The organism is Nocardia sp. MH4, from assembly GCF_019266065.1.
GTDB classification, from domain to species: domain Bacteria; phylum Actinomycetota; class Actinomycetes; order Mycobacteriales; family Mycobacteriaceae; genus Nocardia; species Nocardia canadensis.
The window spans coordinates 115,344-171,337 of record NZ_LPNR01000128.1; the positions used below are offsets into that span (position 1 = coordinate 115,344).

Here is a 55,994-nt window from a genome sequence, read left to right on the forward strand (position 1 = left end):
CCACACCGGCACCGTGCCCACACCTTCTGTGATGGCGATCAGGGTGCGGACCTGACCGTCGAGGACATGCAAGCTGCCGTCGGTCTCGCGTTCGACGAGTACCGGTGCCTGCACCCCGAACGCCTGGATCGAGGCGGCCTGCTTCGGATGGTCGGCGGGGTCGAACTCCTGGCGGATGTTCTCCCCGATCACCAGCTCACGAGGATCACGGAAACCGGCCTCGGCATTGAGCGGCGGCACCACCTCCAGCGCGGCGTTCGGCGAAGTAGTGGCGTCGGCGTCGGGGTTGTCCTCAGCGTCGCGTGGGTTGGGTTCGATCTGCTCGGTCTCGGTGAGCTCGTGGGTGCCGGGTTCGGCCAGGGTGGCGGGCATAGGAATTCCTTTCCGGAATACGAAACCAGCGCACCCACGGAGCCGGTGGGCGCGCTGGTCAGGTGGGTGTGGGACAGAGTCAGGCGCTGCGGCGACGGGCGGCACGAGCGACGTTGACCGGCCGTAGACGCAGAACACCGTCGTTGTCGGCGGTGTAGGTCCAGTGCCGTCCCCTCCACCGGGGATAGTCCGCGCGCCATCCAGCGATCGCCGTCTCGTCGGTCAGCGCGCTGATCGGGCCAGCGATGCCCAAATGCTCGCGTCTGACGAACTCCGCGCGCTCGATCGAGTCGACAACGCCCGGCACACCGGTGGTGGTTGCTGGGTCGGTCGGGGAAGCGATTTCGGTGGTGGATGTGGACATGACAGACCTCCTGAGCGTTGAGGAAATCTCGGCTTCGAACCGGTGGGGTTGTCCTGCGGCGTCGCGACAGCCGAGTGCGATAACCAGGGCATATGCTGAATGTTTGCTGACTGTGTCCGTGGGACTGATCAGGTGATGGCGAGGGCCGGATGACCCGATTGCCGCACTACGCCGCGATGCTGGCCACGGCGGGCCAACTGCCCGCCGACGATGACCGCTGGCGTGTTAACTGAACTAGCGTCGTAGTTATTGCAGGTCAACGCCGTTCGCTGATAGCTTCTGCCGCCATGCGCGATGACGAGCGGCCCAGAGACCTCGACGTGTTGGTGCTGCCTATGGTCGGCCGGTTGGAGCGGACGGATTCGGCGTGGGAGCCGTATCGCCTATTGGGTGCGGATGGTGAAGTGGTGTCTTCTGCCACACGATTCTTCGCGGAGTTGCAGGCATCGGATCGCTCGGTGTCGACAATCCGCTCCTATGGGCTGGATCTGTTGCGATGGTGGCGTTTCCTGACTGTGCTGGGGGTGGAATGGGACCGCGCGATGCCAGCGGATGGCCGCGATTTTGCGCGGTGGATGAAGATCGCCGACAAGCCCGTACGTCCACATTGGCGGCATCGCGGTGACGAAGCGGGGGCGGCCGGTCGGGGTGAGAAGGGCACGGAGACAACAGAGTTAGCGGTCCTGAATCCGGTCACCGGTAAACCTGGCCAGGGTGTGAAATTCTCGGCGGCCACGCGTGCTCACGCGGAGACGGTGTTGCGTTCGTTCTACGAGTTTCAGTTGGGCATCGGGTGCGGGCCGCTGGTCAATCCATTCCCGCTGGATCGGGTGCGCCGTGCTGGGCGCGTGCACGCGCACCACGATCCGTCCGATAGGTTCGGGAACGAACGCGTGGGCCGTTACCGTCCCACGGTGCCCAAGCGGATTCCGCGGAGGATTCCGGACGAGCAATTCAACGGCGTGTTCGCGGGGTTGCGGTCGACCCGGGATCGTGCGTTGTTGGCGTTCTGGGTGTCTACGGGTGTGCGTGCAGAGGAACTGTTGTCGTCCGGGCAAGACAGCCCGGATGTTGGTCAGCAGGTGATCGCGGTGACGCGCAAAGGTTCTGGTGCGGTCCAGCGAGTTCCGGCCTCGCCGGATGCGTTCGTGTGGTTGCGGATCTATCAGGAAGAGCTGTGGCGTCGCGGCGCGCCGCGGGGGCGGGGGTTTCCGCTGTGGTTCACATTGCGGCAACCGTGGCGGCGGCTGTCGTACCCGGCGGCGCGAGCAATGTTCACGCGGGCACAGGCGTTGCTCGGGTCGAATTGGACCCTGCACGATCTGCGTCACACAGCGGCGTACCGGATGGCCAGCGACCCGGAGCTGCCGTTGTTCGACGTGCAGGCGATCCTCGGCCACGTCTCCTTGACCACGACCCAGCTGTACCTCACGCCGAGCGAGGATGAGGTGATCGAGCACGCCCTGGCCCACTACGCCCGCCGCGCCAACACGCGTGCGGCAGCAGTGCCCGCGACTCCGGCGCCCGGCTACAACCCTGCCGCGCTCGATGTGCTGTTCGGGCGGCCGTGATGACTACCGTCAGGGGTCGCGGGGTCTCGAAGCTGCCCGCCAGCGCCGACCCGCACAGAGCCGTGGCGCCTCGCCATACCGGGCCGGTCGCTGAGCGCCTACTCACACGCTTCCCAGCCCGTCGAACCGCACCGCCGCGAAATACACACAGTGCAGGACAGGTGCTGGCGACGCTGAGCGGTCCGAGCTTTCTGCTGGCCGGCCAGGAATCGACGCAAGCGCTCGGTGTGCAGGGCGCGAGATGGCTGTTGGACTGGCTGGTCACGTTTTCGGGGACCACGTGGCAGCAGCGCTGGGATGCTAGCGGCGCGGCGCGCTGGGGATCGGAGTGGAGCACCCCGGTCCGGCGTTGGCTGCTCGCGCGGGGCATTGAGTGCGAACCAGTGATGATGTTGGATTGCGGGTTGGCGGGATTGTTCAGTGCCGACGTGGTGCGCCCGGGTTTGGAGTTCTTGTTGTCCCAGCGCCGTACGGCGTTTTGGCGGGAGTGGGCGGGCCCGTGTCGTGACCGTCGCGGGTTCGCGCGGTTGCAGGCAGGTACCGATGCGGCGATGTGGGATTCGATGCAGGGCCGCACTGCACGTTGGTATATCACCGCGCTGATACTGGTCAAAGGCGGTGGTATCTCGAAGATCACGGTCGGCGATTGCGTCCAGCTACGTATCGCCGAAAGGATCGTGTGCACACCAGGCAACAGCCGCCATGGCTTCTACATGGTGCTACGTGACATCGGTTGCTTTCCTGCCGATTCGCCACCGAGCCTGCATTGGGTAACTCGCCGCAAGGGCCAAGCCAGTGTGGAGGACATGGTCGACCGTTACCGCGTCGCCAACCCGGCTGTACGGGCGGTGTTCATCGACTATCTCTCCGAACGCCAACCCGCACTAGACTATTCGACGATCGAAGATCTCGCGCGCACGCTGGTGGGGCACTTCTGGGCGGACCTCGAAAAACATCATCCCGGCATCGACTCGTTCCGCCTCGACCGCGAGATGGCGACGGCATGGAAACGGCGTCTCCAGACCAGGCCCGTGCGCCGTCGACAACCCGATGGCTCGTTCGCCGAAATCCAGGTCCCTCGGGTCCAGTACATCAACCTGCTCACCGCGGTGCGCGCGTTCTATCTCGACCTGGCGTCGTGGTCGGCCGCGGATCCCGCGCGGTGGGCGTACTGGGTGGCTCCGTGTCCGATCACCCCGGCTGAAACCAGTAGCAAAAAGCTGGAACGCCGCCGAAAAGCGCGTATGGATCAACGCACACGCGAACGGCTTCCGATGCTGCCGACCCTGGTCCGTATCGCCGAGCAGCGTGCCTCCGACGCGAAGACTTTCGTCGCGGCGGCCTTGGCGGCGGCGCCGGGCGGCCGGTTCAGTGCAGGCGGACAGGTGTATGTCCGGTCCAAGCCGTGGACGCGTGCAGGGGCCAACGACATCCCAATCGTCTACGACGAAGCCGGTCGCAGAATCAAGCTCCGCGAGTTGGAGAACCGAGCGTTCTGGGCGTGGGCCAGTGTGGAAGTTTTGCGTCACACCGGTGTCCGGATAGAAGAACTGCTCGAGATCAGCCACCACAGCATCACGCAGTACACGCTGCCTAGTACCGGTGAGATCATCCCGTTGTTGCAGATCGCGCCATCGAAATCCGACGAGGAACGGGTTTTGGTCGTCGGCCCGGAACTGGCCGATGTGCTTTCGGCGATCGTGTGCAGAGTGCGAGGAACGGATGGACGGGTGCCGCTGGTGCCGTTCTACGACATCGCCGAGCGCGTCTGGAGCGAGCCCGCGCCACTGTTGTTCCAGTGGAACAACGGAGCGCAAGTCCGTCCCGTATCGGCCGGGATGATCCGCACGGCGCTGACCGAGCTACTGGAAGCGACCGGTGTCAAAGACGCTGCGGGGGCGCCGTTGTACTTCCAACCGCACGACCTGCGCCGGATCTTCACGACCGAAGCGATCATGAACGGAATGCCCCCGCACATCGCGCAACTGCTGTTGGGGCACAAGGACATCAACACCACCATGGGCTACAAGGCGATCTATCCGCAGGAAGCGATCGAAGGACATCGTGGCTTCATCGCCCGTCGCCGCGCGCTGCGCCCCGGTGAGGAGTACCGCACTCCGACCGATGCCGAGTGGGACGAATTTCTCGGCCACTTCGAGCGCCGCAAACTCGCCTTGGGCGATTGCGGGCGCGCTTACGGCACAAGTTGCCAGCACGAGCACAGCTGTGTCCGGTGCCCGGTACTGCGGGTCGACCCCGCCCAGCGCCACCGGCTCGCCGAAATCCGCGACAACCTCACCGTTCGTATCGCCGAAGCGCAGCAGGCGGGTTGGGTCGGCGAAGCCGATGGGTTGGCTGTGAGTTTGGCCGCCGCCGAGGACAAGCTCTCCCAGATCGACGCGCGCATCGCGCGCGCCGGTACCGTGTGTCTGAGCCTGCCGAGCTTCCCCGACATCGCCGCTCGGTCAGCCGTGATACCCGTCCGCCCGGATTGAACGGCCGGCCAGCCACCGCCCGGTTTGTGGTAGCGACCTCTGCGGTCGACGCCCGCGCTTTCCGAAGCTCAGTTATTCGGGGTTCCGGTAGAGCCTGTCCATCTGCGGGCGTTGTTTGGTCTTCGTGTGCGTGCATGGCCGCAGCCTGGGGTGCTATCTGCGTGTGGGGTTGGTGTGTCGTGGGGTCAGGAAGTGGTCGATGTCGACGATGAGGAACAGGGCGGTGGCGGTGGTGACCACCTGGGCGTGGTCGTTTTCGATGGTGGCGCGCAGGTGGAGTTTGCGGCCGTCGCGGGCGTGGATGTGGGCGCGCAGGGTGTAGGCGGTGTCGAGCAGGACCGGGGCGAGGTAGTCGATGGCGAGGTGGCGGGTGACGGCGAGTTCTTCCACGCTGTAGAGCAGAAAGCCGAACAAATCGTCGAGGACGGTGGCGACCGCGCCGCCGTGCGCGATTGCCGGGGCACCCACATGGCGAGAGTCGAAGCGGTGGTGGGCGTGGACACCGTGGGCGTCACCTCGCACGCGCAGCTGGTGACCGTGCGGGTTGGCCGGACCGCAACCGAGGCAGTGGTCGTGGTGAGGCGGCAGGTCGGCGGCTTCGGACGGGGCCACGGGGAATGCGGGGAACCAGTTCTCCGACCCGGGGGGAAGGGGTCCGGTGGTATCGGGTGTGCGGCTCATAGGTGCTTTCTGTGGGGTGTGTCACCGGGTGGTGGCGAACAGGATGTCGCAGTGGGCTTTACGAGCGAGTGCGATCGGTGGGGTGGTCAGCAGCCGGGCCAGCAGCGGTGATCGGTGCGCATCGGCGGTGACGATGAGGTCAGCGCCGGTGGCAGCGGCCAGGTGCAGCAGGGCGTGCGGGGTGGGCGCGGGCAGGATGTGGGTTTCGATGTCGGTGGCGCCGTGGTTGATCGCGTGCTGGTGGGCGGTACGCAGGATGGTGTCGGTGGGGGTGGTGCCGCGTAGCTGGTAGGCGTCGGGTCCGAGCCGGTCGAGGTCGGCCCCGAGATCATGTTCGTCGATGTCGTGACGGACGCAGATGATCAGGAGCCGGGCGTGGGTGGCGTGGGCGAGTTCGGCGGCGTGGTCGACCACGCGGTAGGAGCGGTCGGATCCGTCGGTGTCGACGATGATCGTGCGATAGGCCGTCATGACGGGCGTCTTTCATGGGATGGACGGGTGTGGGCGTGGTGTTCGGAATCGGCGGGTGGTGGGGCCGGGGGCGAGGAATGCCAGCACGATCGCCCCGATCGTGGTGAGAGCGGCCAGGGTGAGCGCGGCTTGGCCGCTGCCGTGCACGAACGCGGCCTTGGCGAACTCGGCCAGTGGCGCGGCTGCGGGTCCGGCCTGGTCGGCGACCTGCAGGGCGGCGGCCAGGGAATCGGCGACCGGGCCACGGGCGGGCTCGGGTAGGCGGGGCAGGGCGGGCGCGATGTGGTGGGAGTAGCCGGCGGCGAGCACACTGCCGGCCACGGCGATCCCGATCGCGGCGCCGATCTCGCGGGCGGCGTCGTTGACCGCGGCGGCGACCCCGTGTTTGGCCTCGGGGGTGTCGGCGACGATGGCGTAGGTCGCTGGGGCGGTGCACAATCCCAGGCCCGCGCTCATGATCAGCAGCGGCCACAGTAGATCGAGGTAGTGCGCGGCGAGGGTCAACCGGCTCACCAGCACCAGCGCGGCGGCGATGGTGAGCAGGCCGGTGACGGTCATCGCCCGCAACCCGACCTGGCCCGACAGCCACGGCGCGATCACCGAGATCACGACCAGCGGCACCACCATCGGCGCCAGCGCCAGTGCCGAGGCCAGCGGCCCGTAGCCGAGGATCAGCTGCAAATACTGCACCAGTAGCAGGAACACTCCGAAGGTGACCAGGAACTGGATGGTCACCGACAGCGATCCGGCACCGAAACCACGGCGGGCGAACAACCGCACGTCCAGCAGCGGTGCCGCCGAGCGCAGCTCGACGACCACGAACGCCACCGCCGCCGCGACACCGAGCCCGGCGGTGGCGGCGACGAGCGGGTCGGTCCAGCCGCGCGCGGGGACCTCGACCGCGGCGAACACGATCGCCGCGATCGCGACGGCCACCGCGCCCGCGCCGACCCAGTCCACCGGCGGATGCTCGCGTTGGCGGGACTCGGCGATGGTGCAGGCCAACCCCGCCAGCACTGCCCCGGCCACGGTCAACCCGACGAACACCGACAGCCACGACCACTGCTCGAGCAGTAGCCCGGCGCCGAGGATGCCCAGTACCGCCCCGGACCCGGCGACTCCGGCCCACACCCCTACCGCCCGGCCACGATGGGTAGGAGGGAAGCCCGCGGTCAGGATCGACAGTGTCGAGGGCATCACCAGCGCCGCGCCCGCCCCGGCCAGCGCGCGTGCCGCGATCAACCACGCCGGGTCGGACAGCAGCAGCGGCAACGCCGAGGCGGCGGCGAATACCGCCAGTCCCGCGACCAGTACCCCGCGACGCCCGTAACGGTCACCGATGGCTCCGGCGGGTAGCACCAGACATGCCAGCACCAGGGTGTAGCCGTCGACGATCCAGGTCAGCTGGGCTTGGGTGGCCCCGGTCGCGACCGCGATCTGCGGCAACGCCGAATACAACGCCGCCATCGCCGCGACCACCAGCGCCACCGCCAGGCACGACACCGTCAGCATCCACCACTGGGCCCTGGTCCAGCGGGCGATCTCGACCGTGTCCGTTCCGGGTGCGGTCACCGGCACCTCCCGACGTTGTAGACCAGCAGTCTCTGTGCGAGACCGTCAGTATCATAATGGTCGGGGTGTGGGATGATGTCTACACATTCGCAGGGTTGAACGACACGAATCGCAAGGAGCGCGCGGCCATGACCGACCCGGACCCCGCAGCGGCCGACCCGCTCACCACGGCCCCGGAGCAGGCCGATCCGCGGCTGGCACGCTCACGCAACCGGTTGCTCGACGCGGCCAGCCATCTGTTGTCCACCGGTGGTGTCGAAGCGGTCACAGTCGAGGCGGTCACCCGCGTGTCGAAGGTCGCGCGCGCCACCCTCTACCGGCACTTCGGTAGTACCACCCAACTGCTCGCGGCGACTTTCGAACGGCTGCTTCCGCAGGTCGACACACCGACCAGCACCGGGCCCGTGCGCGAGCGGCTCGTCGCGCTGCTCACCACCCAAGCCGACCTGATCCAACAGGCCCCGGTGCAGATGACCACCCTGTCCTGGCTGGCGATGGGTTCCATCGGCGAGGACCACCCAGACCCGGCCGCGGTCACCTCGCTGCGCGCGCGCGTCATCGAGCAGTACCGCCACCCGTTCGACCAGATCCTCACCAGCCCACAGGCCCGCGCGATGCTCGGCGAGCTCGACACCACCTTCGCCATCATCGAACTCATCGGCCCGATCGTGTTCGCCCGTCTCACCGGACTACGCACCATCGACCACGACGACTGCACCCGGCTCGTCGACAACTTCCTCACCGCCCACCGAACAAACACCCCGACACACACCCCTATCGACATCGCCACCCCGTAACCACAGATCCCGGGTCGCGCGGGTCAGAACAACGTGTCGCGCACCCGCAGCGGCCGGTACCCGGTCTGGCCCAGCTGGGCCAACTCGGCGTCGATGTCGACCTCGATCGCGCCGAAGAAGGTGATATTGGCGCTGTGGGCAGGGCTGATGTGGGTCAGGACTTCGTCATCGATACGCTGCCCGGCCCGGCGCATCTGCTCGATAGCGAGCCCGTAATGCTCCGTGGTCCAGGCGATGTTGTAGTTCAGAGAAGGGCCTATGAAATGAAACATGACGGCCTGAGGGCTATCGCCTATATCGATGACCAGCTGCGGCTCGAGTCGCGCAACGGCAACGACATCACCGTCGCCTGGCCCGAGCTCGCCGGGCTGGCTCCGGTTGAGCCTGGTTTCGTGGTCGATGGGGAGATCGTGATCGAACACGCGGGCCGGTCCTCGTTCCAGGCGTTGGCTCCGCGGATGCATCAACGCAACCCGGCCACGATCCGGGCGCTGGCGGAAACGTCTCCGGCGACCTATCTGATCTTCGACCTGCTCCACATCGGTGACCGTTCACTGATCGAGTTGCCCTACGCCCAACGCCGCGAGCTCCTCGAACGCATCGGGCTGGCTGGACCGCATTGGCGGATCCCGCACCTGCTCCCGGGTCCTGCCGCTGCCGCTTTGGAGGTATCGAAAGAACTAGGGGCCGAAGGCATCGTCTGCAAACGTCGCGACAGCTGGTATCTGCCCGGCCAGCGAAGTCCGGCCTGGATCAAGATCAAGAACGTCAGCCATCAAGAGGTCGTGGTGATCGGGTGGAAGAGCGGGTCGGGTCGACGCGCGGGACAGATCGGGTCGTTGCTGGTGGCGGTGCCCGATGACCGGGGAAGTCTCGAATATGCAGGTAGCGTCGGGACCGGGTTCACCGCCGCGATGCTGACCGATCTACGCGAACGCCTGGCACCGCTGCAACAGTCGGACCCGCCGATCCCCAGCCTTGGACGTACCTCGGACGGAGTGGCCTGGGTTCGGCCGGCGCTGATCGGGGAGGTGGCGTTCACCGAATGGACCAGCGACGGCCGGTTACGGCATCCGAGCTGGCGAGGGCTGCGGCTGGACAAGGATCTCGACGAGATCGAAACCCCGACCGGGCGGCCGTGAAGCCGGTGCCGAGACCCTAGTCGGCTGGCGTGAGTGCATTTCCGCTCCACGTGGTCACCTGCCAGGGTTTCGTCGATGGCAGACCCTGGCTCGGTACCGCGAACAATGCCGGTGTGTGGTGAGCGTTCGGGCGGCGCATCGGTACAGCAGCCAGTGACGACGTCGATGGTCAGTAGGGCTGGTCATTCCAGTAGTCGAGCTGTGGGGGCGGGCTTTCCGCTGCCGCGAGCATGTCCCGCATGCGGGACAGCACAGCCGCCGACGATTCGCCGGGAGTGAAGCCGACGTGGGGCATCGCGAGGATATCGAGCACGGCACGCACGTCCCGGAGGCTCGGCGGGTTGGACGATTCGGCAACCAAGCCGCGATGCACGTCTTCGGCGGTGATGTCGGTATCGGGCTCAATCTGATCGATCACCAACGCCACGATCGCTGCCTGCTCGGCCGGGATCGGATCGCCATCATCGGGGACCACGGTCATCAGCGTAGTCCGATCTCGGCATCGGTCCTGTACGGCTGCCGTGATGCCGGGTTCAGTCGTCGGCGGTCACCATCAACGCTGTCGAGGCTGGCCACGGGTATGTGCCCGGGGTGTCGTCGACGGCTTCGACGAGTACCCGTTCCGGATCGCCCAGATAGTCGACTTCGAGCACCCTGAACACCGTTGCCCCATTGGGGTGTAATCGCACCCGCGCACCAACCTCGAACCTCATGGGTACAAGCTAACCGGATCGGCGGGGGAGCAAATCCGCGACATACTCCTCGGTCCGTTTCGGTGACTCGACATGACGGCTACTTGTTGAATGGTGAGGCGGCCGAGCTGAAACTGAGGTAGTAGGTACCGCCGGGAAACACGTTCAGCAGCAGGAATCCCCCGTGAGCGGCGTGGTGGCGGATCAGCTCGATCAAGGTGACGCCGTCTTGCTCGTCGGTGAGGGAGATGTATTCGACGAAGTCGTCGCCGCCGACCGCGGTGTCGGTGAAGTTGAAGTAGCTGTCGTAGCCGAGCGCGTACACCACCTGGGAGGAACCGTCGGGTTTGGCGGGGTCTGCCAGTAGCCGTGGTACTCCGTTCGAGAGTAGGTAGGTGCCTTGGTCTTTGGCCCATGCCAAAGCGGGTGGGATCGGGTTGGGTTTGTTGTCGTCCCAGGTGGGCCAGGAATGTTCGGTCGCGGCCATCGCGTGTTCGGCGATCGTGCTGACCTGGCTGAGTGGGAATCGCAGCTCGAATTCGCCTGTGTGCATGTCCATGGTCGTCCTTCTGTCGGTGGATGATTGAAGTGCGCAGTGGCGGGCCGGGGTACGCCCGCTTTAGCCGCCATTGCGACGGCGAACTCTGTCGGTGCCCCACGGCATGCTGGTGTTCGACGGATCGGCAGCAAGGGGGAAGTGCGATGGGCAGCAATGCTGGTAGCGGGGAAAGCGCGGACTATCTCGACAAGCACTACGTCCATCGGGACTGCGTGAGGCCAGGTCAGTCGCAAACCTCACCGATCTGGAACGCCTACCTCAAACTCCTCGTCGACCCGTTCGTCGACGAGGACATCGATTTTCGGTATTGCGATGAGGACGAACTCCACGAACTGATCTGGCAGCGGTGGGCCGACGCCGGCGTTGACAACGACGTCAGCATCGACCACGAGCTGGATCTCTCGGAGGGAACCTCGGCCGCGAAAGGCTGTCGGATCGACTTCGTCGCCACCTACGACGAGGGGCATCGGGTCGGTATCGAGATCAAAGGCGCGGGATGGTGGGCTTTGGATGTGGTGCAGGATCAGCTCGTCCGATACGCCGAGACCGGGCAGATCGACTCGCTGTTGCTGCTGACCGCCGATCCTGAGATGACCGAGATCGACTGGCCCAGTGATCTCACGGTGCCGTTGTTCATCGTCCTGATCACAGGGCGGCGGTCCCGGTTGTAGAAGGGGCGAGTATTGCCTGCTGGGCCGGGACCTTGGTGTTCGGAAATCGGGCCGCGGTGCCATCGAGATCACGACAGAGGGCTACCTCGGATCAGCAAACTCGCTGAGACGCTTCTTGTTTGACGCCGCGGCTGGTCATCGAGTGCCCGGCGCCCTGCGTGCGGGGTCCGATCAGCGTCGCGAAGAAGTCGACGGGTTCTGCGGAGACAGCGCGTGCTCGGGGCACCACTGTTCGACTGGGAGACGCCCCTGACCGTTCCCGGTGGGCACGGTGAAAGCCACGAGCCCCAGCCATGTCCCGTCCGCGACCCTGGCCCAAGCTCGGAGGAGGCCAGGTGTGGTATCTGTCAGGCGTAGGCCGCCTTTGCGGATGCCGAGGCGGACCTTGTTGACACCGAAGTGCGCCGGTCGGGTCACGATCGCGGTCCCGAGTTCGACGGTGACCGGCAGCGGGGGCTCGACGATCCGCCACATCGGCGCTGTCGGGTCGTGCGGCCAGGTCTCGAACAACGACGACGAACTGTTCACCGTGGGGTCTGTCGGTAGCTCTGGCAACCCATCGGCGATGGCGGTTTCAAGGGCCGGTTCGCCGCATTGAGCCCGTCGACGCGGAACTGTCGTTGCTTGTGCGCGTCGATGCGGGCGAGGACGTCATTGATCTGGTCGGCGGACGCGACCGCACCGAAGGCTGTCGCGTCACGGAGTTGCCGACCGACCGGGGCCAGGGTGGCTGCGGTTGATTCCGGTGTCGGCGGCGGGGTCATGTTCGGCACGTTACTCGTATTCGAACAAACTTTCGATAATGAGGTTCAGGGTCGAAGGTGTTGTGGTTGTCCACAGAGTTATCCACAACATGTGGATGCAGGTGAGAGTGGCTCACCATCTGTCGGTCGGATCGCCGACGGATCCAGTTGGTGATCGGGTCAGTGGCGTGGGCCGGTGTGGATGTGGAGGTATGCGCAGTCGATCACCTCCCACAGCGACGCGTCGCGAAGTCCGTGCTGGTCGGCGAGCTCCATCGCTGTGACGGCGATCGCGATGACATCCCAGGGCCGTATCGCCGGTGATCGCCCGTCTGATGGGTCTGGGTGCAGGCGCAACCGTTCGAGGGTGTCGAGTTGTCCGGTGCTCAGGATGTCGTCGGGGTCGCCGTAGGTGTCGTAGAGGTCGGTAGCGATCGAGATCAATCGTGCTGTGGTGACCGGGCCGATCGCGGCCGCGACCTCTGCGTTGTCCGCCATCGCGGTGGCGATGTCGGCCAGGGCTTGGGCCTGGTTCCATCCGTCGAGGAAGGTTCGCATGATTTCGGCAGCGCCGCCACCGACCGCCATCCCCGCGATCGCCTCGCGCACAGAGGAGTTCAGTGCGGGGGCTGCTGGCTCACCGCGGGCGTGGGCGTCCTGACCGACCTGGGCCCAGTCGATCGGCGCGGCCCGCGGAATCAGGTCCGGGGCGGGGTGGTCTGTGCAGGTGCACTTGAAGACGCCACACCGGCCGGGTCGCCCGGTGGATTGCTCGGCGGTGTGACCGCACGAGCACAGGGGCGAGGGGGAGTGTTCGTGGTCGACCGGGTCGAACTGGTGGACGTTGTTGGTCTTGTCGACCCACTGTCGGGGCGGCGTAACCCCGACTGCTTTGTCGGCTTGCAATGGCGCGATCGGTGCCTGGCATGTTGCGCACCGTTGATAGTAGGAACGTTGTGCTGGCGAGGCACGCTGGTCCTGAGCGCAGTGTTCGTCGGTCACTAGTGCACCCTCTTCTGTCACAGGTTCTCCATCCATTGGTGCCCGAAGTCGCGACCGCACCGGTCACGGCCAAGCCGGACGGTGACGGGCGCAACGCCGGAACGGGCGGGAATCAGGAATTGATGTCAGGGTGTTCGTCGACGACCAGGGTGTTCCACAGCCTTCGAGCCGCGACGATCTTGGCGAGCATGTCCATCCACTCGGTGTTGGCGCCGTCGGGTGCGGGATCGCGGACCTTACGCAGCCGCAGCAACGGCACCCGGCGAAGCGCGATTCCGGTGGCGGCGGGACCGGATTCGTCGGCGGGCACGGTGAAGATGCGGTAGTCCTCGAGCTTGATCCAGGCCTCGTACCAGGCTTCGGCGGGTTTGCCCTCGCGGCTCGGCGTGGCATCGTTGTCTTCGACAGAGGCCCAGAATCGGCAGCGACACAGCGGGTCACCGCACCGGTTGAGCGGGCTGCCGCCGGAGGGGTTGTAGCGGTCGACGTGCCCGGCCAGCATCACGCACGCACGCCGACTGTATAGAGCACATTCAGGATGCAAGCCGGGCTCTACGGCCACGCCGCGCACGTAGTCCGAAGGGCGGATCATCAGCACCAGGGTCGCGTCGAGCGGTTCGCCGCAGACCTGGCACCGCTTGTTGTCCAGCACCTCACCGAGGCGCTGCGCGTCGATCCGACCCCATATCGGACGGGTCCGATCCCGGTGCGCCAGAGTGATATACGGGACTACCAGTCCCGCCGAGACCGGAGAATGCGCCAAGCGCGCGGGGATCGGAACACGCTCGGCCGCAGCCGAGCGTGAGGCGGGGCAGCGGGGATTGTTGGGCAAGTGGTCCTCGAATCTGTCGATCCGGCATGCGGTTCGGTGTCGTCGGCGGGAGCGGGGTGGGCGACCAGGACCACCGTGGTGGCCCGATCGGGGGTGAACGGGGCTTCGACGCGGACGTGGATCAGCGTGACCAGCGACGCGGCGGTTGGTGTGCCGCTGTTCCAGGGCAGGTGCCGGTCTTCGTCGAGGGCGGGCATCTGGGCGCGCATCCACGCGGTGAGTTCACCGATGTGGGTAATCACGATGTCCAGCGTTTGCCGGTGTGGGGGTCGTGGTCATAGACCGGCACGACAGTGGGTGCGCCGAGCGCGCGTTCGGTGACCGAGTTCGACAGAACTGCTTCCTCGCCGTTGGCGGCCCACCACCCTGGTGCGATCACCCACCGGCCATCCCCGTCACGGTGGGCGGGGACCAGCCGCCAGCTGATGCCGGTCTTGGCGATCCCGAACGGGTCTGGACCCCATTGGGTTTCGTGGGTGCCGTCGTCGGTGATGGTGTCGAGCGCGGTGGCGTGTTCGATGCGCACCAACGCCATCACCGTCAGATGATCGGGGCCGGGTTCGACGTCGGGAAACACCGCAACCCGTGTACCTGCGGCGGGCGTGGTGGCGAATGCTGCGTGCCAGCCGATGACCAACACTTCCCGTGCGAGCTGGGGGATGGGGTGCAGGCGTGCGGTCCAGCGGGAGGGGTCGGCCGCGCCGAGGGCAGTGGTGCTCACAACAGCCCCCGCTCGCCGTCGGTGGTGGGGCGTAGTTGCTGCACGGATTCGATGAACCGCAACGGCACGATCACTGCTTCGCGGGAGTCGGTACTCAGGCTGGCGTGGCGGTTGTGGACGTTGTCCACGCTCAGCCGCGGCATCAGGTGTCCACCGCGGGTGCGGAGCGTGACCGGGCGGTTGTGGTGGCGTGCCTCGTGCAGTGCGGCTACCACCAGCGTCGACTCGCGCGAACCGGTGGCGGGATCGGCGGCCGACCCTGCTCCGCGCAATTGGGTGAGGGCGGCGCGCAGCCGATACCGCAGGGGAGGAGTGGTCAGGGGATGTGTCATCGAGGGTTTCCTTCCCGCAGAGCTCCACACGGAGCGATAGATGTTGGGGGTCAGGCGGTTTCGAGTTCGATGTCGATGAAGTCGGCGTAGCGCTCGGACTCGTCGGGGCAGGCGCACGTGCAGCGCGGGTAGGTCCGCTGGCACTGCACGCAGTAACCGCAATAGAGGCAGTGCGGGCCGTCCGGGTCGTCGATCTCGGCGCCGCAGTTGTCGCAGAAGCCGTCGTCGAACCCGTAGTCAAAGACCACGCCCTGGGGGAAGCGGCCCAGGTCGTAGGAGTGGTTGGAATACCAGGACCCGTCCCGCCAGTGCCCGGCCTGTTCGTTGAAGATGTAGGCGGGGTGTTTGTAGGCGGGATCGACAGTGAGGATCACGGCCTTGTCGGTCCCGAGCCAGCGTTCGAACCGTGTGCGTCCGGTCCAGGAATCCAGCGACCCGAACGGCAACCGGGGCAGGAAGTCCTCGGCCGCGATCCGGGTATCGGAGCGATCGTCACCCGGGAGCGGGTGGACATGCTCGGGCAGGATCCCGTTGTGGGCCAGCACGCTGCGTTTGTCACCACCGATAGCGAAGGGGTGACAGTTCGCGGTGGTGTGTTTGCCGTGGGTGGCGAAGCGGGAGTGGAACAACGCCGGCCCGTCCGGGAACAGCGAGCGGGCTTGGGCGAATTCGGTGATCGTGGTCTTCGGATCCAGGCCGTGCCCGACAATGAGCCGGTCTCCGGCATGGACGGCCCAACCATGCCCGTGCGGGTTGGCGGCGGCGCCGGCGGCGAGGGCGTCGTAGTCAGCGACGATGCCGGGCTTGATGAAGGTCAGGATGCACATGCGAGGTCCTCCTGGTGTTCGGTGGACACACTCGATCCGGTGGCGGTCAGCTCCGCGGTGAGCGCGGCGTACTCCGGTCGTGTGGCGACCCACGCGGTGAACGTGGCCCAGTCCCAGCCCTGGTTTCGGGCGACGTCGTAGGAGCGCAGGGTGCGCGTGTACTCCACGGAGGCGTGGGCGAAACCGAGGGCCGCCTGGACCTGCTGGCGCTGCAGTGAGCTGGCGAAGATCCGCAGCTCGAAGGTGTGCGGAGGGCGGGTGTTGATGGCGTGATAGCGGCCCCATCCACGGCCGCCGTGCGCGAGTTCCTTGGCTTTGGCGCGGATGTCGGGATGAAAGCCCGCCCATTGCGAATCGTGTCGGCGCGCGAGCGTGGTGACCTCGTCCTCGTTCCGGTAAACGAGTTTGAGCCAGCGGTAGATGTGGGCAGGGGAGTCGAACCCGGCCCGGGACAGATGGACGTGGATGCCGACCTCGTCGTCGGTGTAGCAGCCCAGCAACCGCAACCGCGACAGCACCGACCACGGAAACTCCGCGATCGCGTAGTCGAAACTCATTGGATGGGTGACGAGCTCGAATCCGCAGCTGATCGAGCCGTCGTGCTTGAGGTAGGCCAAACGCCCGAGCTGGTCGTTCGCGGTCTCGACCGAGTCGTCGAAACCGACTGGTGTGGTGCGCAGTTCGAGCTCGAGGCCCAGGAACAGCGGGCCGCTGCCGTGGAAGATCGGGCGCGGGGTGTACTCGGAGTCGTGGACCATTGCATGGTCGGGTCGGTAGCAGTCCTCGCAATAGTCCTCGCGGCCGCGGATGAGGGTCTCGCACCGGTCGCACTCGCGATAGTCCTGGCGGCAGTCATCACACACCGACCAATCACCGTTGATCGAGATCGGCTCGGCGACAGCGAAGTTGCAGTCCTCGCAGGTGGAGTACTCCAGCGCGCAGGACTCACACACATCACCACCGGAGATAACCGCGACGACGTAGCGGGCGTAGCGCACGCAGTCATCGCAAACACTGAACGCCGATCGGCAACTGGCACACCGGTAGTCGTCATCAGTGGTCAGCGCGGTCTCACGGGCGGGAAGATCACAGCCCGCGCACAGCTGCAGATCGGCGACGCAACCAGAGCAGAGCCGGTCGTCCTCAGCGGTCTCGACCAACTCCGTGAGCGGGTGTGGGGTGGAACAGGCCTCGCATTCGGCGAGGTCGACCATGACAGCGGTGGGCATCGAATTCCTTCCCTGAAAACGACGAAAGCCCGCACCGACGGGTGCAGGCTGAGGTGAAAAGTGGTGGTGGGCAGGTCAGGTCTGCTAGGTGCTCGGTGTAGTCGGCGGGCGCGCCGCGGGCAGGGCGATCGGGCGGCTGAGGGCGCGATGGCGGGTGCTGCGGGCGCGGGGTTGGCGGCATTCGCAGTGCGGGAACCGGTTCTCGCAGGCGAAGCACCACCCGCACTTGACGCAGTAGCGACTCACCCGGTACAGGTCGATGTCGTCACAGTTCTCGCAGACATACCGCTTCGGGTAGCGCTGGCTCAACGGCAGATAGCTGGTGTTCGAGTACCAGATTCCGTTGTCCCACTGGCCTTTCGACTCCCCGAACAGATACACCTGCTGATCGAAGGCCAGGTCGACCGTGAAGATCAGCAGCTTCGACGACCCCAACCACGACTCCAGCCCACGAAACCCGCGGTAGGTATCGATCGACCCGAACGGCTCAGACGGCAGGTAGTCCTCGGCCGCGATGCGCGTATCCGATCGCCAGTCATACGGGCCGGGGTGGACGCGTTTGGGCAGGACTCCGTTGTGCGCGAGAACCGTTCGCTTGTCTCCAGCGAGGCGGAAAGGGTGGCAGTTGTCTACGGTCCGGATGCCATGGGTGGCATAGCGGGAATGAAACAGCGCCGGACCTCTCGGGTGCTGGGCTCGGACACGGGCGAACAAGTCGATCACCTCATCGGCGTTCATGCCGTGGCCGGTCACGATCGTCGGCCCGGCGATGACCGCGAACCCGTGCCCGTGCGGGTTCGACTCGGCACCATGGCGCAACGCGGTCGGGTCGGGGGCCACGGAGGCCGGGATGAAAGTTAAGAGGCACACAGCACGACCTCCTGTTCGTCAGCAAGGTTGGTCAAGTCGGCGAGTTCGGCGACCAAGGGCGCGTATTCGAGCCGGCGGGTCAGCCAGTCGGTGAACCGCTCCCAGTCCCACCCGCCGGCGTGGATCTGGGGGATGGTGAGGTCGGCGGTGTAGCGGATCGAGGCCTCGGTGAACGCCAATGCCGCCTGCACCGCGCGGGTTTCGAGAGAGCTGGCGAAAACCCGCAGTTCGAGGGTGTCGCGGGGGTGGGGGTTGATCGCCTGATACCGCGGCAACCCGACCGCGTTGCGGCAGCCTTTCGCGAGGTATTTCGCCCGAGCGCGGGTGTTGGGTTCAAAGGGGGCGTAGCGGCTGACGCGTCGGGCCAACATCGAGACCTGGTCCTGGTTGCGATAGACCAATTTCATCCACCGGTAGATGTGGGCGGGCCCGGTGAACCCGGTCCGGGAAGCGTGGACATGGAGACCGACACTGTCGTCGGTTTCGCACCCCATCCGGGCGAGCTTGTCGAGGAGCTGCCAGGGGAACTCGGTCAGGGCGTATTGGTAGGTCATCGGGTGGCACACGATCTCGAAACCCGATGGCCGGATCGAGGAATCACGCTTCAAATACCCGAGCGAACCGAGCGCATCGGTCGCGGTAGCGATCGCGTCGTCGAAGCGATCCTCGGGCACGATGACTTCCAGTTCCAGCCCGAGGAACAGCGGCCCGGTGCCGTGGAAGATCGGATCGGGCCGGTAGGAGTAGTTCCACAACGCGTGCGGATCAGCGCAACGATCGCAGCCGCGGCGCCCGGCGATCAGCGTGCCGCAGTCCCGGCACGAGCGCTGCAACTGTGCGCACGCTGGGCAGGCGCGTTGGTTGCCGACGACGTAGCGGCTGTGCAGGGTGTAGCGCTCGCATTGGAAGCACTGGTCATAGAGCTGGTGTGCGCAGATCCCGCACACGAACCCACCGGTATCGACCGGCAACCGGGTGAACGTGACCGCCGAACACGACCCGCACGGGTGCAACCTGGACACGCAGATCGAACACAGCTGTCCTGCTTCGGCGGTCTCGGTCAGGGCGATCGAGCGGGCACCGCAGCGGTAGCACTGTCCGCAGGTCAGCACGCAGCGTTGGCAGACGCGTCCGCCGTCGATGTCGACGTGGATGTCGGGCTCACGGGATCGACAGATCCCACACGGGTCGAGCAAACCAAGTTCGGGCACAGCAAATAACCCCTTCCGGAAAACGACGAACGCCGCACCCGAAACCCGGGATGCGGCGCGAAAATTCAGGACGAAAAGGCGGAGGCGCAGGTCAGGCGGCTCGCGCGGACGTAAAGCGGCAGTCGGCCGGTTCGCCGAGGTGGCGGCCCTCGCAGGCGACGAGCGTCAGCACCCGTGAGGGCTTCGCGAGCTTGCGACGGGCGATGGCTTCGAAGTCATCGATCCCGCTGGTATTGATGGCTTCGTAGTGCCCGTCAAGGTCCTCGATCGGCCCGCCTAGGTCGGGCAGTCCTGCTTGGCGCCACATTCGTAAGTACAGGCCGAACGCGGTGGTGTTCAACGGCGTTACGAGGCTGGCACGCATCAGCAACAGCACGACCTCGACCGAGGTCCCGGGCTTGGTCGAGACTCCGGTCGCGACCCGCTCGATGAGCTCCCGGGCATGGGCTCGGTAGACGAACTCGGTGGCCATTCGTTCGTGAGTCGCGGTCAACAACGAAAAGCTGTGGTGCATCACGTCAGCCACGTCGGGATGTCGCTGTTGTGCTCGACTGATCTCGTCTTCGGCCCAGTCTTGCTGCGTGAGAGTCGTTGTGAGGGTCCTGATGAACTCTGGTCCGGCAATCTCGCGGAGTGCCAGCTCGATCCTGTTGAGTGCATCGGTCATTGGTGTCCGTTCTGTGCAATCGGTGCCACGGGTGAACGCTCATGTGGGGGTGCGGCGCGAAGACCGCTGGGTCCGACCCGCCGCAACGTGCGACATTCAGCGGATCACCGTTTCGACTGAGAGATGTTGTGGCAGATGTGGTTCCCTTCACAGCACTGGCAAGCCCCGCTGGCGGAGGCGTAGTCTGAAAGTGGAAGAGCCGCTGGTCGGGCCATTCTCAGGAGATTGAGATGCCTACTGGCAAACAACGACGGTCCAAGCGCGATCCCGAATTGAGTCGGCGTTTGGACGAGGTCCATAACGTGATGAAGGTTCGGCGTGACGAAGCCGAACGTCGCGAGGCCGCCATGATGGACGCGGTCCAGGTCTACCTGCGCGCTGCCGGATCGATCCGCCGGTGCACCGGGGTACATGATCAGCGCGTTAGTGAGCTACGCAAACGGATCGAACAGCTGGAAAGCGAGCACGAGGCAGAAGTTGCTCGATGGCTCGGTCAGCAAGCGGGCGCTGTGGCGGAGATACGCGACTTGGGGGAGTCCGATGACAGCATCGGTGAACTGCTCGAATTGACCAACAAACAAGTGCGACAACTGATGGCCTCGGCCCGAGCCTCCGACAGGGCAGCGAACAATCCTAAGCTGCGTGATCGCGGTCGACTCCCCGGATTGGCCCAGGAACCTGGACGGCCAGAGGCTCAGAGGGAACCGCAGGTCATGCCAAACGCTGATGAATCGGACGGTCAGAGTTTGGCGTAGCCGCCGGTGTTCCAGACATGCCAACGGAATTGGCTTGGTGCGAGGGCGACCCGGTAGGGGATGCCGGGTTCTGTTGGGTATGGCCAGTAGGCGACACCGCATCGGTGGCAGTAGTAGGCGTGGCTCCAGACACCGCGCGCGCGGTTGTGCCCGGCATCGACCTTGCCGTTGCGGCGGGCACGCTTGAACGCGACGGTCAAGATCGCTACAACCGGGATAGACAGCACGATTGGAAACAGATAGAGGCCCAGCAGCGAGGCCATCATCCGGATCGGATTGGATGGCAACGGATCCATGGTCAACCCGATACTGCAGAAGCCGAACATGATCAGGACGAAGAACATCAGGACCGTGCCTAGGGCGGACAGCGGGCCCGCCGATGGCAGAACTGGTCGCCACGCCAAGCTTCTGGCTAGGGCGGAGCTGTGGCTGAACTCGTGGGTAGAGGTACCGATGATGGGGACAGTTCCTCCCAGGGCGACGCCGAACCCGGCATGCATGCCGGTGCTGTAGCCGCTGTGCGTTCCCTCCGACATGGCGGCGGGCACGCTCTGGACCAAGTCGATACTTTGGCATTGCGGGCAGCTGATATCGAAGTTCACTGGTCCCCCAAGGACGTGGGTTTCGCTGGAGTTAGTACACGAGAGGTGGTGCCTGGCAACGAACCGTGCATCGATCCAACACCGGATGGCCTCAAACTGTCGATGTGTCCTGGCCCACATCGGCATAGTTTCGGGCGGGGTGTGCGCATGTTGAAACATTGTCTGGCCCAACCCGTCATAGGTGTTCTCCGTGCGCACGATCGCTGTCAGGGTGCGCACGCACAGTCGGCGGCCCAACCTCGGCGTGTGCACGGTCGGTGGCTGCGTGCGCACGCAACCGCTCGGCGTCGCGCAGGATACGGCTGACCGCCGAGCGGCTACATTCGAGCTCGCGAGAGATACGACTGGCATTCCACTCGTCGACATAGCGGTGTGTGAGAACTGTGGTGACAGTGCCGCGATCGCGCCGCCCGCCGGGATCTTGTTCGCAGATCAATGCTGCCAACACGTCGAGGTCGGGGCGTTTGTCCGCAGGTTGTTCGGCGGCGGCGTCCTCGATGGGCTCGGTGGCGGCTGGCTGTGGAGCCGGTAGTGTGACGGGCGCGCTGCGAGATTCGGGTAGTTCGGGTGTGGGCTGTGGTGCTGGGGCTGGAGTTACCGACTCGGTGTCGGTGTCAGGCTGCTGAGTGTGAGCCAACGTCAACAGGGCCAGAGAACTTTGCGTCATGCTCCCCTCCACTATGAGCGGCCAAAGCCATGCTTCGGCGGCGGGCACACCTGCGGTGATCGCCAAAGCGCGCAGCGCGGTGAACGACAGCCAGAACGCGCCACCGGCGATGACCACGGTCAGCGCGGTCGCAGCGCGTCGCGCAGTAGGGGAGGCGGTGTGCGCACGGGTGAGCAGGGCGACGCCGTGCACCGCGGCCAGCAAGGCCAGGGGCGGGATGACAGCGACGGTGGCCGCGACTGCTGGCAAGACGGTCGTATGGAGGACGGCTTGGGTTGCGTTGCCGACCACGCTGACTCCGGCGGCGATGCAGAGCTCGGTCCAGAAGAAGACGTGCGCACGGTCCATGCGCACGTCTTCGCTCGTAGTCGGCTGAGTTCGGGTAGATCGTGGTGATGCAGGCTGCATGGCTGGTCCCATCGTTCGGGGTGTTGATGGTCAGGACATTGCGGCGATCGGATGTGCCACGCGGTGGCTGACGGGACGGGTCAACACGGCGCGCGGCATCCAGCCACAATGCAACCGCTAAATGGTTGCCAACCGATTTGCGGTTGCATACCGTTGTGTGGGTCGCACCGGTTGCCCGTGATCACTGGGTCGGTTCTGCCTCTACCGTCAAGGAGTGTTCTCGATGACCGATAGCAATACCGCCGCCGTCGCCGACCAGCTGGCAGGTGCCCTGGACAACTACATCGTCGGAGCGCTCGAAGCGATCGGAGCTCTCGACCTCGCCGATATGACGCGAGAACGCATCGCCGAGACCGCCCCCACCCTGGCGGCGTCGCTGTGTAGCGACGATGATGAGGTCGCCGCGCAGACCGTGATCGACCTCGCTGGCGTCGCCTGGCCTGAAGAGCCTGAGCCGGTGTGGTGGCGAACACCGGTCGGGCGCATGGTGGGCCGCTCGGTCGGCAGGGACGACACCGAGTCGGTGTCGTACTCGGTGGCCGCGGCGATGCTGGGAGTCGCCACCGGCACAGTGAAATCGATGATGGCGCGTGAGCGCACCGACCTGGATCGCCACCCCGACGGCGGCTTGACCCGAGCGTCGGTGCTGGCGCGTATCGCCCGCCTCGACCGGCCGTGACCAGCTTCCGATTCAGGCCGCGCGGGCGCTCGGGGTTTCCCGAAACTTGGTGCGGGCGAGGCTTGCTGAGCTCGGCGGAATCGGGCATCCCAATGCGTCACGTGATGCTCGGCGTCGGGAGTGGGACCGCAAGGCGCTCCCCACTATGTCACCACTAATTCAGCTGGGCGGCCCGTTGCTGACCGTTGTCCATCGTTGTCGAAAGTTGTCGTAGCCAGTGCGTTTCACCAGGTAGGAGCGCAAATCAGTTGTCCGATTTGTTGTTTGGAGTTGTCTATGGTAGCCCGTCTCGCCTGTATCGAGAAGGTCAGGGGTTCGATTCCCCTTAGCTCCACATATGCGCAGTTCAGGCCATGTTTTTGGTCTGATTTGCGGGCTATGTGGTCACCAGTAAGTCCCCACTAATTCAAGTGGCGAGTGTCCGGCGGGGTTCGAGTTGGGCAGCGTATTTCGAACGGATTCGCGAGCGGTCTGAATCCGTTATCCGGTCACCGCTCGGTTGAGGACATCGGCGGCGGCCTTGTGTGGGCGTCCACGTGCCATGTAGTGGCGTTGGGTCATGGCAGGGTCGACGTGGCCGAGGACATCGGCAGTGACACGGGCCGACAGGCCGGCGTCGTCGAGGATGGTGGCCACGGCGTGGCGGAAACTGTGTGGGGTGATGTCCTCGGCGAATCCGAGGGCTTCACGGACTCGCTGCCAGCCGTGTCCGACGTTTTGCGGGTCACGCAATGTCCCCACGGCTGAGGGGAATACCAGGTCCAGCACTTCGATTCCGGGGTCCGGCGGAGAAGCCGGTCGGCGGTTCGCCACCGCGGCTTTGCGGCGTTTGAGCATTTCCACCGCGAACTCGGGTACTGCGATGGTGCCGGTCCGGTTCTTCGGGTCGTCTTTCCTGGTGACCCGGACCAGTCCTTTGCCTGCGACGCGGACGAGTTTTCCGGTGGGGCGCAGGGTCGCGGCGTCGAGGTCGATGTCGGTCCACAGCAAGGCGAGCATCTGGGAGCGGCGCAGGCCGGTGGCGGCGTAGAGGGTGATGACGTCGGCGAGGTCGGCGCTCTCGCAGTACGCAGCGACGGTCGGTGGGGTGTAGGCCTTGACGGGTGTGCCGCGTTCTCGTTCGGCTTTGGCGAGCTGTCGCGGGCACGGGATCTGGGAGGTCCGGACGGCGGAGAGGATGAACCGCAGTTCGTCGGTGGTGAGGTCGCCGGCCCCGCCGGTGCGGCCTTTGGCTTCGATATTTTTCGGCATCTGGACCTCGCGGACCGGGTTGACTTCGAGGGGGCTGGTGCGGACGGCGTAGCGGAACATCCCGGAGAGCACGATGCGCCCGGTGCGCATGTTCGAAGGGCCCCTGGCCTTTCCGACTTCGGTGAGGAAGGTTTCGATGGCTGAGGTGGTGACTTCGAACAGGCGCCGGTCACCGAAGGCGGTGTTGAACATTTTGGCGACTTCGTCGTAGCGGGCGATGGTGTTTGTGGTGCGGTCTTGTGCGATGAGGCTCGCGCGGTAGCGGACCCAGAGGTCGCGCACGGTCATGGATGTGGACAGTTCCCCGCCGAGGCCGACGGTGATGACGGCTGCGGCTGCCATGACGGCGTCGAGGGCTCGTTGGCCGGTGCGGTCGGGGATCGGGCGGTGGCGGGAGTCGAGTTTGGTCGGGGAGACACGCATGAGCTCTCGGCGTTTTCCGGAGGAGTCGCGGACCCGGACGCGGGCTTTCCAGTGCCCGGGAGCGAGTTCGGTGAGCATCGGTTTGCCGGGGACCCCGAGGGGCCGGGGTGGTCTACCGCGGGTCATGGGTACACCGATTGAGTCGGTTGTTGTGGGTGGCGGCTGTCTTGGTGTGGTGTGGCAACGAAATCCCTTTCCGTTCGGTGAGTTGGGGAGTCGGCGTCGTCTGCGGGTGGAGTTCGGGGTTCGACCTCGCGCAGTGCGCGTCGAGCACGCGGCGTCGGTCCACGTGACCTGTGTCTGGGGAGGCGACTTTTCTGAATGCGCAGCTCTAGCGGCTGCTGCGACCATTACGGTGGCGGCGGCGGTCGACCGTGTGGAGGATTGCTATGTCGCGCGAGAGGCGCCATGACCGTCTACCTGGCCCTGAACTAGCGCACCGGGCCCTGATTCGGCGTCGTCGAGTAAGTCCATCTCGGCGACGGCGACTGCCAGACTTGTCACCCCGCCTACGAACTGTTCGGTGTGCGCGTCGACGGCCACCCCTCGCGAGCGAGGATGAAGCCTCCCGATCGAGCTGCGGCACCTTTGCGTATGCGTGCTCCCCGGGCGCGCGGAATGAAGCCAGGGTGGGGGAGGTGCAGCTGTCCGGCCTACAGTGCTCCCCGCCCGAGCGGGGATGAAGCCACCGCCGGCCCCATTACAGGCAAGTCATGAGACTGCATGGTTCTGAGCGCCAAAGTGAACACCACGCGAGCGCGAATCCCGACACCACCTGCCGACGGCTCGATGTCCGTCAGCGCGAATTTCAACACCGCCGCCCGAGCTCGGCTCGTCCGGCGCGCTCGCCGTCCGGCGGCGCCAAGCCGCCGATCGCTGCTGATCTGGGCGACCTCCGCGTGCCGAGGGCGATTCGGCGGCACGACGACCCGCAACGCAACGGCCCTTCCTCTGGCTCGGGTGGTGTCGAAATTCGCGCTGACGATCGGCAGACCAAGATCGCGAAGTGGTGTTCGAGTTCGCGCTCGGGTGGTGTCAGTTTTCGCGCTCTTAGCCAACTGCATGCCGCTGCGGGAGATGCCGATGATGGATCATCTCCGTGTCGTGGGTATCGGCGAGTTCAGCCAGCATCTGTGCTGAGGGATCGCATCGACTGTCCGGTGACAGTGAAGATGAGCCACGCCAACCTCGCTGACCTGCGGTGGCCCATTTTGAGTGGCAGACTCCCCGACCCGATTTGCCATTCAAAGTGAGCCAACTCTCTCCATCGGCCACGGCGAACTGGCTGGTCGGGCTCTCGATGGTCCAGGTTCAGTGGCAAGGCTGCGTCGATGGCTCAGGTGGGTTGGCAATAGCCTATTTTCACTGGCAACGGACATCGGCTGAAGCGTTGCTCAGTGTCGGATCTCACCGATCCGATTGGTGAATTCTGACGTCGCCGGGTGTGGCAGGGCGGGATTGTCGACCAGTTGGCAGCACGCAACAGTGACAGCGGCGACCAGCAGAGTTCCGGGCGAAGATCCGTTGAGACAACGCTCAGCTAAGCCAGCGACGGGCCACTGGCCAGCGATAATCCCGGCGACGTCGATGGTCACCCCAGCCATAATCTCCGACGTGAAAGAAGTCGAGGTCGTCGTCCAGTACGAGCGCGCGACTCTGCACGTCGGCGGGGTGTTCCTGAAGATCGACGCTGAACAGTCGAACACCGACACCAAGGTCGAGGCGATGGCCGGCACCGTTCCCGACTCCGGATGTTCTGTGGCGTAAGCCACCAGTGCTCGCGCTCGCCGCTCTGCCAGGATTGGCACTCGGCGCCTCGGTGAGCCGTCGACCGCATCGCCAGCGGCGTGGGCCGCAGCGGGCGCCACCATACGGAAGCTGCACGACGCGCCGCTACCGCCATGGCCCGGCCGCAGCCTCGACGCGCACGCATCGGAGCTCAACCGCAAATGTGCAGCGCTTACCAGGAGCGGGGTGGCCCCACCAACGTAGTCGCACACAACCGCCGGATAGCCGAGATCGCGCTTCGGCCGTGAACGCCGGCATTCACCCACGGCGACCTCCAGATCTCCCATGTGTTCGTCGAAGGCGATGAGGTCACTGGCGTTAACCGGTGCAGCGAGGGAAGGCGTTTCTCGCGGGGTGGGCGGTCGTTGGCGATCAACACCGCCATCCACGACAACGGCAGTGTCACCCCCATGATCGCCGCGGCCACCCAGCCGGGACCACCAGCGGCGTACACGGCGGTGGCCAACAGCAACGACGGCACCCGACACGCCATCAGGACCACGTACTTGCGGACCCGACGGCGATGCTGTTCGGGGTAGGACAAGCCCACGGCGGTGATCAACGCCGCCTGCCGCTCGTCCCCGTCGGCGGCAGAGCCCGGCGCAGACCGTTTCATGCGCAGGCCTTACCCGCCTGTGCCGGACCGAATCACCGCGCGAATGTCGGATCCGCAGTGAGCGCATTGCTGACTGTATCGTCGGCCCGGATGCGATGTCGGTGACCGGCGCCTGGCCGAGCTGCTCCTGCGCGATCACGGCGGGCGAAGCAGATGCCGGTACGCATTGCCACCGATGTCGACGGGTGGGGCCCGGGAACTGTTTTAGGCGAGCAGGCGCGGGCATTTCGCAACAGGTCGTGTTGGGGCGATCGGATCGTGCAGTCCCGAGTGGCGAACTGACTTGTCACAGGGGGCGGAAAGGGGCTGTGATGGTGTCGAACACAGTGGTCTCGCTCCTGGTGGCGAGTGGGGAAGGACCGCCGGGCTTGTTGCCCGCTCGCCAGCAGATGGCGTTCTCGTTGGGCTGGCATATCGTGCTGGCCTGTTTCGGTGTCGCCTTTCCCGCCATGATCTATGTCGTGCACCGGCGTGGCCTGGTCCGGGAGGATTCCGTCGCGCTGGGGCTGGCCAAAAGGTGGGCGACGGTCTCGGCGATCCTGTTCGCGATCGGTGCTGTTTCCGGGACGGTGCTCAGTTTCGAAATGGGGCTGTTGTGGCCGGGGCTCATGGGCCGCTACGGCGATGTGCTCGGTCTGCCGTTCGCCTTGGAGGGCCTGGACACCAGTTATCGGGGCCCACCCGGGCGCGGACAGCCTCGATGTGGGCGCCGCAGCCCGACCAGGTGGTTTTACCGCAGGTGCGGCATCGCACCGGTGAGCACATCAGCGGGCCTCCTCGGTGGTGGCATCAATTGTGGGCGGGCCTTGATAGGGGCGATGCAGGGCAGCGAATCCCGGGGTGGTCGCGGCGGTGACCAAGGCGGCGAGCAGGCCCGGGCCGCGCTGCGCGGTCGGGGATTCGGTCAGGACGGGGCCGTGGAAGCCGTGTCCGTCGATGACGATGATCGGACTGCCACCGGCGCTGCCGAGCGCGTCCTGACTGGCTCGGTGGGTGTTCGCGAGTTCGGCGTCGAGGGCGGTGTCCTCGGTACGCTGGGCCAATGCCGGATCCAGGCCGGCCTCGGTGAGTGCGTCGGTGAGCGCGTCGTGATCGATCTCGTCGCCGCGAACGTGCAGTCGTGTCCCCAGCGTCTCATACAGTCGCGCGAAGGCCTCGCTTCCGGCGGTGTCGGTCGCCGCGGCGAAGACCCGGCCGAGGCGGCGTGATCGCTGGATCATCGGCTTGTGATCGGCGTCGACGTCGCTGCCTTCATTGAGCACCGCCAAGCTCATCTGTTGTAGCCGCACAGTGTGCGGACCGGATTCGGTGGCGGCGAGCAGCCACCGCGAGGTCACCCATGCGAACGGGCAGACGGGATCGAGATACAGGTCGATTTCGGCCATCGACGGCCTCCTGAGGGAAATGGTAGGAACGGCGGCTGGCGCCTTGGCATGAGCCGTGGGCCGCCGCGCAGGGTTTCGATGCGGTGCGAAAGTTGGGCCGATCAGTGGCTGCCGCGGGGTCGACCCTGCAGGTCGACTCCCAACACCGGACCGAGCAAGCAGAAGTTGAACACTCCCGCCGCGATGGGGACCAGCCCGATGATCGCCACCACGATCCCGGCGGTCCCGCCGACCAGGAGCAAACCCGCGGCGATCACCACGATTCCGGCGGCGATACGGGCCAGGCGCCCGGCGGTACTTCGCATGAATTCGACGATGCCCATAACGCTGCACTCCTTCGACACAGGAACAGGGGTTGCGCTCGACTATACCCCCTGGGGTATTGTCGAACTCGATATCAATATACCCCAGGGGGTATTAAAGGAGGGTCGGATGACCGAAACGAAGCTCGATACCGCCTCGGCGAAACCACCCCGCACGACCTCCGGGCCAGGAATGCTGGGCCGGTGGGGCGCGTTCATGGCCGGGCGCACCCGGGCAGTGATCGGGATATGGCTGCTGGTGCTGATCGCACTGGGCGCGGCCGCGCCGAGTGTGTTCACCTCCCTGGCCGGGGCAGGGTGGCAAGCCAACGGCTCGGAATCGGTCCGTGCCCGCGAGCTGGCTCAGCAGCATTTCGGCGGTAATTCCTCGGCCGCGGTGCAGGTGGTGATCCATTCCGACACCGCCACGATCGGTGGCCCGGCGATGGCACGGGTGGTCGAGCAGGCCACGGCGGTCTTCGCCGGGGACGAGCGGATCGGGCAGGTGATCGCCCCGCAGCCGGGGTTCACGATCAGCCCTGACGGACACACCGGCATCGTGATCGCGGGCGCCAATGCCTCCACCGATGACATGGTCAAAGCCGTCGACGAGCACAAAGCCGCGTTGACCGCGCTGTCGAAAGACGGGATCGAGGTGTATCCGACCGGGGCGTCGGCGTTGTGGAGCGATTTCAATGTCGCCAACCACGACGCGATGATCCAGGCCGAGATGTTGTCGTGGCCGGTCACGTTGGCGATCATGGTGCTGGCGTTCGGTTCGCTGGTCGCGGCCGGGCTGCCGCTGCTGCTGACCCTCGCGGGCTTGGTGGCCTCCGCGGGTGGGTTGGTGCTGCTGAATCAGATCACTCCGATCTCGGTGTGGGCGATGAACTTCGCCATGATGTTCGCCCTGGCCCTGGGGATCGACTACGCGCTGTTCCTGGTCGCGCGCTTCCGCGACGCGCTGGCCCGCACCGGCGATCCCCGCGCCGCGGTCACCGAAACCATGGACACTGCCGGCAAAGCCGTCCTGCTCTCAGGGCTGACGGTGCTGGTGAGCTTGTCGGCGGTGCTGATCGTGCCCGCTCCCGCCGTGCGGACCATGGCGGTCGGGATCATGCTCGCGGTGGTGTTCGTCCTCGCCGCGACCCTGACCCTGCTGCCCGCCGTCCTCGGCGCGCTCGGCACCAAGATCAACGCCGCCGCGCTGCCGTACGCGCGCCGCCAGCAGCACCGCTCGCCGGTGTTCGCGCGCTGGGCCCAGATCCTGCACAAGCATCCGTGGCCGTTCGCCGCGGTGGCACTGGCCATCCTGATCGGGCTGGCCGCACCGGTGTTCGGGCTCAAGACCGCGATGCCCTCGATCGCGGTCGTGCCCACCGACGCGCCGGTGCGCCAGGGCTATGAACTGATCGCCGAGCAGATGGGCCCCGGCGCCCCGGGCATGCTGTCGATCATCACCTCGACCGCCGACGCGGCGGCCACCGAGACCATCGCGCGCGCCGGCGACGGCATCGTCATGCTCACCCCGCCCCAGCTCGCCGTCGACGGTGCCGATCTGGTGATGATGCAGGCCATGCCCGCAGTCGATCCCTCCGCACCGCGGATGGCCGAAATCCTGGACCGGTTGCGTGCCGACCTGCCCGCCGACGCGGTGGTCGGTGGCGCGGCGGCGGAAAACCTCGACCTGCAACAAGCCCTCGACGACTATCTGCCGATCGTGGTGGTCATCATCTTGGTGCTCGGGTTCGTGTTGTTGCTGATCGCGTTGCAGGCCCCGCTCATCGCTGCCCTGGGAACCCTGGTCAGCCTGCTCTCGACCGCGGCCGCGTTCGGGGTGGCCAAGCTGATCTTCCAGGACGGGCACGGCGCCGAGCTGCTCGGCTTCACCCCGCAAGGGTTCCTCGACGGGTGGGGGCCGGTGTTCTTCTTCGCGATGATCTTCGCCATCGCCATGGACTACACGGTGTTCTTGCTGGCCACCGCCAAGGAACACTACGAGCGCACCGGCGACCCCCACGCCGCGCTCCTGGACGGGCTCGCGCATTCGGGGCGGGTCATCTTCGCCGCCGCGGCGGTGATGGTGGCGGTGTTCTTCACCTTCGCCCTGGCCGACCCGCTGCCCCCGAAGGAGATGGGCATCATCCTGGGTGTCGCGGTCCTGCTCGACGCACTGCTGGTGCGGTTGGTGCTGTTGCCGGTGATTCTGCGCCTGACCGGGCACGCTGCCTGGTGGAGCCCGGCGTGGCTGACCCGGGTGCTGCCCACCATCAGCTTCGCTCACCACTGACCCACCGGCCAACCCACTTCCTCGGAACCCCCTATACCCCATGGGGTATAGGGGGGAGGATCCGAGAAGGGAAACATCGATGATCGGCAACGACGACGCTATCGCGCAGGTACTCAACAGGCTGCGCCGCGCCCAGGGCCAACTCACCGGGGTGATCGCCATGATCGAGGACGGGCGCGACTGCAAGGACGTGGTCACCCAACTCGCCGCGGTCTCCAAAGCGCTCGACCGCGCCGGATTCAAGATCGTCGCCACCGGCCTGCGCGAATGCCTCACCGAGACCCCCGAGGGTGAGGCCGCGCCCATGAGCATCGACGAACTGGAAAAGCTCTTTCTCGCCCTGGCCTGACCCCGCACAGCGCGGGGTCGGGTACGCACACTGGAAGGACTCCCGCCGATGGCATTGCCACCGCGACCGCACGGATGGACCATCACCCGCCTCGTCCCGGCCCTGGCCGGGACCCTGGTCCTGCTCAGCGTATTGCTGAGTGTGACCCTGTCCCCGTGGTGGCTGATTCTGGCCGCCCTGGTCGGGGCGAACCTGCTGCTCTACAGCGCGGCGGGCTGGTGCCCGGCCACCCTGGTGATGCGCCGACTCGGTCTGACCGACACGACCTGCCCAACCCCCACCGCCTGACCACTCTCCTCGGATCGGAGCACACGAATGGACCTGGCCCTGTCGACCACGCTGCACACCACCTTCGACGACGCGCTCGAACGCACCCGAGACGCGTTGGCCGAGCAAGGATTCGGCATCCTCACCGAGATCGACATGCAAGCCACCCTCAAAGCCAAACTCGGCCACGACATGGAGGACTACCGCATCCTCGGCGCCTGCAACCCACCCCTGGCCCACCAAGCGGTCGAGATCAACCGCCAGATCGGGCTCCTGTTGCCCTGCAATGTCGTGGTCCGTCGCGACCGGACCGACACCGACACCATCATCGTCGAAGCGATGAACCCCCAGCTCATGGTCGCAGTCACCGGTCAGCCCGCACTCGATCCGGTCGCCGAGGATGCCACCACCCGCCTGCGCGCAGCCCTGGCTGCGCTGGGGGCCACGGGGATTTGACATGACGCCCACCGTCCCGGTCTATCCCGGTCACTGCGCCAGACTGCCGCGCCTTCCCAACGAGCCGATCGTCCCTACGGCCCTGAGCCGATTATCGACGACCCGAATAACCTTGGCACGCCGCTCGGTGAGACCACCCACCACATCTCACTCCGGCCTTCGCCAAGCCTAGGCTTTCCGACCGACCCGCCGAGCAAGCGCGCCGGTTCGAGACCTCGGACTCCGAGTGCACCGGTGGTGACTGGTTGCAGAGCGGGACCGATGGCGTCCTTGCCGGTGCCCGGCCGGGGGGATGCGTATCGCACTCACATGTAGCACCGGTGCATCAGCCACTGGCACTGAAGCAATTGAATATCAAGGAAATGATAGAATGATTGCCAACGCGAGGTGGTATGACGTGAGCAATGGGGCTGGATACATTGCAGCGCAGCTTCCTTCCAGAACCCTCATCAGCAATTACAGTAGCTATAGCCCGAAATCCTTTCTAATCTGCAGCAGACCCCGCACCCCAGCGCGGTCCTGAACCTGCTCGTCGGCCGTGCTGGGCCTGGCAAGCCACAGCAAAGCGACCGAGATGGTACGCCTGGAATGTAGGCCTTTGATCGGACTTCGTTGTCATGCGAAATCCGCCTAGAGCAGTCCAATATTCTCGGTGTGCAGCGTCGCAGTCGGATCGATTCGGATCCCCCGGGCTCGCGACGACGCATCGATAATTCCCCAAATGATAGCGCTGAGATGATCCCGGAAGGCCGAGCGGGACATCGCGGATGGGTCGGCTTGCGAGTTAATCCACCAATCGGTTGCGGAGAGGCTGGCCCCTATGATTGACTGCACGACCAAATCTATGCCGGTGCTGTCCGCGCCAACGTTCTCCAACACGGCGGCGAAATGGCCAGCAATGAAACCGGCGAGCTCGCGTGCATCCTCCAGGGCCTGATCGGATTCTGATGAGCTCTCGCTAAAATGACTCCGCACGAGATATTTGAAAACGTTGCGGTGCTCGTCGACCAATTGCGTATATTGCTCGACGAGCTGATTCATCACTTTACCGATCGGCTCGGATCCGAAGTCGACCGCATCGAGAATGTTGGTCCACATGAGGTCCTTCGCCCGCTCCACCACAGCGGCACGGAGGCCCTGTTTGTCGTTGAAGTGGCGATACAGCTTAGGTTTTGTTGCGCCTGCTTCCCGGGCGATATCGTCCATGCTGGCCTCGGGGCCATATTTAGCGAAGGCTTGGTACGCGGCATCGACCAGCTCCGCGCGCACTACGGCCCGATGCTCTTCCCAACGGCTTGATCGTGCGTCAACTCGCCGAACCACCGAGCTACCGACCTCCAACATTTTCCGTCGCGCGCCTGCCACGATGCCGATCTTACGCTACGGGCTACACGGATGGACAAGTACACGAGGTCGGCAGCCCGTTAACGCCTGGATTCTGGCGATGTCACCGCCGGACGGCCACTGCCGGTTGTGGACGGTTAGCCGAATGTCACAATGACAGTATCGGTGATCGGTAGAGACTGGCAAGCCAGGCGGTCGCCCTCCTCGATGTCGTCCTCGTCGAGTACGTCGTTCACTCTCATCTGTATGTCACCATCTATGACCTTGCATACGCACGCGCCGCATCCGCCTTCGCGGCACGAGTACGGCGGCGAAAAGCCCTCGTTCAGCAGGACTTCGACGAGCGTAAGATCCTTGGGCCATTGAAGCTCGGCACGGTCACCATCGAGGTAGACCACGAGACGTGCCTGCTCCGTGGTCATCGACTGCTTGACGCCAATTTCGGTGTCGAATGGATCGGAACGAAGAGATTGGAAAATTTCTCGATGGAGATTGCCATGCGGGATGCCGACATGATGCGCTACGTCGCCCACTAGGTCCATGAAAGCTGCTGGACCGCACACGAAGTACATTCGATTCTTATATGCGCTGCAGAGTTCTGAGAGAGTTTCTCGGTCCGGGAGTCCTCGCTCGCTCTCCAGCCATTCTATGAGAATGAGCCGTTCCGGAAACTGTTTCGCCATATAGCGAAGGTCTTCGCCAAAAATTACGCTCTCTGCGTCCTGGTTCGCGTAGAAAAGCACAAGATGGCCATCACCCTCGAGCAGGGCTGACTTGATAATTGAGATGATCGGCGTGATGCCACTGCCAGCTGCTAGCAGTACCATATCCGAATTCAAATCCTGCGGCGTGAAATGTCCGCTAGGCGGTAGCACGGACACGATAGTGCCAGTGGCGATATTGTCGCACAGCCAGTTGGATCCATACCCACCCGCTGTGCGTTTTACTGTGACAGCCAGCTCGTCCTCGGTGTGCGGAGAACTCGACAGCGAGTAGCAACGGGCTACAGGTTCCCTCTCGCCACTCCCAGGAATGCGCAACGTCAGGAACTGTCCCGGAGTGTACGAGAATGTTGCCCATTGATGCTCCGGGACTTCAAACCATATCGAGACCGCATCCTGCGTCTCCTGCACCACGCGTGACACAGTGAGCTCACATGGCATATTTTTCTTCGAGAACATTCCATCTCCCTCGATGCTGGACAGCCACTGTCGGAAGTCCCGTCTAGCCCGGCGGACCGGCATCAAATATTGTAATTCACCAGACCGTATCGGCGACCTATCGCGAATCCGAGGCGGGCCAGAGGCGCGTTGAGGTCCTGGTACCTAGGCCCTACCGCCCGCGTAATAACATCGAAGCCGAGGGCGTCAGGCCCGATGAGAACGCGTGGCTTATTGCGACGCACGCCTTTAATGATTGAATCCGCAGCGCCATCGGGTGTCGTGAGAGCAATCCGATCGAATCCGGCAACAATCTTCTTTTGATCGCCCATTGTGCCGACGCCCCGAGCATCCCGTACGATATTGGTCCGGACACCACCGGGATGAACGCAGGTTACACCTACGGGCAAGCGGTTAATTCGCATCTCTTGACGCAACGCTTCGGTGAAACCTCGGACAGCGAATTTGGACGCGTTGTACGCGCTCTGGCTGGGTATGGCCATCAGCCCGAAAACGCTCGAAACATTGACAACGTGGCCGTCACCTGAATCAATCAGATCCGGAAGAAATAGTTTTGTTCCGTTAACCACCCCCCAGAAATTGATGCCCATCAACCATTCGAAGTCGATCCATTCCATGTCCACTACATCGGCGCCTAGCGCAACGCCTGCGTTGTTGACGACCATGCTGATTGATCCGAAGTCCGCCAGGACGCGGTTCCGGTAATCCTGGAATGCGTGACGATTGGCTACATCGAGCTCATAGGGTCGGCATTCTGCACCAAGCGAATTGCAAACAGTGGCGGTCTCCTGTGCGCGTTCCGCGTCGATATCAGCGATCGCGAGCCGTGCGCCGTCGCCAGCCAGCCGAATTGCGACGGCGCGGCCGATGCCCGAACCGCCACCCGTTACCGAGACCACCCGGTCTCTGAAATCTTTCATTTCGGAAGGTTCCCCTTTTCGAGCGCATTCGGGAGGTCGGCGGTGTATTGTGCACCGGCCAACTCGCCGACAAATCCGAAATCCGCCGGCGCCAGTTTGCGAGTGCGCCGCCAGTATTGCCATGTGAAGCCCGGCCAAACAGTTCGGTTGACGCCCTGTGCGTCGAGGTACCAACTTGTACACCCGCCGCTACTCCAGACTCCCTTGACCAGCTTGGCCTGAATTTCGGAGTTGAATTTCCGCTGGACCGGCTCGCGTACTTCTAGCGCAGCTGCGCCACGTTTGTTGACAAGATCGATCGCCGAGATGATGTAACTGATCTGGCATTCAATCATAAAGACTACGGAGTTATGGCCTAGCCCTGTGTTGGGGCCGAGTAGGAAGAAAAGATTGGGGAACCCGGCGGTGGTGATGCCGAGGTGCGTCTGGATCCCTTCGTCCGACCAAACCGTTGCGAGTTCCCTGCCGGACAAGCCCTTGAGGCGAAGACTTTCAAACCCGTCGGTCACATGGAATCCGGTCGCGTAGATGATCACATCCGCTGGACGCTTCTCACCGTTCCGTGACACGATCGCATCCTCGGTTATCTCAGAGATACCTTCGGTGATGACGGTTGTGGTTGGTCGATTCAGTGCTGGATAGTAGTCACTCGAGCCGAGAATCCGCTTACATCCGATGCGATAGCTAGGCGTGAGTTTACCGCGCAATACGGGATCATCGATTCCCTGTGCGATGTTCCACTTGGCAATGCTCTCAAGTGGGCGCATGAGGTTGAGGTGACCATTGAGGCCCATTGACAACGATTCTGCTGACCAGTAGATAGCGGCCCGGACTGCCTTCGCAAGGATCGGCATCCTGGTGAATGCCGCACGGATAGATTCCGGGATCTTGACATTCTTCCTTGGCAGTACCCATGCTGGCGTCCGCTGGTATACGTGCAGTTCAGCGGCTTCCTTGGCAATCTCGGGAATGAACTGAATCGCACTGGCTCCGGTGCCGATCACGGCGACCTTCTTGCCCGCCAATGAGCAATCATGATCCCACTGCGCCGAATGAAAGACTGTGCCGTTGAAGTTCTTCTGCCCGTCAATTGTAGGGATGCTCGGTATGTGTAGCGCTCCGACTCCTGAGACTAGGAACTGGGCGATGTACTCGTGGCCGTCGGATGTGACCAGATGCCAGGCGGAATCATCGGGATCCCAATGTCCGGATTGCAGTGTCCGACCAAAATGAGTGAACCGATACAGATCGTACTTGCGTGCTAGCCCGGTGAGATAGTTCTGGATCTCGTCCTGCCCTGCCCAGAGCCGACTCCAGTCCGGTTTGGGTTCGAAGGAGTACGAGTACATATGCGAAGGAACGTCACATGCGCAGCCCGGATACGTGTTGTCGCGCCACGTTCCGCCGATCTCGGTCTCTTTCTCGATAATTAGGAAGTCATCTATTCCCGCTCTCAGCAACTGTATTGCCATCCCCATTCCCGAAAATCCGCTTCCGACGATGAGGACTTGCGCCCGGTGGACTGTGGCTCGCGCTCCGTCACCTCCCGAGCCATTGGCCTTTTGTGCATACTTGGCAGATCGACTTTTGCTCATCGGTTTCCTCTGGCCGGTGCGGCTCGCCCAGTGCTAGCCGCAAATTCATGTGTCGTGCGAAATTCCTGGCCACGTCCGTGCGCTTGTGTTTTCGCCGGACTGGGCTGCTCACCGCTGGGCGATATCCTCGGGGAGGCTCCTGGACAGACGCCACAGGAACATTGTGATGCGGCCTTCGATCATGCCGGCCTCGTCAAAGAACCGGATCATCGGCTCGGACATGAACTGCAAATTCTCCCGGTAGTGTGGACCGGACTGGCACGCCAAGAACCCACGTAGTGGATGCACGCCGACGACACGGTACAGCTTCGGGTTGATCAAGATGGGATAAGCCAAGTTCGCGACGACCGCGAGCACGCCGCGGTGCCATGCTCTCGAGGCTCGTCCCCGTACGCGCATACCATCGACAAGTTCGGTTCGCGCGAACGTGATGTGGCGTGCCTCTTCGAGTACATGGATCTTCATCAACTGCCGGACCTGTGGCTGTAGACGCTCGTCATTCATCGCCTCGCGCTGGGCCCTATCGAGGATCTCTTCGATCAACAGCGTCGCACCCTGAATGGACGGCCCCAGCGGGATGAAGTGCAGGATCTTCGCCATCGAAAGGAACCCGCGCGGGAGCTTGTAGGGCGGGATGCCCGTTTTGGCAATCAAGCGCGCGAACATCATGGAGTGGCGGCTCTCGTCGCCAACTTCGGCGAGTGCGTACAGCGACTTGTTGTCGACGAGGTCCCCTGTGGTGTTCTGCCGTAGCAATGCCATGCTCAGCAAATTCTCAGCGTAGATGCCGAAGCTGAGAATGCTCACGAGTTCATGCTTGCCCAGCTCAACTTTCTGTGCGTCCGAGAGCCGGTCCCAGATCTCGGTGCCGAAGAGCGACACCCGGTGTTCGGGCAGCCATGCCTTATCCGGCCACCATGGACTATCCCAGTCGATGTCAACCTCGGCGTCATAGGACTTCTCGGCAGAGGTCTTGAGCAGTCGCCCGGCCGATCGTTGAAGATCGGTGCGTCGGCGTCCGCTCACGCGGGCCATGCCGTCAGTGGTAACGGCTATCGGCCCGGCGCTGCGGCTTCGAACTTCGCTTGATGTCATTGGTCCATCTTTCGACTCGGCCGATGGCACAGCATCGGCGTATCTGGCACGGTGTGCCACCCCGTCGGAATGCTTGGACTCCCGCCCAAAGTTACCCGAACGATGGGTAGCGGATACTCGGGGTATGGGGTAACTTTGACTGCGGCAGACCGGATTGTCAAGCGGTCAACGCCCTCGGATTCCGACGTCGGCCCACCACACCGGCAGTGCTGGTGTGGTGGATCCCGTTGCAGGCGTCGGCTGGCGATCACGCGAAGGAAGCCACAGTGAATTCTCATAGTCCGCACGATGACTCCGACTACATCGGGTCCGCGACAGTGATCATGGCAAGCACGGAAGTTGAGGTGCAGGTCGAGCTGCGTGGCTTCTTCCAACCCATCGATGGCCGCTTCTGCTGGTACGGGCGGGTTGGACAGAGTGACATTCTCGACGAGTTTCTGCAGGGTCGTCGACGTTCGGTAGTGGTCCGGACTTCTGCCGGCGAAGCTGCCGGAACCATCGGTGATCGAGACTTCTGGGGTCGCTATCGGATTCAAGGCCGCGGTCGCCCGCCATACCCCACGCCGTCATCACTAGACGAAGTCGAGGCGACGCCGAGTTGAACTACAGACCGCGAAGACGGACGGCGACAACCAGCCGCTTGCGAATGGAACCGGAACCGACATGATCCGCTTTGGACACCTGCTCGACGCCCGAAGATCCGCAGCCTGGACCATGATTGTCACCTGCGGCGCAGTGGCTCTCGTTGTCGCGGCTATGGCAGCGCTCTATACCGCGCTCCCCGCTATAGCCTTGGACACGGGCGCGGATCAAAACGCGCTTACCTGGATAGTCGACGGCTATACGCTGGTGCTTGCTTGCCTCGTGTTGCCAGGGGGCGCGATCGGCGATAGATATGGACGTCGACGTGTTCTGACGGCAGGCTTGGCCGTATTCGCGGTCGCTTCTGTGGTGCCCGTGCTGGTCGATGCCCCGATATGGCTCATGCTCTCCAGGGCTGTGGCGGGAGCCGGAGCCGCCTTTGTCATGCCTGCGACTCTCTCGCTTCTGACCGCAAACTTACCGGTGGACAAACGGGAGTACGCGGTCGGGGTGTGGGCAGGTGTCGCCGGTTCCGGCGGAGTAATCGGTATGGTCGGATCCGGTCTGCTCCTCACACGTTGGTCATGGCACTCGATTTTCGTCGGCCTGACCGTCGTCGCACTGCTGCTGTTGGTGCTTGGTCTCACCGTCCCTGATTCACAAGACACCGAATGCCCGCGGCTGGAGGTTCGCGGCATGTTCTTGGTGGTACTGGCGATCGGGACGACGGTATTCGCGGTCATGGAGGCTCCGACGCGTGGTTGGACCGATGGCTGGGTCTTCGCCATGGGAGCGACCGGCGCAATGAGTGTCGTGGCCTTCATCGTCACTGAACTCCGTGTCGAGCACCCCTTGCTTGATGTACGGCTGTTCCGCCGCCGAGGTTTCTCGAGCGGTGCGTTGTCGATAACCATTCAATTCCTCGTGACTTTCGGTGTGATGTTCCTGCTGGTGCAGCATTTCCAGCTCATCTTGGGGTTCACGCCCCTGCACTCGGCCTTGGCGCTTGCCCCGATGGTTGCTCCCCTCATCGTGATGTCTCTCGTCTCACCGATGATCGCCGCGTGGCTGGGGCTCCGGGTGACGACCACGACCGGGCTACTTACCATCGCAGTCGGCTTGTTGGCCCTCCAGCGCCTCGACACCGGTTCGTCTTACCTCGATGTGCTCTGGCCGCTGCTGATCATGAGCGCTGGCCTGGGCATGTCGGCCGCTCCCGCCACCAACGCGATCATGCTCGACACGCCCTTGGAGAAACATGGGGTATCAGCTGCGGTCAACGACGCAACTCGAGAGATCGGCGCCGCAGTCGGTGTCGCCGTCGCCGGCAGCATCCTGTCGGCGAACTACACGTCGAAGATCGCGGAGGTGTTACCCCGCCTTCCTGAGCCTGCTCGCGACCCGGTGCGGAGTTCGCTGGCTGGTGCACTCGAAGTCGCTGAGCGCGCGGGGGCTGCGGGAGAGCCCCTCGCCGAGTATGCGAAAGCCGCCTTCTGGGATGGAGTGGAACACTCCGCGTTCGCGCTGGCCGTGATCAGCCTCGCAGGCGCGCTGATACTCATCCCGCTCTCTCCTGGACGCACAGTCGACGAAGGCCACAAAGTCAGTTGCGTTCGCCGGGGCCGTCGAAATCGTCTGCGACGCCTCCGGCTTACGCGTGGTGCGCGGAGGAAGCGGTTGGAGTCAATGCCTACCATTGAACCGGCGCAACGGTAAGCCGAACGCACTTTCCGGATCCGTTCACACTTGCGGACCGCTTCAGGGCGTCAGCAGAACAGCCAGTCGGGAGCGAACTCCGGTGATGAACTCTCGTCGCCGACGTGCTCTCGGGTGGTCGGCTAATGGCACATGCCCGATCTGAGTGACTGCCCGGTTGTCGTGGTGTCCGGCCCGAGAGTGGGCCCCGTTCCTGGTCGATAGTTGATTATGTGGCCAGTGTCTCTGATCTGGAATGACGGGGTCCCGTTCCCGCACATGGACGGACTGTTGGTCGATGCGGTTCGTGGGGTCGGGTCCGTGCGAATCGACGCCGCAACTTTGCGATGCGGTGGCGCTCTGCCCGAGTGGCTCAGCGCCGTCCCGGTGGATTCACGGCCGTATCGGCGGCAACTGGCCGATATCTCGGTCACTGCCAGCGAAGCGGCGATCGTGTTGCTCGTCAGCAGATTGTTCTGCGACAACATCGACTTCGGAAAGACTTTCGCCGAGCAAGTACCTTGGCTCGCCGCACGCCGCGGGCGATGGACGTTGTTCTGCAGCGGGTGTTGGGAGCGGTGGCGTTAGTCCTGGGTGGCCGCCCGGGAGCGCCGTTGGACTGGACATCTCGCGGCGCGGACCGGATAACCCTGCTCCGCCATGTTCGTGCGATCCCTGACCTGCCGCAGCCCAACTATGCGCGGACGGCTCCGCGCTATGCCATGGACACCGCTACGCCACGATCCTGATCGCATGGAATCTCGCCGCCCGATCGACGTGCTCACAGATTGCAGCGCCAAGACTCTGAGAATATGGTTACAGACCCTTCTTGACATCGAGATCATGTGCCGCGACCGGGCCGACCCCTACTCCGGAGGTGTGGCCAGCGGGGAGCCAGTAGGATTCCAGGTCGCTGATCGGTGGCACATCTGGGAGAACCTCGGTGACGCCCTCGAACACGCTATCGCACCGCGCCGACACTGCCTGACCGCCGCGGCGGGCTGCCTCGATGACGCCCCCGCAACTACCCGATATCGCCGAGGTCTCCGCAGGCTTGCATCGTGGTCCGGTCGAGCCAGGTCTGCGCCAAGACAGGGTCGCGATCCGATGCCAGCAGCGTTTCGCCGAGGTCCAGGAATCATCTACGAGTTCAAGCCCTATCTCCTCAGCGGTGGAATAAGGGATGCACCCGACGCCGCCCTGCTGTTTGACGCGATCACCGCCTGCGGCTATCGAAGTCAGCCGAACCTCGTCCGCGCCCATCAGGCCTTCCTCGATGCCGCTCACATCACCGGGCCCCAATTATGACCGAACCTGCTCGCACAGACCCAAATGACCAGTGGCGCTTCGACATGACTCTACCGCCAGCCCGGATTCGACGCACCCGCTGGTCACGTTCGTTCGCCGCGATCATCAAGAGCCGTGTGAGAGGCGACGCCACCTTCGGCGAATCCTCCTGAGCGGCTGAGCAATTCACACAGTCGAATTGCGAAATAGTGCCAGATCCCTGATTCGGCCGGAATTGAACCTGGCACCGATGGAAGTGAGCGGCCCGCGGAAGTAGTCCGCGACTGCCCACGCGATCGCCAGTTTGCGGTACGCGGCAAAGAGTGGTTTACTCAGCGATTTCTCGTAAACCTTGCGGTGGAACTTGTTGTGGGCCTGTTCCATTTCGGCAGTCCGACACCGGGCGCCTGGCGGTGCGGGATGAAGAGGCCGTTCCCTGGTAGCCGCCGTCGGCGATGACCATAGCGGTGCGGCAGGCGTCGGCGCCGGATTCCGTCCAGGCCTGCGGTGCAACGGACGTCCGATCACGACGACGACTTCGTTATCGGGCGTCGATGACGACCAGATGGTGGGTCGAGTACCAGTGGTTCCTACTCGGTGCGGCAATGTACGGTCGCAGGTCGGACCAGGTGCTGACCACCGTAAGCACCACACCGTGCGGGATCGGACCGGGGTCGCAGCGCCAACGTAGTACCAGGTCGTCGATCACCGGGGTTGGCCGGCTTCCATTCCGAGTACCGCCGCGGGTTGACGCATCGTCAGATTCGTCCGCGGTACCTGGCCACCAGTAACACCTGGCCCTCGAAACACAACTCTCGATGTCGGCCCCGCAACGACCGGTCGGTGCCCTCGTGCGGAAGCCGTGTGGTCGGGCGAGCGAACATGCGTGGCCACAGCCCGGAGATCAACTCCATCATCGAATAAGCCGCCGAGTGGCTACCCCCAGAACAATACTCACTGCTAGTCGAACGAATTATGGACAGCCGTCAGGAGGAGCTCATCGGCAAAGCCGCCAGGGGCTTGTTGTTTGCCGGATCAACTCTGTCCGATGAACTATCAGAAGTCCAACGGCTTATGCGGTGACCACCTTCAAGGTCGAAAGTCCGCGAAAAGACAGCCCGGTGCGCCAGCGGGGCTGCTCGACCAGCCGAAGATCGGGAAATCGGGACGCCAGGAGCGGGAACAATATTGCCCCTTCGAGCCGTGCAAGCGGTGCGCCGAGGCAGAAATGGATGCCGGCCCCGAACGACAACGGCGGGACCCCGGTTCGGGTGATGTCGAGACTGTCGGGGTCGTCGAACCGATCCGGGTCTCTGTTGGCTGCCCCAAGCAGGATCAGTACGACCTGACCGGGATGTAAATCAACTCCCGCCAGTCGCGTCGGCTGGAGCACCGTACGCCCGTTGGTCTGGACGGGGGACTCATAGCGCAATAATTCTTCGACTGCGTTGCTCGCCAACTCTGGCCTGGCACGAAGTTCGCGCATTTGGTCAGGGTGGGCGAGCAGCGCGGCGACGCCGTTGCCGATCAGGTTCGTGGTGGTCTCGAACCCTGCCGCAAACAAAAGAATCGCGGTACCGACGCATTCGTCGTCGTCTAGGATGTCGTCGCCATTCGCGACGGCGAGCCGGCTCAGTAGGTCATCGGTAGGGCGGGCGCGTTTGACCGCCAACAGGTCAGCGAAATATGCGGCAAGTTGGTCTTCGGCGTCGCAGGCTGCTGTCAAGGCCGCGATATCGGCACCGGGTTCGAGCGAGGCCAGCAGGGCCCGCACCAGTGGGGCTGCTACTGCTCTATCAGTAAAGGGCACCCCGAGTAGATCTCCAATCACATTCACGGGCAGCGGGAGCGCCAGATCGTTGATGATGTCGACGGAGACCCGTGCTTCCATGACATTGAGCAAGTGGTTGACCTGTGTGACGATACGGCCGCGCAACGCGTCGATGTGCCTCGGGGTGAACACGTCGGCGACCAACCGACGCAGCCGGTGGTGGTCAGGAGGGTTGCGGAACAGCATGGTGCGTCGGAACCGGTGCATGGCCTGATGTTGCAGCTCTTCAGGAATGTCGGACAAGCCGAAGCCCAGCGACTCGTCGGCCTTGCCGAGGCTGCGGTCGCGGAGCGCCGCCGCGCAATCGTCGTAGCGGCTCAATACCAGCACCCCCGATCGTGTAACCAACACTGGTTGCGTCTGGCGCAGCCGCCGGAACGCCTCATAAGGTCCGGCCGAGCCGTGATCGGTTAGCAAGGCGTCCAGGAGCAGTGCTCGCTCGCTCGGTACAGTCATGCCTGTCTCCTTGCACTCACCGGCGACTGCAAGAAATGTTTGACATCGACCACAATGAACAGTGCTGTGGCCGTGACAACCAAATGTCCCCCTGCATCCTCGATTCTGGCCCCGAGATGTAATTTCCGGCCATCTCGAGACCGTAGTTCGGCGTGCAGGGCGTAGGGAGTGTCGAGCTGAACCGGAGCAAGATAGTCGAGGTCGAGATGGCGCGTCACGGCGAGTTCGCCGACGGTGTATAGCAGGAAACCGAATAGGTCGTCGACTACTGTCGCCACAGCGCCCCCGTGCACTATTCCGGGCGCTCCTACATGACGTCGATCGAATCGGTGGTGAGCGACCACGCCGCCTGCGCAGCGCTGGGCCGTCAGAAAATGCCCATGCGGGTTGGCCGGTCCACAACCGAGACAGTTGGGATGGTGGGGAGGCAACTCAGTCGATCGAGGTTCCAAAAGTCGGAACGAACGCACCCATTCCTCCAAGTCGGGATCGGACGACCTGCCGCCCGTGTCCGATAGATTGCTCATGGTCAGCCTTCCTGTCGATGAAGCCGCACCCAACATCGATCTCGAGCGTGACCACTATGCAAATACATATCGCGCACGCCAGAGGTGGTGCGCAGCCGGTGGCCCCATTCCACCACCACCGGCGCGAAACGTGCCGTGCACTGGGAGGTGACTCCCATCTTCGTTTGCAGCCTTTCGCCGATGTCGACGTGCACGGTAATGTCGCCGGTGTCGCGAAAGCTTCGCATTATGGGTATCAATGTCCTGTTCCGTCCTACTCAGGACCAGGCATGGAGACAATTCCTAAATCTCGACGACGGTCAGCTCGCCGTTCGCATGCAGGGTGCGCAACCGCTTCTTATCGAACTTGCCGACCGAGGTCTTGGGCACCTCTGCGGTGAAGCTCCAGCGCTCAGGCAGCCACCACGTGGCGACCTTGCCGTCGAGGAAGTCACGCAGTTGGGCAGGTGTTACTTGCCGCCCGTCGCGTACGACGATCACAGCGAGGGGGCGTTCCTGCCACTTCTCATCCGGGACCCCGATTACTGATGCCTCGAGCACGTCGGGGTGACCGGCGAGCAGAAGTTCGAGCTCGACCGAGGAGATCCACTCCCCGCCGGACTTGATCACGTCCTTGGTGCGGTCGGTCAGCGTGACAAAGCTGCGTTCGTCGATCCGGCCGACATCGCCGGTGCGCAACCAGCCGTCCTGGAACTTATCCCCGCCATCCTCTTCGCCGATGTACGAGCCGGTAATCCAAGGTCCGCGCACTTGCAACTCACCGACGGCTTCGCCGTCGTGCGGGAGCTCATTGCCTCCGTCGTCGACGATCCTAAGCTCGACTCCTGCAACCGGACGACCTTGGGTCGCTCGCAGACGCCACCGCTCCTGGGCGTCGAGCGACGCCGGTGGACGCGCGACAGCCGCTAGTGGCGAGGTCTCGGTCATTCCCCACGCCTGTACAACCTGTACGTTGTACCTCTCTTCGAAGGCCTTCATCAGATGAACGGGTACAGCTGAGCCACCGCAAGCGACCAGGCCTAGAGACGAGATGTCGTAGCTGGGGTTGGAATCCAGGAAGTCCAAGACGTCGTTCCAGATGGTCGGGACTGCCCCGGCGATGGTTGCCTTGTGGACGTCGATCAGCCGCACGAGCGGCTCGGCCTGTAGGAACCGGTCAGGCATGAGCAAGCCGGCACCCGCCATGAGTGCGGCGTAGACCAGCCCCCAGGCGTTCGCGTGGAACATCGGGACGATGGGGAGGATTCGGTCATCGCTGCTCACGCTCAGTCCGTCGGCGGCGCAGGCCGCCATCGAGTGGAGGTAAGTCGACCGGTGGCTATAGGCGACACCTTTGGGGTCGCCGGTGGTGCCAGAGGTGTAACAGGCCGCGGCCGCAGACTGCTCGTCGAGGTCTGGCCAGTCGAACGTCTCGGGCTGGGCGGAGATGAACTCCTCGTAATCAACGACTGTCAGTCCCTCACGGTGCAGCGGGGTAAGGTCCACCTCTCCGGTGACAACGATGGTATGCACGCTAGTGAGCTGCAGCAACACTGAGGCCATCATGGGTACTAGGCTTCCATCGACAATCACGACTTGGTCCTGAGCGTGGTTACCGATGTAAACAAGCTGATCGGAGGCGAGCCGTAGATTCAGGGTATGCAGCACCGCTCCCATCGAGGGCACTGCGCAGTAGGCCTCCACGTGCTCCTGGTTGTTCCACATGAGGGTCGCGACGCGCTCATCGCCTGTGATCCCGCAAGCCCGCAATGCGTTGGCCAACTGAGCGGACCTCCGTCCGATTTCGGAGAACGTAGCAACCTTCACGCTTCCGTCAAGTTGCAAAGTCCGCACGGTCGCCGAGCCGTGCACACTCGAGCCGTGGCGCAGAATCGCCGCGGTCGTCAACGGGACGTTCATCATCGTGCTCTGCATAGCATTTCCTCATTCAAGAGTGTCTTCGAACGTAGGCGATCTGGGGGTTGATTCGCCGCTGGCCGGCGACATGGGGCTGCTGTCAGCGATCCACAGCCGTCAGCGAACTGGAAGCAGCCTCCAGGGACGCGACCAGGTCCAACTCCAGCTCTGGCAGTTGGCTAGCGGCCGAGGCCACCCCGGCCAGGCGAACTCGTATATCAACGTCGCGGCGGATACCGGCACGCGCAGTGGCGGTCCACGCCTGCGCACAACGGCTGGCCGCTACGGCGAGTTGAGCGGTGGCGGAGTCCCCGGTCAGACGAGCGACATCTGCGCAGCCATCGGCTAGCAATCGGCGGAACAGCCCGCCGCCAGTACCTGCCTTCTCAATGAAAGCGCTCAGGCTGAACAGGAGAGTCTCGAGGTCGTCCACCGGAAGATCGGCCCAGGTCTGAATGTCGGCCGCCAGCTGCACCGCCGCGGCCAAGCCCTCCGCACCGGATGCCGCTGTCCTGAGATCGACGATCCCGGGTTGCGATGGGCGGCGCATTCCGGCTGCGGACTGTCGAAATGCCTCCGCCGCTACTTCCGCCACGTCCGGCAGCGCACTCGGCCAGCTGATGCGGTATGTACAGTGGCGCGTCGGTTGCGGGAAAGACTTCGAGGACCGCGCCCGAGCCAGTGCATCGAGCGGGACTTTCTGCACCTCGGCGCGGTCATTGTCTACGACAAAGGCGATCCCCTCGGCCTCGTCGTGACCGATCACGACGATGTCGTGGCGACTCATCTGGAACTGGACGCGGAGGTACGGCAACTCACCGATATCTCCCCATACCAGGCTGGGTCTGCCTGCTTCGAGCTCGTCGAGAACCCATGACCACCCCTCTCGGGGATCATCGGTCGTGAGAACCTGGACTTGCGCGCCGAGTCGGCGGGGCAGATCAATTTCGAAGTCGGCGCCTCGTCCTACCAGGTACAGCGGTGGAACGAGGTCGCTTGACCGGAGGTACGATAACCCCAGTGCGCCGCCGAGAGCGAACACCAGACCTTCGTCGGGCGGCCCATCCCACCCCAGTCCATGCCAATGCAGAAGATCCCGCATAGCGCCAGAACCGCAGTGTCCCCCCATCTTGTGCGGGTAGTCATCGACCAGGGTCCTGCGGGGCATGTGAATCCTTCCGGGTGAATGAGGGGGCCAACGGGGATCGAAGACCGGGTCAGTGGGTCCGGATTCTGTCCAGGTAGGCCTGGCGGGCCGCTGTGTCGACGCCGTCGAGAAATACCGAGTCCGTGCCCAGCGCGGATCCGAGCCTGGCGGTCAGCCAGCCAGGGACGAACTTCATCGCCGCGACCAATACGCCGGCCAGGCGAGTGACGCGTACGAATGGACGCGGGCGCTCGATAAGATCGGCTGTCGCACGCGCGATCTCCTCGGGCTCGGCATTGCGCAGTCCCTTGGCACCAGCGGTTCCCGCGACGAGCTCGGTGTTGGTGAATGTGGGCCTAACGGTGGACAGCTCGACGCCTGACGTGCGGTACTCGTGCCGTGCCGCCTCGGTGAATCCGATGACCGCGAATTTGGTACCGCAATACGTCGCCAGTCCAGGCACAGCGAGCTCGCCGGCCAGCGACGCGGTGTTGATGATGTGCCCAGCGCGCCGCGGCAGCATTCGCTGAAGGGCTAGTTTGGTCCCAAAGACGACTCCCAGGACGTTGATCTCGACCTGCCTCCGGGTCACCGTGTCGTCTTCCTCGTGTACGTGACCAGTGGGCATGATGCCCGCATTGTTGATCAGCACGTCGAGGGGGCCGAGCTCTTCCTCGACCAGCTCGAGAAATTGCCGAAACGAAGTGGGGTCGGTTACGTCGAGGTGGGTAACGATCTTCACGCCGAGTTCGGTGGCGGCCTCCTGAGCGCGCTTCTCATCGACATCGCCGATGGCGACGCGGTGGCCTCGTCGAATCAGCTCCTTCGCGGTCTGGTAGCCGATGCCGCGGGCCCCGCCGGTGATAGCTACGGTCTTTGCGGCGGTGCGGGCACGGTGTGTCGTCACTTGCTGTTCTCCTTGTTGAGGCCGAGGCGCTGCCATAGGCCGCGACCGGCCGCCGCGCGCAACACTCTTCCGGCCATGGCCGCGCGCCGCGGGGTGTACGGGTACCAGGTGAGTTCTCGCGACAGGACAGGGATCCGTGGCTCTGTCACTGCCTGTACCCGGCAGTACTTGCGTAGCCCGTGAGCTCCGCCGAGCCGAGCACCGATGCCCGAGGCCTTCCATCCACTGTGCGGCAGTGTGGTGGCGAACAGGTTGCTGAAGACATCATTTATGTTGACAGCTCCCGCGTTTAGCTGTAATGCGATGCGCTGAGCACGAGCATGGTCTCGGGTCCACACCGTCGCAGACAAGCCGTACGCCGAGTCGTTGGCCAGGCGGATGGCCTCGTTCTCATCCGCGACCTGCATCACCGGAATCGTGGGACCGAAGGTCTCCTCGGTCATGCAGGCCATCGTGTGGTCGACACCGACCAGGACCGTCGGAGCGTAGTAGTTTCCGACCGCACTCCGAGTTCCGCCAGCCAGAACCCGCGCACCTGCCACCACTGCCTCGCTGACGTGGCGATCGGCAATGTCGACCTGCCTCGCGGTGACCATTGCGCCCACGTCGCGACCGGCCGCACCATGGGCGAGGGACCGCACACGTTGGGTCAGCCGCGCCACGAACTCGTCGTAAACCTCAGATACCACATACACCCGCTCGACAGAGATGCATACCTGTCCCGCGTTGAACAGAGCGCCCCACGCGATTCCCTCCACCGCACGAGCAAGGTCGGCGTCCTCCAGCACGATCGCCGGATCTTTGCCGCCAAGCTCCAGACTCATCGGCTTCAAATGCTCGGCACAGCGGATCGCGACCGCACGCCCGGTGGCGGTCGAGCCGGTGAACTGTACAAAGTCAGCGGCATCGACCACGGCTGCGCCCGAATCGCCATCACCTACAACGTGCGCCAGAACCGCGGGGGCGCCGATCTCGTGCCAGCCCTCGATGATCCGCGCGCACGTCAGCGGCGTCTCCTCCGAGGACTTCGCCAGGACCGCGCAGCCTGCTGCCAGCGCGGGCGCTGCGTCCATGAGGAAGAGGGTGATCGGGAAGTTCCACGGCATGATCATGCCGACGACCGGGAAGGGGTGATAGGTCGTAGTGAGTCGTTTCGACAAGGTCAGCAGGCTCGAGGACCTGACCTGCTCGCCGGCGAGAAACTTCGCGGCATGGTCGGCGTAGTAGCTGATGAACTCGCACGATGCTGTCGTCTCCACCAGGGCGTCGGGACGCACCTTGCCTGTCTCGGCTTGCAACAAGTTGGTGAGCTCGTCGGTGTGATCAAGGATCCAGTCCCGCCAGCGATGCAGCCATTTGGCGCGTTGGCGTGGGCCGGCTTCGGCCCACCCGACCTGAGCGTCTCGAAGATCAGCAGCGACGAGACTTACTGTCTCGCGGTCGTCGACAGCGACGGTTGCGATGAGCCGACCGTCGGCGGGGTTGCGCACGTCCAAGACGCCCGCTGGGATCGTCGCGCTCATCGGACCTCCGTAGGTGAATGGGGATCGCGGGCGATCCCGTCGGGATGGGTGCGGTGGGCGGGTGTATCGGTGAAAGCGTCAGCGATCACCTGGGGCCGCTTGAAGATAAGAGGCCCATAGGTGCGGCGAAGTTCGGCCAGGATCGCGTTCAACGGCAAGTCGTCGTAGACGCCCCGCTCGCGGACGTACTCCATATGCTCGGCTCCGTCGGCAGAAAAGGCGTGCAGTAGTGCATCGCGATCGCCGTCGAAATCCACCGGCGGCACACCGAAACGCGCACACAACTCGGTGTTGAACGCGGGCGTCGCCTTCAACCACCGGCCGTCGATATTGAGGAGGCTGTAACCGTGATAGACGAACAGGTCTGTGCCACCCATGAGCGCTCGCAACGCGTCTGTCTGCAAGTGATTGCGGACGTCAGCGAAGCCAAGCACCGCAGGGATCCCCGCCGCACGGCACACCGCGGTCAAGAGCACCGCCTTCGGGACGCAATAGGCGCGCCCGGACTCGAGGACGAAGCTCGCGCGATAGTGGGCAGGGTCGTCAGACACCGTGTAGGGGTCATACCAGACCCGGTCGCGAACGGCGGCGAAGAGACGCTTCGCCTTCTCTCGGCCGGTGCTCGCGTCGCCGATCACAGTGGCGGTGAACTCCCGGACTAACTCGTGCTCGATGTCGAGGAAGTCGGTCGCTGCCAAGAATGTCATCCGGTCCGTTTTCATCTGTGCTCCAGGTCTATCGGCAATCCGTCGACGGGAATTGGGAGCGAGGTGTTGTCCCACCTGGCTTCATACTGGTCAGGGACCGTCCAAGTGTAGGTTCGCAGCATGTGATGCAGGATCGCCTTCACCTCGAGAGTGCCGAAATGCAGGCCGATGCACTTGTGCACGCCTCCTCCGAAGGGGATCCAACCGAGGCGATGATTCCGGTCCTCATGCCGCGGCTCGGTGAAGCGGTCAGGGTCAAAAGTGTCGGGATCGGTCCAGTACGACTCATCGAAGTGGTTCACCGCCGGAGCCACGGCTACCAGTGTGTTTTCGGGGATTTGGTGTCCGGCGATTTCGACATCCTCGATGGTCTTACGCATCATGATCGGCACGGGCGCCACCAGCCGCAGCGTCTCCTTGATCACCAGGTCGAGAGTCTTCAGCGCGTCCAGGTCGTCGATAGTTGGGCGACGTCCGCCCAGTTGGTCGGACTCGGCCCGAGCCCGTTCCTGCCAAGCTGGATGCTTGGCGAGGAAGTAGACGGCAGCGGTGCTGGTGATGGTCGAGGTGTCGTGTGCCGCCATCATCAAGAAGATCATGTGGTTGACGACGTCCTCATCGGTGAAAGCTTGACCGTCGGCCGTGCGGGCATGGCACAGCGCCGCAAAAAGGTCCTCTCCCTGGGCGCTCCGCGCCGCCGGCAGGTGGAAGGTGAAGTAGTCCTCCAGGAGCGCACGCCCACGGACTCCGGCCCGCCACCGAGTCCCCGGCAGCGGGAAACGGATGATCGAGCTGGCCGCACGCACGGCCGCCACGAAGGCATCGTTGATGGCGTCAGTGTCCTCACTGCCACCCCGATCCGCCATGAAGACCTTCGTTGCTACGTCAAGGGTCAGGCCCTTCAGCAGTGGATAGATGCGTGTGGACTGGCCCGCTGGCCACGCGGGAATACCGGTCTCGAGCGGCGGCCCGAGCTGGTCCACATAGGCGGTCAGGCGGTCGCGGGTGAACGCCTCCTGCATGATTCGTCGATGCATCCTGTGCTCGTCGAAGCTCATCAGCATCAGACCCCGGTGAAAAAAGGCGTCGATGAGATACGCCCACCCGTCCTGTGAGAACGATTTCGCCTTGACGGTCAGCGCCTCCTGCATGGCATCTGGACCGGCCACCATCACAATCTTCGTGCCGAAGGCGCCCATCCATGAGACGGGCCCGAATCGCTGGTACCTGGCCCGGGTGAAGCTGGATCCGAAACGGATGTAGTCCAGGGTGTGACCGAGCACAGGCAGACCAGCGGTCCCTCGGATCGGCTTGAGGCCCGACCCTGCGGGGGGCATTGCCAGCTCACGGACAGGCCACTGATCACTGGCCCGCAGGAGGGCCACATCGACCCGGCTCGGCAGTGGCGCCAGGAGGACTGACGAGAGTCGCTCCCGACTCTTCGCCAGCGGCAGATGGATGGCGTACGTCACTGACATTCCTTTCTGAATGCTGTTCGCACGCAGTCGTCGTGCGAGTCGCCTGAGAGTCGGTCACTCAGGGCGAGCCAGCGAGCACCAGTTCTGCCCGGCTTATGCGAAGCTGCTGGGTGATGGCCCGCTTGCTGAAGATGAAGTCACGGGGGCGATTGATGCAGTCGGCGGCAATCAGCTCGCCAGCACGGAGGTAGAAGCATGTGAATTCGCGGCCCCGGGTAGGATCCCCGCTGAGTACGACTTCGTCGTAGCCGGTGTTTAGACCGGCGATCTGGAGCTTGAGATCGTATTGATCCGACCAGAACCATGGAAGCGCAGCTATGTTCTTTGACTTCCCGCAGATGGTCGCGGCAGCGACCTTGGCCTGCTCGCCCGCGCTGGGTACAGATTCCAGGCGTATGCGACGGCCGTAACGGGCCATGTCGTGACTGGCGCAGTCCCCAGCGGCCATGATGTTGCGGTCGCTGGTCCGACTCTGGCCGTCGATCACGACCCCGTTGTCGACCAGCAGACCCGCGTCGGCGGCGAGTTCGGTATTCGGCTCCACGCCGATGCCGACAATGACGAGGTCGGCAGGAATTGATTCGCCGCTGGACAGGAATACCTCTCGGATCCTGACGTCTCCGGATAGGGCCTCGACTAGCGCGCCTGTTCGGATGTTCACGCCCTCCTGTCGGTGAATTCGGTCGAAGAACGCGGATACCTCGGGGGCTGTGACCCGTTCGAGGACGCGTTCGGTAGCCTCGAGCACAGTGACCTGCAGACCCAGCGCACGCAACGAGGCGGCCGTCTCCAGTCCGATATATCCGCCGCCGATGATCACGACCCGGCGCCCCGGGCTGCTTTCCTCTCGGATCATCTCGACGTCCGCCGCGGAGCGTAGGTAATAGACCCCGGCCAGGTCGACACCGGGCACGGGGAGTCGACGGGGGCGAGCGCCCGTGCACAGTGCGAGCTTGTCGTAGGGCACTTCGTCGCCGGTGCTCAGTGAGAGCAGGCCAGCCGAACGGTCGATCGCCTCCACCGTTGCATCCACGAGTTGGATTTCCTGCTTGTTATAGAACTCGGCGCTGCGAATCGCGAGCTCGTCGAGGGTTTGCTTCCCTGCCAGGTATGCCTTCGACAGCGGAGGGCGGTGGTATGGTAATACCGCCTCTTCTCCAATGATGGTGATCTCGTCGGTCCATCCTTCTTGGCGCAGACTGCCGGCGAGTTGGACCCCGGCGTGGCTGCCCCCGACGATGACGGCCCGCCGCGTGGTCATATGCTAGTTTTCGGGGTGAGACGGACCATCATCTTGCTGATGCCCCGCACAAAGTTGGACTGCACGTACTCGGGCTCCTCGACAACCTCGATACTTTCGAAGCGAGGAAGTAGCTCCTCCCAGAGGATCCGCAGCTGCAGCTCGGCGAGCCGGTTGCCCATACAGCGGTGAACACCGAAGCCGAAGGCTATGTGGTTGCGGGCGTTTGACCGGTCGATGATGAAATCGTCGGGGCGTTCGAATACTCGCTCGTCGCGGTTTCCCGAGGCGTACCACATCACTACCTTGTCGCCCTTGCGGATGAACTGCCCGTTAAGAACGGTGTCAGCTCTGGCGACACGGCGCATGTAGGCAAGCGGAGTTTGCCATCGGATGATCTCCGAGCACATGTTGGGGATCAGGTCGGGGTTCGCTTTCAGCTTCGCGAACTGTTCAGGGAAGCGGTTGAGCGCAAGAACGCCGCCGCTCATCGAGTTCCGGGTCGTGTCGTTCCCTCCGACGATCAGCAATACGAGGTTGCCCAAGAACTCCATCGGGCGGTCGATCAGGTCCTTGGTATTTTCATTGCTTTGCAACATCGTGATCAGATCGAATCCGGGCTGCTCCCCAGCGGCTGTCCGGGCCGCTTTGTCGTGCCAGAGAGCGCTGAGACCTCTCGCCATGTCGCGCATGCCGGGGAACACCTCGTCGTTGTCCGATGGCCCACCGTTGGCCTGCTCCAGCGAGGTTGCGAGATCCGACCAGTAGACGAGCTTGTGACGTTGCTCGTACGGGAAATCCAGCAGGGTCGCAAGCATCCGCGCGGTCAGTTCGATCGAGACGTTCTGCACCCAGTCGAACGGCTTATCTACGGGTAGATCGTCGAGCACCTCTTGGACGCGCGATCGAATCAGGCCCTCCATCTCGCGCAGGTTCTTCGGCGCGACCACGCCTTGAACAGCGGCCCGCTGTGCGTCGTGTCGTGGCGGGTCCATCGCGATGAACATCTCGATATCGAGGAAACGGGGCGGAGCCCCGATAACGATGAACGGCTCAGCGGAGAAGAGTTCGTGGTTCTTGTCGACGGCCACGATGTCAGCATGCCGCGTCACGGACCAGAACGGACCGAACGGACTGTCTGGCTGATAGTGGACCGGGGCCTCGTTTCGCAGGCGCGCGAAGTAGGACTGCCAGCGTCCCTGGCGGTACAGGAAAGGGTTGCTGAGGTCGATGTCAGCGAGCGCGACTTCTTCGACTGGCGGGATGGGCCTCTCGACGAAGAGCTTCTCCCCGTTCGTTCCGGTCATCCATCGGCGAGTCTTGTCATATAGGTGTGCACCCTGGATCTGTAGATCCATCGGGATGGTCGACTGAACCTTGGCGGTGATTGCTCCGGGAATCTTCATCGCGTCGTATCCGTTTCTCGCCGTTACATCTGGAACTCGGGTAGGTGGACGATCAAGCCGTCCCAGGCCGTCGATGCCATCATCTGGCACGACAGCCGGGAGGTCGGCTGGCGCTCGGGGTTCATCGCGAGCATCTCCTCCTCATCGGCGCCGGAACGTCCGACCTGCTCGATCCACTGCGGATCGACAACCACATGGCAGGTGCCGCAGGCAGCTTCGCCTCCGCAGTCCCCGTCGACGCCGGGCACAGCGTTGTTGGTCGCGACCTGCATCAGCGACTGGTCTTCCTCGATCGGCGCCTCGTGCTTCTCGCCGTCGTGGGAGACAAAAGTGACAACTGCCATAGCCAACTCCTCGATGCGTTGTCCTCAATGTGACTTGGTCCAAGTGTTGTCGAACACGGGTTCGGAGGCTATGTTCGGCAGAGTCAGAAATTTGTGAATTCGGCTCAGAGAGACCATGGTGAACCTCAACGACGAGGGCGTGCCTCCGCTCATGTTCGTGCAACTGCTCGAGAGCCAAGCGCTCGACCCGGACGCCGCCGCTCGGCTTCGCGACATCATGGCTCGCGAAGGAATTGACGAGACGACGTTGATCCAACGCAATATCCAGGCCCCGATACGGTGGTTTCGCGAGGTCTACCCTGCACTCGATGTCGACCAGGCAACTTCGCTCGGCTTCGCGTTCGCCGAACAAGCTCAGTTGACATCCTTCGGCCCATTGAGTTTTCCGCTGGTCAGCGCAGGCTCGGTAGCTGAGATCGTGGAGCTGCTCACCTATCTGCCTTTGATCTCGACGGCTCTCAGTCCGCAGTTCCACCCAAGTGACGAGGGACTCACCGTCGGGCTCGCCGCGCACACAGGCGATTCGGCGCTGAACTGCCTGGTCGTCGCGTATGGCGGGTCGGCACTCCTGCGCCTGCTCGACATGCTGGCCGGCGATATGCCGACCGTGACACTCCATCTGAGCTGGTCAGCGCCGAACTTTCTAGCCGATAATGAGGACGCCCTAGCTGGGCGGTTGTTCTTCGACGCTCCGACGTCATTCCTTAGTGTCCCGGCGGACACTCTCAACGAGGTATGCAGGTTCTCCGATCCGGTCGCCTATCGACTTGCCAT

Annotated in this window: 57 protein-coding genes, 1 tRNA gene and 2 pseudogenes (2 of these 60 cut by a window edge); 19 read left to right on the forward strand and 41 right to left on the reverse strand. The window is 64.1% G+C overall.

What is annotated here, in order from left to right; translation table 11 throughout:
• Positions 1-372, reverse strand: partial view of a ParB N-terminal domain-containing protein gene (locus ATM97_RS30960; protein ID WP_062990274.1) — the start only. It extends 1,362 nt beyond the left edge of the window; the window shows 372 of its 1,734 coding nt (coding positions 1-372); the start codon lies at positions 370-372; its stop codon lies beyond the left edge, outside the window.
• Positions 373-451: 79 nt separating this feature from the next.
• Positions 452-736, reverse strand: a complete 285-nt coding sequence (locus tag ATM97_RS30965; protein WP_062990272.1) for a hypothetical protein — start codon at positions 734-736, stop codon at positions 452-454.
• Between the two features lie 287 nt (positions 737-1,023).
• On the opposite strand from ATM97_RS30965, the gene ATM97_RS30970 reads away from it, so the two are divergent.
• Together ATM97_RS30970 and ATM97_RS30975 are read left to right on the forward strand one after the other, a co-directional pair.
• Complete coding sequence (locus ATM97_RS30970; protein WP_218721763.1) at positions 1,024-2,307, forward strand: site-specific integrase; 1,284 nt, start codon at positions 1,024-1,026, stop codon at positions 2,305-2,307.
• 161 nt (positions 2,308-2,468) lie between these two features.
• A complete protein-coding gene (locus ATM97_RS30975; protein WP_245914564.1) occupies positions 2,469-4,802 on the forward strand; it encodes a site-specific integrase in 2,334 nt (777 codons plus the stop codon).
• A gap of 153 nt (positions 4,803-4,955) precedes the next feature.
• On the opposite strand, the gene ATM97_RS35115 is transcribed toward ATM97_RS30975, so the two are convergent.
• From ATM97_RS35115 to ATM97_RS30990, 3 genes are all read right to left on the reverse strand, one after another.
• Entirely contained in the window at positions 4,956-5,270 is a 315-nt protein-coding gene (locus tag ATM97_RS35115) for a PaaI family thioesterase (protein ID WP_374104922.1), read from the reverse strand.
• A 234-nt stretch (positions 5,271-5,504) separates the two neighbouring features.
• Positions 5,505-5,954, reverse strand: coding sequence for a universal stress protein (locus tag ATM97_RS30985; protein ID WP_101465742.1), 450 nt, complete (start codon positions 5,952-5,954; stop codon positions 5,505-5,507).
• 12 nt (positions 5,955-5,966) lie between these two features.
• Entirely contained in the window at positions 5,967-7,466 is a 1,500-nt protein-coding gene (locus ATM97_RS30990) for an MFS transporter (protein ID WP_170112309.1), read from the reverse strand.
• 188 nt (positions 7,467-7,654) lie between these two features.
• Between ATM97_RS30990 and ATM97_RS30995 the strand changes: the two genes are divergently transcribed.
• Positions 7,655-8,323, forward strand: a complete 669-nt coding sequence (locus tag ATM97_RS30995; protein WP_101468442.1) for a TetR/AcrR family transcriptional regulator — start codon at positions 7,655-7,657, stop codon at positions 8,321-8,323.
• 23 nt (positions 8,324-8,346) lie between these two features.
• Here the strand turns inward: ATM97_RS30995 and ATM97_RS31000 are convergent.
• A pseudogene (locus tag ATM97_RS31000) lies at positions 8,347-8,568 on the reverse strand (Tn3 family transposase); the annotation flags it as partial.
• A gap of 18 nt (positions 8,569-8,586) precedes the next feature.
• Here ATM97_RS31000 and ligD point away from each other — a divergent pair.
• Positions 8,587-9,465 (forward strand): non-homologous end-joining DNA ligase, encoded by an 879-nt coding sequence (gene ligD, locus ATM97_RS31005; RefSeq protein WP_255588674.1) that lies wholly within the window; start codon positions 8,587-8,589, stop codon positions 9,463-9,465.
• A gap of 169 nt (positions 9,466-9,634) precedes the next feature.
• On the opposite strand, the gene ATM97_RS31010 is transcribed toward ligD, so the two are convergent.
• Both ATM97_RS31010 and ATM97_RS31015 read right to left on the reverse strand, forming a co-directional pair.
• Entirely contained in the window at positions 9,635-9,940 is a 306-nt protein-coding gene (locus ATM97_RS31010) for a hypothetical protein (RefSeq protein ID WP_218721766.1), read from the reverse strand.
• Positions 9,941-10,257: 317 nt separating this feature from the next.
• A complete protein-coding gene (locus tag ATM97_RS31015; RefSeq protein ID WP_101465745.1) occupies positions 10,258-10,716 on the reverse strand; it encodes a DUF3085 domain-containing protein in 459 nt (152 codons plus the stop codon).
• 20 nt (positions 10,717-10,736) lie between these two features.
• Here ATM97_RS31015 and ATM97_RS31020 point away from each other — a divergent pair, with 20 nt between their 5' ends.
• Positions 10,737-11,387 carry a hypothetical protein gene (locus ATM97_RS31020; RefSeq protein WP_211300395.1) on the forward strand — a complete coding sequence of 217 codons (651 nt, stop codon included), beginning with the start codon at positions 10,737-10,739 and terminating at the stop codon, positions 11,385-11,387.
• A 524-nt stretch (positions 11,388-11,911) separates the two neighbouring features.
• Here ATM97_RS31020 and ATM97_RS31025 read toward each other — a convergent pair.
• The 10 genes from ATM97_RS31025 to ATM97_RS31070 all read right to left on the reverse strand — a co-directional run bounded on the left by ATM97_RS31025 (position 11,912) and on the right by ATM97_RS31070 (position 19,821).
• Positions 11,912-12,151 carry a DUF6374 family protein gene (locus tag ATM97_RS31025; protein ID WP_062984935.1) on the reverse strand — a complete coding sequence of 80 codons (240 nt, stop codon included), beginning with the start codon at positions 12,149-12,151 and terminating at the stop codon, positions 11,912-11,914.
• Positions 12,152-12,310: 159 nt separating this feature from the next.
• Complete coding sequence (locus ATM97_RS31030) at positions 12,311-13,036, reverse strand: hypothetical protein (RefSeq protein WP_062984933.1); 726 nt, start codon at positions 13,034-13,036, stop codon at positions 12,311-12,313.
• A 208-nt stretch (positions 13,037-13,244) separates the two neighbouring features.
• A complete protein-coding gene (locus tag ATM97_RS31035; RefSeq protein ID WP_062984931.1) occupies positions 13,245-13,784 on the reverse strand; it encodes a hypothetical protein in 540 nt (179 codons plus the stop codon).
• 418 nt (positions 13,785-14,202) lie between these two features.
• Positions 14,203-14,685 carry a hypothetical protein gene (locus ATM97_RS31040; protein WP_062984927.1) on the reverse strand — a complete coding sequence of 161 codons (483 nt, stop codon included), beginning with the start codon at positions 14,683-14,685 and terminating at the stop codon, positions 14,203-14,205.
• Positions 14,682-15,017: a hypothetical protein gene (locus tag ATM97_RS31045; RefSeq protein ID WP_062984925.1), complete on the reverse strand. Its 336-nt coding sequence runs from the start codon at positions 15,015-15,017 to the stop codon at positions 14,682-14,684. Before ATM97_RS31045 ends, ATM97_RS31040 begins: the two co-directional genes overlap by 4 nt.
• A 50-nt stretch (positions 15,018-15,067) precedes the next feature.
• Positions 15,068-15,844: a class II glutamine amidotransferase gene (locus ATM97_RS31050; protein ID WP_062984923.1), complete on the reverse strand. Its 777-nt coding sequence runs from the start codon at positions 15,842-15,844 to the stop codon at positions 15,068-15,070.
• Positions 15,832-17,073 carry an amidoligase family protein gene (locus ATM97_RS31055; RefSeq protein ID WP_245914568.1) on the reverse strand — a complete coding sequence of 414 codons (1,242 nt, stop codon included), beginning with the start codon at positions 17,071-17,073 and terminating at the stop codon, positions 15,832-15,834. Before ATM97_RS31055 ends, ATM97_RS31050 begins: the two co-directional genes overlap by 13 nt.
• Positions 17,074-17,157: 84 nt before the next feature.
• The gene (locus tag ATM97_RS31060) at positions 17,158-17,811 is read right to left on the reverse strand and encodes a class II glutamine amidotransferase (protein ID WP_255588675.1); all 654 of its coding nucleotides are present in this window, start codon (positions 17,809-17,811) and stop codon (positions 17,158-17,160) included.
• Between the two features lie 119 nt (positions 17,812-17,930).
• Entirely contained in the window at positions 17,931-18,914 is a 984-nt protein-coding gene (locus ATM97_RS31065) for a hypothetical protein (protein ID WP_255588676.1), read from the reverse strand.
• Positions 18,915-19,245: 331 nt separating this feature from the next.
• A complete protein-coding gene (locus ATM97_RS31070) occupies positions 19,246-19,821 on the reverse strand; it encodes a hypothetical protein (protein WP_062984920.1) in 576 nt (191 codons plus the stop codon).
• Positions 19,822-20,051: 230 nt separating this feature from the next.
• Here ATM97_RS31070 and ATM97_RS31075 point away from each other — a divergent pair, with 230 nt between their 5' ends.
• Complete coding sequence (locus ATM97_RS31075) at positions 20,052-20,576, forward strand: hypothetical protein (protein ID WP_143876023.1); 525 nt, start codon at positions 20,052-20,054, stop codon at positions 20,574-20,576.
• Here ATM97_RS31075 and ATM97_RS31080 read toward each other — a convergent pair.
• Together ATM97_RS31080 and ATM97_RS31085 are read right to left on the reverse strand one after the other, a co-directional pair.
• The gene (locus ATM97_RS31080) at positions 20,561-21,136 is read right to left on the reverse strand and encodes a hypothetical protein (RefSeq protein WP_143876024.1); all 576 of its coding nucleotides are present in this window, start codon (positions 21,134-21,136) and stop codon (positions 20,561-20,563) included. The genes ATM97_RS31075 and ATM97_RS31080 overlap by 16 nt on opposite strands.
• A 217-nt stretch (positions 21,137-21,353) precedes the next feature.
• Entirely contained in the window at positions 21,354-22,193 is an 840-nt protein-coding gene (locus tag ATM97_RS31085; RefSeq protein ID WP_062984914.1) for a DUF2637 domain-containing protein, read from the reverse strand.
• 274 nt (positions 22,194-22,467) lie between these two features.
• Here ATM97_RS31085 and ATM97_RS31090 point away from each other — a divergent pair, with 274 nt between their 5' ends.
• Positions 22,468-22,932 carry a hypothetical protein gene (locus ATM97_RS31090; RefSeq protein ID WP_101465749.1) on the forward strand — a complete coding sequence of 155 codons (465 nt, stop codon included), beginning with the start codon at positions 22,468-22,470 and terminating at the stop codon, positions 22,930-22,932.
• A 266-nt stretch (positions 22,933-23,198) separates the two neighbouring features.
• A tRNA-OTHER gene (locus ATM97_RS31095) sits at positions 23,199-23,266 on the forward strand.
• Positions 23,267-23,412: 146 nt separating this feature from the next.
• Here the strand turns inward: ATM97_RS31095 and xerC are convergent.
• Positions 23,413-24,606, reverse strand: coding sequence for a tyrosine recombinase XerC (gene xerC / locus ATM97_RS31100; protein WP_255588677.1), 1,194 nt, complete (start codon positions 24,604-24,606; stop codon positions 23,413-23,415).
• Between the two features lie 723 nt (positions 24,607-25,329).
• On the opposite strand from xerC, the gene ATM97_RS31105 reads away from it, so the two are divergent.
• Both ATM97_RS31105 and ATM97_RS31110 read left to right on the forward strand, forming a co-directional pair.
• The gene (locus tag ATM97_RS31105) at positions 25,330-25,746 is read left to right on the forward strand and encodes a hypothetical protein (RefSeq protein WP_218721768.1); all 417 of its coding nucleotides are present in this window, start codon (positions 25,330-25,332) and stop codon (positions 25,744-25,746) included.
• A gap of 474 nt (positions 25,747-26,220) precedes the next feature.
• Positions 26,221-26,373, forward strand: coding sequence for a hypothetical protein (locus tag ATM97_RS31110; RefSeq protein WP_174562648.1), 153 nt, complete (start codon positions 26,221-26,223; stop codon positions 26,371-26,373).
• Positions 26,374-26,566: 193 nt separating this feature from the next.
• Here ATM97_RS31110 and ATM97_RS34700 read toward each other — a convergent pair whose 3' ends face one another.
• Positions 26,567-27,010, reverse strand: a complete 444-nt coding sequence (locus ATM97_RS34700) for a DUF3099 domain-containing protein (protein ID WP_062984908.1) — start codon at positions 27,008-27,010, stop codon at positions 26,567-26,569.
• A gap of 389 nt (positions 27,011-27,399) precedes the next feature.
• Here ATM97_RS34700 and ATM97_RS34705 point away from each other — a divergent pair.
• Positions 27,400-27,609, forward strand: a pseudogene (locus ATM97_RS34705) (cytochrome ubiquinol oxidase subunit I); the annotation flags it as partial.
• A gap of 165 nt (positions 27,610-27,774) precedes the next feature.
• On the opposite strand, the gene ATM97_RS31125 reads toward ATM97_RS34705, so the two are convergent.
• Positions 27,775-28,395: a hypothetical protein gene (locus tag ATM97_RS31125; RefSeq protein WP_062984906.1), complete on the reverse strand. Its 621-nt coding sequence runs from the start codon at positions 28,393-28,395 to the stop codon at positions 27,775-27,777.
• A 101-nt stretch (positions 28,396-28,496) separates the two neighbouring features.
• The gene (locus ATM97_RS31130) at positions 28,497-28,718 is read right to left on the reverse strand and encodes a DUF2892 domain-containing protein (protein WP_062984903.1); all 222 of its coding nucleotides are present in this window, start codon (positions 28,716-28,718) and stop codon (positions 28,497-28,499) included.
• A 109-nt stretch (positions 28,719-28,827) separates the two neighbouring features.
• On the opposite strand from ATM97_RS31130, the gene ATM97_RS31135 reads away from it, so the two are divergent.
• From ATM97_RS31135 to ATM97_RS31150, 4 genes are all read left to right on the forward strand, one after another.
• Positions 28,828-30,987, forward strand: coding sequence for an MMPL family transporter (locus ATM97_RS31135; RefSeq protein ID WP_062984901.1), 2,160 nt, complete (start codon positions 28,828-28,830; stop codon positions 30,985-30,987).
• Between the two features lie 79 nt (positions 30,988-31,066).
• Positions 31,067-31,336 (forward strand): metal-sensitive transcriptional regulator, encoded by a 270-nt coding sequence (locus ATM97_RS31140; RefSeq protein WP_062984899.1) that lies wholly within the window; start codon positions 31,067-31,069, stop codon positions 31,334-31,336.
• A gap of 48 nt (positions 31,337-31,384) precedes the next feature.
• Positions 31,385-31,624, forward strand: coding sequence for a YgaP-like transmembrane domain (locus ATM97_RS31145; RefSeq protein ID WP_062984897.1), 240 nt, complete (start codon positions 31,385-31,387; stop codon positions 31,622-31,624).
• 27 nt (positions 31,625-31,651) lie between these two features.
• Positions 31,652-32,059: a DUF302 domain-containing protein gene (locus ATM97_RS31150; RefSeq protein ID WP_062984895.1), complete on the forward strand. Its 408-nt coding sequence runs from the start codon at positions 31,652-31,654 to the stop codon at positions 32,057-32,059.
• 630 nt (positions 32,060-32,689) lie between these two features.
• Here ATM97_RS31150 and ATM97_RS31155 read toward each other — a convergent pair.
• From ATM97_RS31155 to ATM97_RS31175, 5 genes are all read right to left on the reverse strand, one after another.
• The gene (locus tag ATM97_RS31155) at positions 32,690-33,424 is read right to left on the reverse strand and encodes a TetR/AcrR family transcriptional regulator (RefSeq protein WP_211300396.1); all 735 of its coding nucleotides are present in this window, start codon (positions 33,422-33,424) and stop codon (positions 32,690-32,692) included.
• A gap of 116 nt (positions 33,425-33,540) precedes the next feature.
• Positions 33,541-34,584, reverse strand: a complete 1,044-nt coding sequence (locus ATM97_RS31160) for a ferredoxin--NADP reductase (protein WP_062984987.1) — start codon at positions 34,582-34,584, stop codon at positions 33,541-33,543.
• A 62-nt stretch (positions 34,585-34,646) separates the two neighbouring features.
• Entirely contained in the window at positions 34,647-35,504 is an 858-nt protein-coding gene (locus ATM97_RS31165; RefSeq protein ID WP_062984890.1) for an SDR family oxidoreductase, read from the reverse strand.
• Positions 35,501-37,099 (reverse strand): NAD(P)/FAD-dependent oxidoreductase, encoded by a 1,599-nt coding sequence (locus ATM97_RS31170; RefSeq protein WP_084503719.1) that lies wholly within the window; start codon positions 37,097-37,099, stop codon positions 35,501-35,503. The genes ATM97_RS31165 and ATM97_RS31170 overlap by 4 nt, the downstream gene beginning before the upstream one ends.
• A 108-nt stretch (positions 37,100-37,207) precedes the next feature.
• Entirely contained in the window at positions 37,208-38,194 is a 987-nt protein-coding gene (locus ATM97_RS31175) for a diiron oxygenase (RefSeq protein ID WP_062984888.1), read from the reverse strand.
• A gap of 266 nt (positions 38,195-38,460) precedes the next feature.
• Here ATM97_RS31175 and ATM97_RS31180 point away from each other — a divergent pair, with 266 nt between their 5' ends.
• From ATM97_RS31180 to ATM97_RS31190, 3 genes are all read left to right on the forward strand, one after another.
• A complete protein-coding gene (locus tag ATM97_RS31180) occupies positions 38,461-38,796 on the forward strand; it encodes a DUF4873 domain-containing protein (RefSeq protein WP_074965659.1) in 336 nt (111 codons plus the stop codon).
• A 61-nt stretch (positions 38,797-38,857) separates the two neighbouring features.
• A complete protein-coding gene (locus ATM97_RS31185) occupies positions 38,858-40,492 on the forward strand; it encodes an MFS transporter (RefSeq protein ID WP_063816138.1) in 1,635 nt (544 codons plus the stop codon).
• Between the two features lie 1,086 nt (positions 40,493-41,578).
• Positions 41,579-41,779, forward strand: coding sequence for a hypothetical protein (locus ATM97_RS31190; protein ID WP_143876026.1), 201 nt, complete (start codon positions 41,579-41,581; stop codon positions 41,777-41,779).
• A 165-nt stretch (positions 41,780-41,944) separates the two neighbouring features.
• On the opposite strand, the gene ATM97_RS31195 is transcribed toward ATM97_RS31190, so the two are convergent.
• From ATM97_RS31195 to ATM97_RS31250, 12 genes are all read right to left on the reverse strand, one after another.
• Positions 41,945-42,142, reverse strand: a complete 198-nt coding sequence (locus ATM97_RS31195) for a hypothetical protein (protein WP_062984885.1) — start codon at positions 42,140-42,142, stop codon at positions 41,945-41,947.
• A gap of 688 nt (positions 42,143-42,830) precedes the next feature.
• Entirely contained in the window at positions 42,831-44,045 is a 1,215-nt protein-coding gene (locus ATM97_RS31200; protein ID WP_062984883.1) for a cytochrome P450, read from the reverse strand.
• Complete coding sequence (locus ATM97_RS31205; RefSeq protein ID WP_022565926.1) at positions 44,042-44,572, reverse strand: PaaI family thioesterase; 531 nt, start codon at positions 44,570-44,572, stop codon at positions 44,042-44,044. The genes ATM97_RS31200 and ATM97_RS31205 overlap by 4 nt, the downstream gene beginning before the upstream one ends.
• 282 nt (positions 44,573-44,854) lie before the next feature.
• A complete protein-coding gene (locus tag ATM97_RS31210) occupies positions 44,855-46,486 on the reverse strand; it encodes a long-chain fatty acid--CoA ligase (RefSeq protein WP_062984881.1) in 1,632 nt (543 codons plus the stop codon).
• A gap of 82 nt (positions 46,487-46,568) precedes the next feature.
• Positions 46,569-47,636 (reverse strand): BtrH N-terminal domain-containing protein, encoded by a 1,068-nt coding sequence (locus ATM97_RS31215; RefSeq protein WP_062984879.1) that lies wholly within the window; start codon positions 47,634-47,636, stop codon positions 46,569-46,571.
• Between the two features lie 49 nt (positions 47,637-47,685).
• Positions 47,686-48,522, reverse strand: a complete 837-nt coding sequence (locus ATM97_RS31220; RefSeq protein WP_062984877.1) for an SDR family oxidoreductase — start codon at positions 48,520-48,522, stop codon at positions 47,686-47,688.
• Positions 48,519-50,045: an aldehyde dehydrogenase family protein gene (locus ATM97_RS31225; RefSeq protein ID WP_062984875.1), complete on the reverse strand. Its 1,527-nt coding sequence runs from the start codon at positions 50,043-50,045 to the stop codon at positions 48,519-48,521. The genes ATM97_RS31220 and ATM97_RS31225 overlap by 4 nt, the downstream gene beginning before the upstream one ends.
• Positions 50,042-50,767: a transglutaminase domain-containing protein gene (locus ATM97_RS31230; RefSeq protein WP_062984873.1), complete on the reverse strand. Its 726-nt coding sequence runs from the start codon at positions 50,765-50,767 to the stop codon at positions 50,042-50,044. Before ATM97_RS31230 ends, ATM97_RS31225 begins: the two co-directional genes overlap by 4 nt.
• Positions 50,764-52,224 (reverse strand): cytochrome P450, encoded by a 1,461-nt coding sequence (locus ATM97_RS31235; RefSeq protein ID WP_084503729.1) that lies wholly within the window; start codon positions 52,222-52,224, stop codon positions 50,764-50,766. The genes ATM97_RS31230 and ATM97_RS31235 overlap by 4 nt, the downstream gene beginning before the upstream one ends.
• Before the next feature lie 64 nt (positions 52,225-52,288).
• The gene (locus tag ATM97_RS31240; protein WP_062984869.1) at positions 52,289-53,491 is read right to left on the reverse strand and encodes an NAD(P)/FAD-dependent oxidoreductase; all 1,203 of its coding nucleotides are present in this window, start codon (positions 53,489-53,491) and stop codon (positions 52,289-52,291) included.
• The gene (locus tag ATM97_RS31245) at positions 53,488-54,876 is read right to left on the reverse strand and encodes a cytochrome P450 (protein ID WP_062984867.1); all 1,389 of its coding nucleotides are present in this window, start codon (positions 54,874-54,876) and stop codon (positions 53,488-53,490) included. The genes ATM97_RS31240 and ATM97_RS31245 overlap by 4 nt, the downstream gene beginning before the upstream one ends.
• A 23-nt stretch (positions 54,877-54,899) precedes the next feature.
• Positions 54,900-55,220, reverse strand: coding sequence for a 2Fe-2S iron-sulfur cluster-binding protein (locus ATM97_RS31250; protein ID WP_019050196.1), 321 nt, complete (start codon positions 55,218-55,220; stop codon positions 54,900-54,902).
• Between the two features lie 118 nt (positions 55,221-55,338).
• Here ATM97_RS31250 and ATM97_RS31255 point away from each other — a divergent pair, with 118 nt between their 5' ends.
• A protein-coding gene (locus tag ATM97_RS31255; RefSeq protein WP_062984985.1) for an AraC family transcriptional regulator crosses the window boundary here: on the forward strand, positions 55,339-55,994 show its 5' portion. Its footprint extends 346 nt past the window's final position; the window shows 656 of its 1,002 coding nt (coding positions 1-656); its start codon is at positions 55,339-55,341; its stop codon lies beyond the right edge, outside the window.

What these genes read in the sequence shown, in the direction of transcription:
- ATM97_RS30990 (WP_170112309.1), bottom strand. Translation starts at nt 7,466, where the DNA reads ATGCTGACGGTGTCGTGCCTGGCGGTGGCGCTGGTGGTCGCGGCGATG.
- xerC (WP_255588677.1), bottom strand. Translation starts at nt 24,606, where the DNA reads ATGCGTGTCTCCCCGACCAAACTCGACTCCCGCCACCGCCCGATCCCC.
- ATM97_RS34700 (WP_062984908.1), bottom strand. Translation starts at nt 27,010, where the DNA reads ATGAAACGGTCTGCGCCGGGCTCTGCCGCCGACGGGGACGAGCGGCAG.
- ATM97_RS30985 (WP_101465742.1), bottom strand. Translation starts at nt 5,954, where the DNA reads ATGACGGCCTATCGCACGATCATCGTCGACACCGACGGATCCGACCGC.
- ATM97_RS31225 (WP_062984875.1), bottom strand. Translation starts at nt 50,045, where the DNA reads ATGAGCGCGACGATCCCAGCGGGCGTCTTGGACGTGCGCAACCCCGCC.
- ligD (WP_255588674.1), top strand. Translation starts at nt 8,587, where the DNA reads ATGAAACATGACGGCCTGAGGGCTATCGCCTATATCGATGACCAGCTG.
- ATM97_RS31190 (WP_143876026.1), top strand. Translation starts at nt 41,579, where the DNA reads ATGCCAGCAGCGTTTCGCCGAGGTCCAGGAATCATCTACGAGTTCAAG.
- ATM97_RS31125 (WP_062984906.1), bottom strand. Translation starts at nt 28,395, where the DNA reads ATGGCCGAAATCGACCTGTATCTCGATCCCGTCTGCCCGTTCGCATGG.
- ATM97_RS31075 (WP_143876023.1), top strand. Translation starts at nt 20,052, where the DNA reads ATGCCTACTGGCAAACAACGACGGTCCAAGCGCGATCCCGAATTGAGT.
- ATM97_RS31070 (WP_062984920.1), bottom strand. Translation starts at nt 19,821, where the DNA reads ATGACCGATGCACTCAACAGGATCGAGCTGGCACTCCGCGAGATTGCC.
- ATM97_RS30965 (WP_062990272.1), bottom strand. Translation starts at nt 736, where the DNA reads ATGTCCACATCCACCACCGAAATCGCTTCCCCGACCGACCCAGCAACC.
- ATM97_RS31060 (WP_255588675.1), bottom strand. Translation starts at nt 17,811, where the DNA reads ATGAACGCCGATGAGGTGATCGACTTGTTCGCCCGTGTCCGAGCCCAG.
- ATM97_RS31185 (WP_063816138.1), top strand. Translation starts at nt 38,858, where the DNA reads ATGATCCGCTTTGGACACCTGCTCGACGCCCGAAGATCCGCAGCCTGG.
- ATM97_RS31250 (WP_019050196.1), bottom strand. Translation starts at nt 55,220, where the DNA reads ATGGCAGTTGTCACTTTTGTCTCCCACGACGGCGAGAAGCACGAGGCG.
- ATM97_RS31205 (WP_022565926.1), bottom strand. Translation starts at nt 44,572, where the DNA reads ATGAGCAATCTATCGGACACGGGCGGCAGGTCGTCCGATCCCGACTTG.
- ATM97_RS31170 (WP_084503719.1), bottom strand. Translation starts at nt 37,099, where the DNA reads ATGAGCAAAAGTCGATCTGCCAAGTATGCACAAAAGGCCAATGGCTCG.
- ATM97_RS31055 (WP_245914568.1), bottom strand. Translation starts at nt 17,073, where the DNA reads ATGCCCACCGCTGTCATGGTCGACCTCGCCGAATGCGAGGCCTGTTCC.
- ATM97_RS31130 (WP_062984903.1), bottom strand. Translation starts at nt 28,718, where the DNA reads ATGGGCATCGTCGAATTCATGCGAAGTACCGCCGGGCGCCTGGCCCGT.
- ATM97_RS30970 (WP_218721763.1), top strand. Translation starts at nt 1,024, where the DNA reads ATGCGCGATGACGAGCGGCCCAGAGACCTCGACGTGTTGGTGCTGCCT.
- ATM97_RS31240 (WP_062984869.1), bottom strand. Translation starts at nt 53,491, where the DNA reads ATGACCACGCGGCGGGCCGTCATCGTCGGGGGCAGCCACGCCGGGGTC.
- ATM97_RS31020 (WP_211300395.1), top strand. Translation starts at nt 10,737, where the DNA reads ATGATTGAAGTGCGCAGTGGCGGGCCGGGGTACGCCCGCTTTAGCCGC.
- ATM97_RS31195 (WP_062984885.1), bottom strand. Translation starts at nt 42,142, where the DNA reads ATGGAACAGGCCCACAACAAGTTCCACCGCAAGGTTTACGAGAAATCG.
- ATM97_RS31210 (WP_062984881.1), bottom strand. Translation starts at nt 46,486, where the DNA reads ATGCAGAGCACGATGATGAACGTCCCGTTGACGACCGCGGCGATTCTG.
- ATM97_RS31145 (WP_062984897.1), top strand. Translation starts at nt 31,385, where the DNA reads ATGGCATTGCCACCGCGACCGCACGGATGGACCATCACCCGCCTCGTC.
- ATM97_RS31135 (WP_062984901.1), top strand. Translation starts at nt 28,828, where the DNA reads ATGACCGAAACGAAGCTCGATACCGCCTCGGCGAAACCACCCCGCACG.
- ATM97_RS30995 (WP_101468442.1), top strand. Translation starts at nt 7,655, where the DNA reads ATGACCGACCCGGACCCCGCAGCGGCCGACCCGCTCACCACGGCCCCG.
- ATM97_RS31160 (WP_062984987.1), bottom strand. Translation starts at nt 34,584, where the DNA reads ATGTTCTCGAAGAAAAATATGCCATGTGAGCTCACTGTGTCACGCGTG.
- ATM97_RS31165 (WP_062984890.1), bottom strand. Translation starts at nt 35,504, where the DNA reads ATGAAAGATTTCAGAGACCGGGTGGTCTCGGTAACGGGTGGCGGTTCG.
- ATM97_RS31140 (WP_062984899.1), top strand. Translation starts at nt 31,067, where the DNA reads ATGATCGGCAACGACGACGCTATCGCGCAGGTACTCAACAGGCTGCGC.
- ATM97_RS31215 (WP_062984879.1), bottom strand. Translation starts at nt 47,636, where the DNA reads ATGCCCCGCAGGACCCTGGTCGATGACTACCCGCACAAGATGGGGGGA.
- ATM97_RS31175 (WP_062984888.1), bottom strand. Translation starts at nt 38,194, where the DNA reads ATGACATCAAGCGAAGTTCGAAGCCGCAGCGCCGGGCCGATAGCCGTT.
- ATM97_RS31025 (WP_062984935.1), bottom strand. Translation starts at nt 12,151, where the DNA reads ATGACCCCGCCGCCGACACCGGAATCAACCGCAGCCACCCTGGCCCCG.
- ATM97_RS31105 (WP_218721768.1), top strand. Translation starts at nt 25,330, where the DNA reads ATGGTTCTGAGCGCCAAAGTGAACACCACGCGAGCGCGAATCCCGACA.
- ATM97_RS31200 (WP_062984883.1), bottom strand. Translation starts at nt 44,045, where the DNA reads ATGACTGTACCGAGCGAGCGAGCACTGCTCCTGGACGCCTTGCTAACC.
- ATM97_RS31230 (WP_062984873.1), bottom strand. Translation starts at nt 50,767, where the DNA reads ATGAAAACGGACCGGATGACATTCTTGGCAGCGACCGACTTCCTCGAC.
- ATM97_RS31150 (WP_062984895.1), top strand. Translation starts at nt 31,652, where the DNA reads ATGGACCTGGCCCTGTCGACCACGCTGCACACCACCTTCGACGACGCG.
- ATM97_RS31045 (WP_062984925.1), bottom strand. Translation starts at nt 15,017, where the DNA reads ATGACACATCCCCTGACCACTCCTCCCCTGCGGTATCGGCTGCGCGCC.
- ATM97_RS31245 (WP_062984867.1), bottom strand. Translation starts at nt 54,876, where the DNA reads ATGAAGATTCCCGGAGCAATCACCGCCAAGGTTCAGTCGACCATCCCG.
- ATM97_RS31085 (WP_062984914.1), bottom strand. Translation starts at nt 22,193, where the DNA reads ATGGACCGTGCGCACGTCTTCTTCTGGACCGAGCTCTGCATCGCCGCC.
- ATM97_RS31015 (WP_101465745.1), bottom strand. Translation starts at nt 10,716, where the DNA reads ATGGACATGCACACAGGCGAATTCGAGCTGCGATTCCCACTCAGCCAG.
- ATM97_RS31050 (WP_062984923.1), bottom strand. Translation starts at nt 15,844, where the DNA reads ATGTGCATCCTGACCTTCATCAAGCCCGGCATCGTCGCTGACTACGAC.